Annotated in this window: 52 protein-coding genes and 4 tRNA genes (1 of these 56 cut by a window edge); 28 read left to right on the top strand and 28 right to left on the bottom strand. The window is 46.6% G+C overall.

Annotated elements, in window-relative coordinates; translation table 11 throughout:
- Positions 1–25: 25 nt before the first annotated feature.
- The 13 genes from J4N45_RS06225 to uvrY form a co-directional block, all read right to left on the bottom strand.
- Positions 26–475 (bottom strand): DUF1499 domain-containing protein, encoded by a 450-nt coding sequence (locus J4N45_RS06225; RefSeq protein ID WP_234494035.1) that lies wholly within the window; start codon positions 473–475, stop codon positions 26–28.
- Between the two features lie 134 nt (positions 476–609).
- Positions 610–1,170: a YceB family lipoprotein gene (locus tag J4N45_RS06220; protein WP_252014132.1), complete on the bottom strand. Its 561-nt coding sequence runs from the start codon at positions 1,168–1,170 to the stop codon at positions 610–612.
- 127 nt (positions 1,171–1,297) lie between these two features.
- The gene (gene nspC / locus J4N45_RS06215; RefSeq protein ID WP_252014131.1) at positions 1,298–2,431 is read right to left on the bottom strand and encodes a carboxynorspermidine decarboxylase; all 1,134 of its coding nucleotides are present in this window, start codon (positions 2,429–2,431) and stop codon (positions 1,298–1,300) included.
- Between the two features lie 207 nt (positions 2,432–2,638).
- Entirely contained in the window at positions 2,639–3,883 is a 1,245-nt protein-coding gene (locus tag J4N45_RS06210) for a carboxynorspermidine synthase (RefSeq protein ID WP_252014129.1), read from the bottom strand.
- 19 nt (positions 3,884–3,902) lie between these two features.
- Positions 3,903–6,800 carry a pyridoxal phosphate-dependent class III aminotransferase gene (locus J4N45_RS06205; protein WP_252014127.1) on the bottom strand — a complete coding sequence of 966 codons (2,898 nt, stop codon included), beginning with the start codon at positions 6,798–6,800 and terminating at the stop codon, positions 3,903–3,905.
- 504 nt (positions 6,801–7,304) lie between these two features.
- Entirely contained in the window at positions 7,305–8,024 is a 720-nt protein-coding gene (locus J4N45_RS06200; RefSeq protein WP_252014126.1) for a riboflavin synthase subunit alpha, read from the bottom strand.
- Between the two features lie 388 nt (positions 8,025–8,412).
- Positions 8,413–8,488, bottom strand: a tRNA-Gly gene (locus J4N45_RS06195).
- Positions 8,489–8,515: 27 nt separating this feature from the next.
- A tRNA-Leu gene (locus tag J4N45_RS06190) sits at positions 8,516–8,602 on the bottom strand.
- A gap of 65 nt (positions 8,603–8,667) precedes the next feature.
- A tRNA-Gly gene (locus J4N45_RS06185) sits at positions 8,668–8,743 on the bottom strand.
- 18 nt (positions 8,744–8,761) lie between these two features.
- A tRNA-Cys gene (locus J4N45_RS06180) sits at positions 8,762–8,835 on the bottom strand.
- Positions 8,836–9,191: 356 nt separating this feature from the next.
- Positions 9,192–9,746 (bottom strand): CDP-diacylglycerol--glycerol-3-phosphate 3-phosphatidyltransferase, encoded by a 555-nt coding sequence (gene pgsA, locus J4N45_RS06175; RefSeq protein ID WP_042499384.1) that lies wholly within the window; start codon positions 9,744–9,746, stop codon positions 9,192–9,194.
- A 48-nt stretch (positions 9,747–9,794) separates the two neighbouring features.
- On the bottom strand, positions 9,795–11,630 hold the full coding sequence (gene uvrC / locus J4N45_RS06170) for an excinuclease ABC subunit UvrC (RefSeq protein ID WP_252014125.1): 1,836 nt from the start codon (positions 11,628–11,630) through the stop codon (positions 9,795–9,797).
- Between the two features lie 13 nt (positions 11,631–11,643).
- On the bottom strand, positions 11,644–12,288 hold the full coding sequence (gene uvrY, locus J4N45_RS06165; RefSeq protein WP_006075673.1) for a UvrY/SirA/GacA family response regulator transcription factor: 645 nt from the start codon (positions 12,286–12,288) through the stop codon (positions 11,644–11,646).
- A 485-nt stretch (positions 12,289–12,773) separates the two neighbouring features.
- Here uvrY and J4N45_RS06160 point away from each other — a divergent pair, with 485 nt between their 5' ends.
- A complete protein-coding gene (locus tag J4N45_RS06160) occupies positions 12,774–15,152 on the top strand; it encodes a DNA polymerase II (protein ID WP_252014123.1) in 2,379 nt (792 codons plus the stop codon).
- Between the two features lie 61 nt (positions 15,153–15,213).
- Here the strand turns inward: J4N45_RS06160 and J4N45_RS06155 are convergent, their stop codons facing one another.
- Complete coding sequence (locus J4N45_RS06155; protein WP_252014122.1) at positions 15,214–15,999, bottom strand: nucleotidyltransferase domain-containing protein; 786 nt, start codon at positions 15,997–15,999, stop codon at positions 15,214–15,216.
- Between the two features lie 141 nt (positions 16,000–16,140).
- On the opposite strand from J4N45_RS06155, the gene efpL reads away from it, so the two are divergent.
- Positions 16,141–16,707 carry an elongation factor P-like protein EfpL gene (gene efpL, locus J4N45_RS06150; RefSeq protein WP_128648540.1) on the top strand — a complete coding sequence of 189 codons (567 nt, stop codon included), beginning with the start codon at positions 16,141–16,143 and terminating at the stop codon, positions 16,705–16,707.
- A 3-nt stretch (positions 16,708–16,710) separates the two neighbouring features.
- Positions 16,711–17,028 carry an HI1450 family dsDNA-mimic protein gene (locus J4N45_RS06145; RefSeq protein ID WP_042477477.1) on the top strand — a complete coding sequence of 106 codons (318 nt, stop codon included), beginning with the start codon at positions 16,711–16,713 and terminating at the stop codon, positions 17,026–17,028.
- 50 nt (positions 17,029–17,078) lie between these two features.
- Here J4N45_RS06145 and J4N45_RS06140 read toward each other — a convergent pair whose 3' ends face one another.
- The 3 genes from J4N45_RS06140 to J4N45_RS06130 all read right to left on the bottom strand — a co-directional run bounded on the left by J4N45_RS06140 (position 17,079) and on the right by J4N45_RS06130 (position 19,137).
- Positions 17,079–17,612 carry a phosphatase PAP2 family protein gene (locus J4N45_RS06140; RefSeq protein WP_252014658.1) on the bottom strand — a complete coding sequence of 178 codons (534 nt, stop codon included), beginning with the start codon at positions 17,610–17,612 and terminating at the stop codon, positions 17,079–17,081.
- 101 nt (positions 17,613–17,713) lie between these two features.
- A complete protein-coding gene (locus tag J4N45_RS06135; protein WP_042477479.1) occupies positions 17,714–18,100 on the bottom strand; it encodes a DUF2750 domain-containing protein in 387 nt (128 codons plus the stop codon).
- Positions 18,101–18,231: 131 nt separating this feature from the next.
- The gene (locus J4N45_RS06130) at positions 18,232–19,137 is read right to left on the bottom strand and encodes a manganese-dependent inorganic pyrophosphatase (protein WP_042477482.1); all 906 of its coding nucleotides are present in this window, start codon (positions 19,135–19,137) and stop codon (positions 18,232–18,234) included.
- A gap of 207 nt (positions 19,138–19,344) precedes the next feature.
- Here J4N45_RS06130 and J4N45_RS06125 point away from each other — a divergent pair, with 207 nt between their 5' ends.
- Complete coding sequence (locus J4N45_RS06125) at positions 19,345–20,583, top strand: putative manganese transporter (protein WP_252014120.1); 1,239 nt, start codon at positions 19,345–19,347, stop codon at positions 20,581–20,583.
- A gap of 8 nt (positions 20,584–20,591) precedes the next feature.
- Here J4N45_RS06125 and J4N45_RS06120 read toward each other — a convergent pair whose 3' ends face one another.
- From J4N45_RS06120 to torE, 4 genes are all read right to left on the bottom strand, one after another.
- Entirely contained in the window at positions 20,592–22,346 is a 1,755-nt protein-coding gene (locus J4N45_RS06120) for a glycoside hydrolase family 36 protein (protein WP_252014119.1), read from the bottom strand.
- A gap of 103 nt (positions 22,347–22,449) precedes the next feature.
- Positions 22,450–24,912 carry a trimethylamine-N-oxide reductase TorA gene (gene torA / locus J4N45_RS06115; RefSeq protein WP_234494047.1) on the bottom strand — a complete coding sequence of 821 codons (2,463 nt, stop codon included), beginning with the start codon at positions 24,910–24,912 and terminating at the stop codon, positions 22,450–22,452.
- Positions 24,913–24,936: 24 nt separating this feature from the next.
- Positions 24,937–26,118, bottom strand: a complete 1,182-nt coding sequence (gene torC, locus J4N45_RS06110; protein WP_252014118.1) for a pentaheme c-type cytochrome TorC — start codon at positions 26,116–26,118, stop codon at positions 24,937–24,939.
- 44 nt (positions 26,119–26,162) lie between these two features.
- Positions 26,163–26,339 (bottom strand): trimethylamine N-oxide reductase system protein TorE, encoded by a 177-nt coding sequence (torE, locus tag J4N45_RS06105; protein WP_042499363.1) that lies wholly within the window; start codon positions 26,337–26,339, stop codon positions 26,163–26,165.
- Positions 26,340–26,767: 428 nt separating this feature from the next.
- Here torE and J4N45_RS06100 point away from each other — a divergent pair, with 428 nt between their 5' ends.
- Positions 26,768–27,562 carry an ABC transporter permease gene (locus J4N45_RS06100; protein WP_252014117.1) on the top strand — a complete coding sequence of 265 codons (795 nt, stop codon included), beginning with the start codon at positions 26,768–26,770 and terminating at the stop codon, positions 27,560–27,562.
- Positions 27,563–27,747: 185 nt separating this feature from the next.
- The gene (locus J4N45_RS06095; protein WP_042474481.1) at positions 27,748–27,969 is read left to right on the top strand and encodes a hypothetical protein; all 222 of its coding nucleotides are present in this window, start codon (positions 27,748–27,750) and stop codon (positions 27,967–27,969) included.
- A 44-nt stretch (positions 27,970–28,013) separates the two neighbouring features.
- Here the strand turns inward: J4N45_RS06095 and focA are convergent, their stop codons facing one another.
- Together focA and J4N45_RS06085 are read right to left on the bottom strand one after the other, a co-directional pair.
- Positions 28,014–28,856 (bottom strand): formate transporter FocA, encoded by an 843-nt coding sequence (focA, locus tag J4N45_RS06090; RefSeq protein ID WP_042474480.1) that lies wholly within the window; start codon positions 28,854–28,856, stop codon positions 28,014–28,016.
- A 232-nt stretch (positions 28,857–29,088) separates the two neighbouring features.
- Positions 29,089–30,273: a hypothetical protein gene (locus tag J4N45_RS06085; protein WP_252014115.1), complete on the bottom strand. Its 1,185-nt coding sequence runs from the start codon at positions 30,271–30,273 to the stop codon at positions 29,089–29,091.
- Between the two features lie 259 nt (positions 30,274–30,532).
- Between J4N45_RS06085 and J4N45_RS06080 the strand changes: the two genes are divergently transcribed.
- Both J4N45_RS06080 and J4N45_RS06075 read left to right on the top strand, forming a co-directional pair.
- Positions 30,533–30,766: a TIGR02647 family protein gene (locus tag J4N45_RS06080; RefSeq protein ID WP_042474566.1), complete on the top strand. Its 234-nt coding sequence runs from the start codon at positions 30,533–30,535 to the stop codon at positions 30,764–30,766.
- Between the two features lie 319 nt (positions 30,767–31,085).
- Positions 31,086–31,511 carry a hypothetical protein gene (locus tag J4N45_RS06075; RefSeq protein ID WP_252014114.1) on the top strand — a complete coding sequence of 142 codons (426 nt, stop codon included), beginning with the start codon at positions 31,086–31,088 and terminating at the stop codon, positions 31,509–31,511.
- A 19-nt stretch (positions 31,512–31,530) separates the two neighbouring features.
- Here the strand turns inward: J4N45_RS06075 and J4N45_RS06070 are convergent, their stop codons facing one another.
- Positions 31,531–31,977, bottom strand: coding sequence for a PACE efflux transporter (locus tag J4N45_RS06070; protein ID WP_252014113.1), 447 nt, complete (start codon positions 31,975–31,977; stop codon positions 31,531–31,533).
- Positions 31,978–32,074: 97 nt separating this feature from the next.
- On the opposite strand from J4N45_RS06070, the gene J4N45_RS06065 reads away from it, so the two are divergent.
- Both J4N45_RS06065 and J4N45_RS06060 read left to right on the top strand, forming a co-directional pair.
- A complete protein-coding gene (locus J4N45_RS06065; RefSeq protein WP_252014112.1) occupies positions 32,075–32,959 on the top strand; it encodes a LysR family transcriptional regulator in 885 nt (294 codons plus the stop codon).
- A 1-nt stretch (position 32,960) separates the two neighbouring features.
- Positions 32,961–33,803, top strand: a complete 843-nt coding sequence (locus J4N45_RS06060) for an NAD-dependent epimerase/dehydratase family protein (RefSeq protein ID WP_252014111.1) — start codon at positions 32,961–32,963, stop codon at positions 33,801–33,803.
- Between the two features lie 77 nt (positions 33,804–33,880).
- Here J4N45_RS06060 and J4N45_RS06055 read toward each other — a convergent pair whose 3' ends face one another.
- A complete protein-coding gene (locus tag J4N45_RS06055; RefSeq protein ID WP_042474462.1) occupies positions 33,881–34,459 on the bottom strand; it encodes a thymidine kinase in 579 nt (192 codons plus the stop codon).
- 59 nt (positions 34,460–34,518) lie between these two features.
- Positions 34,519–35,901, bottom strand: a complete 1,383-nt coding sequence (gene cysS, locus J4N45_RS06050) for a cysteine--tRNA ligase (RefSeq protein WP_234494056.1) — start codon at positions 35,899–35,901, stop codon at positions 34,519–34,521.
- Positions 35,902–36,140: 239 nt separating this feature from the next.
- On the opposite strand from cysS, the gene J4N45_RS06045 reads away from it, so the two are divergent.
- The 4 genes from J4N45_RS06045 to J4N45_RS06030 all read left to right on the top strand — a co-directional run bounded on the left by J4N45_RS06045 (position 36,141) and on the right by J4N45_RS06030 (position 39,241).
- On the top strand, positions 36,141–36,635 hold the full coding sequence (locus tag J4N45_RS06045; protein WP_042474457.1) for a peptidylprolyl isomerase: 495 nt from the start codon (positions 36,141–36,143) through the stop codon (positions 36,633–36,635).
- 39 nt (positions 36,636–36,674) lie between these two features.
- Positions 36,675–37,406 carry a UDP-2,3-diacylglucosamine diphosphatase gene (gene lpxH, locus J4N45_RS06040; RefSeq protein WP_252014110.1) on the top strand — a complete coding sequence of 244 codons (732 nt, stop codon included), beginning with the start codon at positions 36,675–36,677 and terminating at the stop codon, positions 37,404–37,406.
- 90 nt (positions 37,407–37,496) lie between these two features.
- Entirely contained in the window at positions 37,497–38,729 is a 1,233-nt protein-coding gene (locus tag J4N45_RS06035; RefSeq protein WP_252014657.1) for an EAL and HDOD domain-containing protein, read from the top strand.
- 23 nt (positions 38,730–38,752) lie between these two features.
- Positions 38,753–39,241: a YchJ family metal-binding protein gene (locus tag J4N45_RS06030; protein WP_252014108.1), complete on the top strand. Its 489-nt coding sequence runs from the start codon at positions 38,753–38,755 to the stop codon at positions 39,239–39,241.
- Positions 39,242–39,299: 58 nt separating this feature from the next.
- Here J4N45_RS06030 and J4N45_RS06025 read toward each other — a convergent pair whose 3' ends face one another.
- Entirely contained in the window at positions 39,300–39,500 is a 201-nt protein-coding gene (locus tag J4N45_RS06025; RefSeq protein WP_042474451.1) for a DUF4250 domain-containing protein, read from the bottom strand.
- A 77-nt stretch (positions 39,501–39,577) separates the two neighbouring features.
- On the bottom strand, positions 39,578–40,261 hold the full coding sequence (locus tag J4N45_RS06020; RefSeq protein WP_252014106.1) for an HI_1241 family integral membrane domain: 684 nt from the start codon (positions 40,259–40,261) through the stop codon (positions 39,578–39,580).
- 152 nt (positions 40,262–40,413) lie between these two features.
- Between J4N45_RS06020 and J4N45_RS06015 the strand changes: the two genes are divergently transcribed.
- The 14 genes from J4N45_RS06015 to J4N45_RS05950 form a co-directional block, all read left to right on the top strand.
- Positions 40,414–42,762 (top strand): YgiQ family radical SAM protein, encoded by a 2,349-nt coding sequence (locus tag J4N45_RS06015; protein ID WP_252014105.1) that lies wholly within the window; start codon positions 40,414–40,416, stop codon positions 42,760–42,762.
- A 224-nt stretch (positions 42,763–42,986) separates the two neighbouring features.
- The gene (locus tag J4N45_RS06010) at positions 42,987–44,156 is read left to right on the top strand and encodes a glycosyltransferase (protein ID WP_252014104.1); all 1,170 of its coding nucleotides are present in this window, start codon (positions 42,987–42,989) and stop codon (positions 44,154–44,156) included.
- A complete protein-coding gene (locus J4N45_RS06005) occupies positions 44,153–45,556 on the top strand; it encodes a lipopolysaccharide biosynthesis protein (RefSeq protein WP_252014102.1) in 1,404 nt (467 codons plus the stop codon). Before J4N45_RS06010 ends, J4N45_RS06005 begins: the two co-directional genes overlap by 4 nt.
- Positions 45,553–46,488 carry a glycosyltransferase family 2 protein gene (locus J4N45_RS06000; protein WP_252014101.1) on the top strand — a complete coding sequence of 312 codons (936 nt, stop codon included), beginning with the start codon at positions 45,553–45,555 and terminating at the stop codon, positions 46,486–46,488. Before J4N45_RS06005 ends, J4N45_RS06000 begins: the two co-directional genes overlap by 4 nt.
- Positions 46,489–46,738: 250 nt before the next feature.
- Positions 46,739–47,071, top strand: coding sequence for an STAS domain-containing protein (locus J4N45_RS05995; protein WP_128648531.1), 333 nt, complete (start codon positions 46,739–46,741; stop codon positions 47,069–47,071).
- A gap of 58 nt (positions 47,072–47,129) precedes the next feature.
- Positions 47,130–47,960: an OmpA family protein gene (locus J4N45_RS05990; RefSeq protein ID WP_252014099.1), complete on the top strand. Its 831-nt coding sequence runs from the start codon at positions 47,130–47,132 to the stop codon at positions 47,958–47,960.
- Complete coding sequence (locus J4N45_RS05985) at positions 47,957–50,059, top strand: SLBB domain-containing protein (protein ID WP_252014097.1); 2,103 nt, start codon at positions 47,957–47,959, stop codon at positions 50,057–50,059. The genes J4N45_RS05990 and J4N45_RS05985 overlap by 4 nt, the downstream gene beginning before the upstream one ends.
- Positions 50,056–50,775: a P-loop NTPase family protein gene (locus J4N45_RS05980; RefSeq protein WP_252014095.1), complete on the top strand. Its 720-nt coding sequence runs from the start codon at positions 50,056–50,058 to the stop codon at positions 50,773–50,775. The genes J4N45_RS05985 and J4N45_RS05980 overlap by 4 nt, the downstream gene beginning before the upstream one ends.
- A gap of 115 nt (positions 50,776–50,890) precedes the next feature.
- A complete protein-coding gene (locus tag J4N45_RS05975) occupies positions 50,891–52,399 on the top strand; it encodes a sigma-54-dependent transcriptional regulator (protein WP_252014093.1) in 1,509 nt (502 codons plus the stop codon).
- A complete protein-coding gene (locus tag J4N45_RS05970; protein ID WP_252014091.1) occupies positions 52,389–53,438 on the top strand; it encodes a glycosyltransferase family 4 protein in 1,050 nt (349 codons plus the stop codon). The genes J4N45_RS05975 and J4N45_RS05970 overlap by 11 nt, the downstream gene beginning before the upstream one ends.
- Before the next feature lie 159 nt (positions 53,439–53,597).
- The gene (locus tag J4N45_RS05965) at positions 53,598–54,986 is read left to right on the top strand and encodes an O-antigen ligase family protein (RefSeq protein ID WP_252014090.1); all 1,389 of its coding nucleotides are present in this window, start codon (positions 53,598–53,600) and stop codon (positions 54,984–54,986) included.
- 143 nt (positions 54,987–55,129) lie between these two features.
- Entirely contained in the window at positions 55,130–55,858 is a 729-nt protein-coding gene (locus J4N45_RS05960) for an acyltransferase (protein ID WP_252014087.1), read from the top strand.
- A gap of 10 nt (positions 55,859–55,868) precedes the next feature.
- Positions 55,869–56,990 (top strand): glycosyltransferase family protein, encoded by a 1,122-nt coding sequence (locus tag J4N45_RS05955; RefSeq protein WP_252014086.1) that lies wholly within the window; start codon positions 55,869–55,871, stop codon positions 56,988–56,990.
- Positions 56,987–57,671 carry the 5' portion of a GumC family protein gene (locus tag J4N45_RS05950; RefSeq protein WP_252014084.1) on the top strand. Its footprint extends 749 nt past the window's final position, so only the first 685 of its 1,434 coding nucleotides appear in the window; it begins with the start codon at positions 56,987–56,989; its stop codon lies off the right edge, out of view. The genes J4N45_RS05955 and J4N45_RS05950 overlap by 4 nt, the downstream gene beginning before the upstream one ends.

Below are 57,671 nucleotides of genomic sequence, written 5' to 3'. Positions count from 1 at the left end.
TAATGAGGAGAATCGCTTTCAGAGATTAGCCATTTGTTTGTTGAAACGCTTGAACAAACTCGTCATAGCGTGCGCGGTTAACGCCTGCATCACTGTATCCGGTACGAGATTGAGAACGATAATGCATCACACCATTGTCCGCATCGAAATAGAGCTCTACGTCGTCATGAAAACGCATCAGAGGTGTTGTAAAAACCGCATGAACGTAATCGCCGCTATCCGTTACCACCTCGTTGCGTCCCAACGTTTCTAGCGCTGCCAATGCGCGCGCTTTTGCCGTCGCGAGATCATCAAAGGCAATCGGTTGAACCTGTTTTTCTGGGATTTTAGTCTGCGATGAGACGGCATTAGGTGTGGAAGGCATGCGCGCCAACTGTCCACCATCCACGCCCAAATACGACGGCATACTATTGTTTTTGTAAAACATGTAACCGATGAGAACCAGGGCTAATGTAGTGATAATTTTGCTAATCATGAACCGTCCTTTTACTGTTGGCTGCGAGAGTTGTCTCTCTATTTTTCCAATTGAATGAATAGATTACACACTATAGTCGATTCTGGTCAAACCAGATCACTTCGTCCTACAAAATCGCTGCCTGAGTCAAAATCCTAGTCAAAGAAATCAATAACCAGCTTGTTGTTCTCAACCGTCACTTTAGGATTCGACGATTTAAGCAGCGACTGCTTCACCGTGGTTTCATCAAGCTGGTACACCGGATAACTCGATACTGCATTACCAATCAAAGATACTGCAGGCTTAATAAGCTGCCTTATTTCTGGCGTCAGTATTGAACCATCCTCATCGAGCCGCTCTAGACGGAGTGACTTTAGAAACACTTCACCCGTCTCTTTTTTATACTCTGGGATGGCGCTAAACTCGATGTCTAAATCCAAATTCATATCTGGTTGTCTCATCATTTGGAGCTCCGCAGTGGTGTTGGCGTACACCGCAACTCTGTCTTTGTCAGCACGGCCAATATTCACTTTTAAGTCGTCGACAGAAATTTTGGCGTAAAGGACATCTTCAATACCGACTGCCTGATCAAGCTTTAGGTTTTGATTAAGATAATCCGTCATCTCTTGCTCAGTAACGCTGTAACTCACACACCCAGATAGACTAAGCAAGAGAACAAACAGCCCGAAAAACTTGGCAGAGAACAATGTATTCATCAGAAAAGGCTCCTAGAAAAGAGTGAAGCGCATACCGCATATCTTGTTAAAAGATAGGGGCTTATAAAAAAACAGGCAAGCACTAAGTGCCTGCCTGTTATTTTCAATATTCATGTTCTGCGACGAGCTAACTAACTGACCACTGAGACAGTGAGCGCTTAAAGTCCTCATAGCCAAACTCGTTGAGTTTCTCGATGTTGCCCGATGAACGTTCGCAATAAATTGATGGCATTTTCAATCCGTTGAACCAGTTCAACTTCACCATGGTATAGCCTGCGCTATCCATAATATGTAGCTGCTGACCTACTTTTAGCGGCTCGTCGAAGTTAGCCACACAGAACTGGTCGCCAGCGAGGCAAGAGCAAGATCCAATCACGTATTCATACTCACCTTCTGAGTTAGCTTCCAGAATGGATGCTGGCTCATCGTAGATCAGCGTATCCAAGCGGTGGGCTTCAGTCGCTGAGTTAACAATCGCCGTCTTCTTCTCATTCTCGACAATATCCACCACGGTCACCACAAGATCTGTGGTTTTCGTGATGATGGCTTCACCCGGCTCCAGATACATCTGGACACCGTGTTTTTCAGAGAAGGCTTTTAGAGCAGCACCAAGCTTATCAATATCGTAGCCAGGCCAAGTGAAGAATACACCGCCACCCATGCTCACCCAATCAAGCTTGTCGAGGTGCTCGCCAAACTGCTCAGAAATCGCATCCAGTAAACCAATAAATGCATCCACATCCTTGTTTTCACAGTTCATGTGGAACATAACGCCATCGATACTATCAAACACCGCTGGTTCGATATGGTCAGCTTGCACACCAAGACGAGAGTACTTACGCGCTGGGTTTGCTAGATCTTGCCCTGCGTAGCTCACGCCTGGGTTAAGTCTAAGACCCAAAGATGCCTTACCCTCAACAATATGGCGGTAAGCCGCTAACTGAGACTGAGAGTTAAAAATCATCTTGTCACAGATATCCGCCACTTCGCGCACATCGTCTTCGGTGTAACCCACACTGTAAGCGTGCGTCTCTCCACCAAAGGTTTCATGACCAAGCTTTACCTCGAATGGACCACTACTGGTTGAGCCATCGAGATACGGTTTTATGATGTCGAAAACACCCCAAGTTGAGAAACACTTCAATGCGAGAACCAGCTTAACACCTGAGATCTCTTTGAGGTGTTTGGCCTTCTCTAGGTTTTCGATCAGCTTAGATTCGTTGATCATGAAGTATGGGGTTTTGAGTTGAGATTTGTTCATGGTTTGCGTTCCGGGTGATGATTGGGGATTTTAGCAGGTTTTGGGGATTGGTGGATTTACCCCTCCTAGCCTCCCCTTATAAAGGGGAGGAACAGACGGCTCGCTATCGTATTGCCTGCTCTAAAGCTATGCGATGCGACGATAGGAGCTAGCCTGTTGTTCTCCCCCTTAATAAGGGGGAGCTAGAGGGGGTAAGCTCTTAAGCCCCTACTTCAAAACCTGAATATCCGGCCCACCGACTTCCAGCTCTTGAACATGCCAATCCAAACCAATCTCTGGCATTGTCTCCAAGAACGGATCTGGGTCTAGCTGTTCCATGTTGAACACGCCAGCCTCTGCCCATTTACCGCGGAAGTACTGAAGTGCCGCAGTAATAGCCGGTACACCTGTAGTGTAAGAGATCGCTTGGTGCTCAACATCTTCGTAAGCGACTTCGTGGTCAGCGTTGTTGTAGATGAAGACTGAACGCTCTTTACCGTCTTTCTTACCTTGAACCCAAGTACCGATACACGTTTTACCTGTATAGCCCGGAGCTAGAGAGGTTGGATCTGGTAGCAGTGCTTTAAGCACGTGTAGTGGTTGTACAACCGTTCCGTCGTGCAGAGTTAGCGGGTCTGGGCTCAGTAGACCAATATCGCGCATGCAGTTGAAGTAGTTCAGGTAAGTGTCACCGAAGCCCATCCAGAATTCGATACGTTTTGCAGGAATGAATTCTTGCATTGAACGAACTTCATCGTGCGCCATAGAGTAAACCTTGTGCTTACCTACTAGCGGGAAGTCGAACTCAAGCATACGTGAATGACATTCCACTTGCTTCCACTCGCCATTTTCCCAGTAGAAAGAATCGCCTTGGATTTCAAGCATGTTGGTTTCTGGGTCGAAGTTCGTCGCGAACTTCTTACCGTGGTCACCTGCATTTACGTCCATAACATCGATGGTATCTATCTCATCGAACAAATGCTTCACTGCGTAAGCAGCAAACACACTTACTACGCCTGGATCAAAGCCAGCACCTAGGATGCCGGTGATACCCGCTTCTTTAAACTTGTCGCGGAAACCCCATTGCCAGTCGTATGCTTGCGGTACTTGCTGACCTTCAGAGCATAGGTCAACAGCGACCGATGTATCTAGGTAAGACACCTTCGCTTGTAGGCACGCTTCCATGATAGTGATGTTCACCCACGGAGGACCCGCGTTGATCACAAGATCAGGTTTTACTTCGTTGATCAAAGCTACTAGCGCTTCAACATCGTCCGCATTAACGGCACGAGCTTCTAGTTTTTTACTTGGATCTTTAAGGTTGTTTTTGCCCTTGATTGACTCAATGATTTTTTCGCATTTTGCTACTGTGCGTGAAGCGATTGTGATATCACCAAGTACATCGTTGTTTTGAGCCGCTTTGTGTGCGACTACCCAACCAACACCACCAGCACCAATCTGTAGAATTGCCATTTTTTTGTTCCTTTTTCTCTTAGTGAGAGTTAGTTAGCTCAAGGGCTAATTGATGAATATTGTCTAGAAGCGTTTCGAAATCTGATAGCTTCAAGCAAGGGTTCAAGATAGTAAATTTCAGTGCCGAGTGGCCGTTTACTACCGTCTCCCCAAGTACCGCAACGCCGCGAGTCAGCGCTTCGATACGAATTGTTTTGTTAAGCTGCTCTAGGTCATCAGCATCACTGTTTACCGCTCTGAATAGAACCGTTGATAGCGACGGCTCTGCCAATAGCTCAAACTGCGGATGTGCTTTAACAAGCTTAGCCACTTGCTGAGTTTGATCCATCAGATGATCGTACATGTCACCTAGTGCGTCTGGACCAACGTTTTGCATGGTCATGAAGACCTTCAACGCATCAAAACGCTTAGTCGTCGCGATGGATTTATCGACCAAGTTCGGCAGTTCGTCATGTTCACGATTTAAGTAATCAGCGTGGTGAAGCAGATACTTGAAGTTAGCTCGATCTTTAAGAAGCAGTGAGCCGCAGCTGATTGTTTGGTAGAACAGCTTGTGGAAATCGACACTCACAGAATCGGCTTTTTCGATCCCTTGGAGCTTGTCTTTATGACTACTTAGAATCAGCGCGCCACCATAAGCACTATCAACGTGGAACCAAAGACCGAACTGGGAAGAGATATCCGCAAGTGTTGCTAAGTCATCGATCGCACCATGATCAGTGGTACCCGCAGTGCCAACTAGTGCGAACGGAATTAACCCTTGTTCTTTGAGTGCTGTGATGTCAGCAAGCAAAGCATCCGTTTTTATCGTGCCATTCTCATGAGTCGCCACACAGTGCACGGTTTTTTCACCAAGACCAAGAAGTGACGCTGACTTCTGAACGGTAAAGTGAGACTTGTCTGAGCAAACGATACGCAGTTTATCGGCGTAGCTTGGCAACCCTAGTTTTTGGATTGAATGACCGTCTGTGACATCAGCAATGCGGTCGCGAGCCAGTAGCAAACCCATTAAGTTACTTTGTGTACCGCCACTGGTGAAAATGCCGTCCGCATCTTCGCCAAGCTCGTAGCGCTCACATAGCCAATCTAGAACCTTTTGCTCTACATAGGTCGCTGCTGATGCTTGATCCCAAGAGTCCATCGACTGGTTTAGCGCTGCAATCATCGCCTCTGCTGCCACTGCTGGCATCAAAGGAGGTGTATGCAGGTGCGCAATACAATCAGGGTGCTGAGTGAAGATAGAATGCTCAGCAACCAGCCCAGCCGTTTCATCAACGACGCTTTTCAGGTTGCTGTTTTGACTATCAAGATTCACGTTATTGATAAGTGTTTCGAGCGTTTTCGGATCCAAACCAGAATAGGGTTTGCTCACTTTTTCAAACACTTCTTTCATAGCTTGAGTCGTGTGATTCATCACCTGAGCAAACTCAGTTGCCCCTTGTTCACCGGTGTGAATGAAGTGCTTGCGCCAGCTAGATTCCTTCGCTTGCTGCTCAGTTTTCTCGCCGCCGCCTGCAACAATGATCGCCTCTTCGATAGTGCGTAGGGCAAAGTCAATCTGCTCAAAGCTGATGATAAGAGGTGGCAAGAAGCGAATAACAGAGCCGTCACGCCCCCCCTTTTCAACCATCAAACCGCGCTCCAGCGCTGCACGTTGAATCGCGAGCGTTAGTTCACCATCAGCGACAGGCTCACCAAACTTATTGTGCTCACCGGTTGGTTTAATGATCTCAACGCCAAGCATCAGACCTTTACCACGAACTTCGGCAATGCAATTCACGCGATCTTTAATTTTGTTTAGACCCAATCGCAGATATTCGCCGGCAATGCTAGCGTGCTCAACGAGGTTATCTCGCTCGATGATCTCAAGTGCTTTTGCACCCGATACCATGGCTAATTGGTTACCGCGGAATGTGCCCGTATGTTCGCCAGCATTCCATGTATCGACCTTTTTGTTGAATACAAGGATCGACATTGGCAAACCACCGCCAATCGCTTTAGAAAGACAAAGAATATCTGGGCTGATACCGGCTTCTTCGAAGGCAAATCGGTAACCCGTTTTACCCACACCGCACTGAATCTCATCAAGAATCAGTAGAATCTCATGCTCATCACAAATCCTACGCAACTCTTTGAGCCAAAACGCTGGAGCCGGAATCACACCGCCCTCACCTTGCACTGGCTCAACGATGATCGCTGCTGGTTTCATGATGCCTGCTTCATCGTCATTAAGAAGTCGCTCAATGTAACGAATACTCTGCTTGGCACCCGCATCGCCACCCAGTCCAAATGGACAGCGTAAGCTATACGGGAACGGCATAAAGTGCACATCTGACATGAGACCGGTACGACGCGCTTTGGTGCCAAGGTTACCCATCATGCCCATGGTGCCATTCGTCATGCCGTGATACGCACCGCGGAATGCAAACATGGTGTTGCGGCCCGTGGTTTGCTTCGCCAGTTTAATGGCAGCTTCTACTGCATCGGCACCTGAAGGACCACAGAACTGAATCACAGATTCAGTCGCGAACTGTTCAGGCAAAAAGGCTTTAACGCGTTTGATAAAGCGATCTTTCGCTTCTGTCGTGATATCTAGCGTTTGATACGGTAGACCGGAATCTAGCTGCTCTTTGATTGCTTGGTTAATCTCTGGATGGTTGTAACCCATCGCCAAGGTACCTGCACCAGCAAGGCAGTCTAAGAAAATTTGACCGCGAGTATCTTCCACTAACGCTCCATAGGCTCGTTTAATGGCAATCGGAAGACGACGCGGGTACGAACGTACTTCTGACTCATGCTCGGCTTGGTCTAGTAATACTTGATCTGGGGTCAGATCGTAGGTGCCTCCGACGTGTGGAACTTGGACCGAAATCGAAGACGCGAATTCTTTTGAATCAAATTCGAATGCTGTACTCATTTATTTGTAACCTGATTTTACGCGCACAGTATTGACTGTTACGCGAACAACAAAACGAGCCCCATCTGAACAACAGATGTGACGAAGCCCAACGCACTTGCGCTAGAAGAAGAGATCGATTCTGTAAATCAAGGCTCTGTGATACTACGGTTTACGCGCAATACACAGTTTGGAAGTACAAAGCTGATTTTTGAGTGAGAGTTAATGTGTTTCAATGTTGGGTTTCCCATTAATATGCCCTTCTAGGCATCAGTATCCCGTCTACTGATTATTGGCATAATCAGTACCTACCCTACGTCGTATCACAATCAGCTTGAATGGTTACGACGCGTATCCCCCAGATTCATTCCGAGATTGCGCGGGAAAGTAACATAGAACTCATTATCATCGCAACCGTTTTTATCACGTAAAACACGGGTCACTCGTTACGTATTATTGCGCAATATTAAACTGCTGACATAAAAAAACCGCCTCTGCAGAGGCGGTCCATTCTAAAACTAACAATTAGCCTTTTTTGTCGCTCAAACTTTTGGTTGTTGCATGACCAATTGTGTCTGCGTCTACACCATTTTGCTCAAGGAATTTTTCGAACATCGGCAGCAGTGGGCCAAGGGTTTCGGCGATGGTATCCCTCACTGTGTCGACGACGACCTGAGTGCCTCGCTCGATCTCAATATTGACGTCGTCACCGACGCCTTTGCCTTCAAACGTCGTCATACGACGTGTTTCTGGAATAAGCCAGACATCAAACCAGCCTTCTTGCTTATCCACCTCAGAAACCGTCAGACTGGCACCATTAATCGCGATATAGCCTTTAGGGAACACATAAGGCTTCCACTCTTTTGGCAACTGAAACTTGATTCGGTAGTTATCTTCTTGCTGCTCTACCGATACCAACGGTGTTTTGAAATCAACATGACCAGATAAAGGGTGTCCGCCAATCTCAGCACCATCTTTAGCTGCACGTTCTACATTGATCATCTGGCCTTGCTCAAAAGAGCTTAGCGTTGTGATATTGAGACTCTGCAACATAACATCAAACGACAAACGCGTGTCCGTTTGTATCTCAGTTACCGTCAAACAGACGCCATCTACAGCGATACTCGCGCCGATTTCAACATCGGTACAAAACCCTTGTTCGAAGTCGATTTCAAAGGTGCGAATGCCGTTTAGGTCTGTAATTTTATCAATAGTGGCGACAGATTGAATAATACCGGTAAACATAGATGCCTCGATTTATCATTAGAGTGCTTATAGTACGGACATCATTGCAAAAAGAATCAGCAAGATAAAGGCTAAAGATGGAAAAGTATTAGAACGAAAAAACCCCAGCATTTCTGCTGGGGTTTTTATGTTTGGAGCGACTCGACCGGATACGGGCACGAGGTTCACCTCACTCCCAGTACAGCAGCTTGAGTCAATAAGGAACAGTGCTAGAGATATAAACGAGAAAACCCCAGCATTTCTGTTGGGGTTTTAATGTTTGGAGCGACTCGACCGGATGCGGGCACGAGGTTCACCTCACTCCCAGTACAGCAGCTTGAGTCAATAAGGAACTGTGCTAGAGATATAAACAAGAAAACCCCAGCATTTCTGCTGAGGTTTTAATGTTTGGAGCGACACACGAGGTTCGAACTCGTGACCTCAACCTTGGCAAGGTTGCGCTCTACCAACTGAGCTAGTGTCGCATTTGTCTTTACAAACTAAATTTGAGATGGTGCCCCGGGCCGGACTTGAACCGGCACAACGCGAACGTCGAGGGATTTTAAATCCCTTGTGTCTACCAATTCCACCACCAGGGCACGCAAAATCCTTTGCGATGGAGACACCATCTTGATACCGCCTTCAAGGCCATATCACTATAATTTGGAGCGACACACGAGGTTCGAACTCGTGACCTCAACCTTGGCAAGGTTGCGCTCTACCAACTGAGCTAGTGTCGCATATTCTCTAAGAGAGAATGGAGGCGCCTCCCGGAGTCGAACCGAGGTCCACGGATTTGCAATCCGCTGCATAGCCACTCTGCCAAGGCGCCTTCTTGTTACTCCTGAGGCTTTGCTTTTCACTTTCGTTTTGAGCAGTTCCTCTTGAGTACGGGAGGCATTTTACGCAATCAGGAAAATGAGTCAACACGTTTTTTGATATTTTGAATCGTTTGACCAAGAAATACCCAAAAAGCGCCAATTTGCTCAATTTTCTAGCAAAAACATGCACATTTAAGACTAGAAAACTTGTCAACTTACCAAAATATGCCTAACCGACAAGCCTAATAGAGCTTACCTATCATCGCATTCGCAAGAGCCATATCCAAGACTACGCCGTGCTAAAATGCAAAAAGGCGAGCTTACTGCTCGCCTTAGTATTCAATACTATTATTCGTTGCCGCGCTAACTACTTATCAGCGTTAAGCAAATCGTCTTTTGCCGCTGCGAGATATTGCATCATTGACCAATACGTCAAAACCGTCGCGACATACAGTGCCACATAGCCAACCCAAATCATCCAATCGTCATAACGCCAAATCAGCACCCAGAGCGCAAACATTTGAGAAACGGTTTTGACTTTACCAACCCAAGATACGGCCACGCTCGCGCGTTTGCCAATCTCAGCCATCCACTCACGCAATGCAGAAATAATAATTTCTCGAGCAATCATGGTTACTGCAGGGATGGTGACCCAAATAGAGTGATAATGTTCGGTGATAAGAATAAGTGCAGTTGCCACGAGGACCTTATCGGCAACAGGATCGATGAAAGCGCCAAAACGGGACGTTTGACCAAGCTTTCTCGCTAACATCCCATCGAGCCAGTCAGTGAAGCCTGCCACCCAGAATATCATAGCGGCGGCAAACGGCGCCCAGCTATACGGAAGATAGAAAGCAACGACGAACACGGGGATGAGAAATAATCTCAACAAAGACAGAATGTTAGGGATGTTTAAACGCATATTATTATCGGCTCTATTTTACTGCCTGTTTATGTTGCGGGATTTTCTTTACTGTTTCAATGCTTGATAGATGTTTTCTGCCAAAGAAATGCTAATTCCTGGGACTTTGGCGATTTCTTCTACACTTGCACGTTTGAGTTCTTGCAAACCACCCATGTATTTTAACAAGGCTTGTCTGCGTTTCGGACCGATGCCCTCAATACCTTCTAAAGGACTGGTTCGACGCGCTTTGGCGCGTTTCGCTCTATGTCCAGCAATCGCATGATTATGACTTTCATCACGAATGTGTTGAATTAAGTGCAATGCCGGCGCATCGCTTGGTAAGTTAAACTCTCTACCTTCTGGAGTGATAAGGGTTTCGAGACCGGGTTTACGGGTTACACCCTTGGCGATACCAATCATTAGTGGGCGTTTTGGCCAATCGTCCCAATACTCAGAAACTATGTCCACCGCACGGTTTAGCTGACCTTTACCACCATCAATAAAGATAATATCCGGAATTTTATCTACATCGATCTGTTTGGAGTAACGGCGTTCAAGCACTTGTCCCATGGCTGCATAATCATCGCCACCGGTAATACCGGTAATGTTGTATCGACGATACTCCTGCTTCACAGGCCCTTCTTGGTTAAACACGACACATGACGCAATGGTGTTCTCACCCATAGTGTGACTGATATCGAAACATTCCATACGGGCGATGTTTTCGATGTTCAACGCATCTTGAAGCGCTTTGAAGCGTTGGTTGATGGTCATCTTGTGGTTGATCTTTGTCGTGATCGCGGTAAGCGCGTTAGTGTTCGACAGTTTCAGGTAGCGTCCCCTCGCCCCAGTCGGATTGATGTGGAACACGACTTTACGACCCGCAATTTCCGTTAAAGCCTTGGACATGTCATTGACGTCTTCCACCAAGCCATCATTAAGAATGATGCGAGTCGGAATTGTGCGAGACTCAGAATGGTTGAGGTAGTACTGACTCAAGAAGCTGTAAAACACCTCTGACTGCTCAGTATTATTCGGAATCTTAGGAAAATGACTGCGACTGCCTAAAATCTTGCCTTGTCGAATCATCAAGATATGAACACATGCCACACCGTTTTCCTGAGCAAAACCCAATACGTCCATATCGTCATCACTGTCTTCAGAAACAAACTGCTGTTCTTGAACACGCCTTATCGCCTGGATCTGATCGCGATACTTAGCCGCTTGCTCAAAGGCAAGGTTACGGCTAGCGTCATCCATTTTCTCCACCAGCATTTGCACCACATTCTTGTCTTTACCTTGTAAGAACAAACGCAGTAAGCCAACCAGTTCCGTATACTCGTCGTCGGAAATAATAGAACTCACACAAGGACCGGCGCAGCGACCAATCTGATACATCAGACATGGGCGACTTCGATTAGCGTAGACAGAGTCTTCGCACTGTCTAACGGGGAAGATGCGCTGTAACAGGTGAAGTGTTTGTCTTACCGCACCAGAATCTGGATAGGGTCCAAAATACTCCCCTTTTTTGCGCCTTGCTCCGCGATGCATGGATAACCGTGGATGCTTATGACCAGACAAAAAGATGTACGGATAGGATTTATCGTCTCTCAACAGTACGTTGTATTTAGGCAGGTACTGCTTGATATAGTTGTGCTCAAGAATCAACGCTTCCGTTTCGGTATGCGTTACTGTCACGTCTATTTTATTGATGTTACTGACTAACGCGCGCGTTTTTTCACTATCGACACGTTTTCGAAAGTAACTAGAGAGGCGTTTTTTAAGGTCTTTGGCTTTGCCGACGTAGATAACGACCGACTCGGCGTCGTACATACGGTAGACGCCGGGTTGGTTTGTTACGGTTTTGAGGAAGGATGTTGAGTCAAAAATGGGTTCCGACACGCGATGTTCTCAACTACAACGTCTCAGTATCTAGCATTCCATGTCGAATCGCTAAGTGAGTCAGTTCAACATCACCGTTGATATCCAGCTTGCTAAACAAGCGGTATCGATAGCTGTTCACGGTTTTCGGGCTCAGGCTCAACTGCTCTGAGATATCCGTTACCTTTTGCCCTTTAGTAATCATCATCATGATTTGAAGTTCACGTTCAGAAAGATCTTTGAACGGGTTCTCTGATGCTGATGAAAACTGGCTTAGCGCCATCTGCTGAGCGATCTCAGGAGAGATGTAACGCTGACCGCTGTTGACTAGACGAATGGCATTCACCATTTCATCAGGCGCAGCGCCCTTGGTCAGGTAGCCCGCGGCACCTGCCTGCATAACTTTTGTCGGAAATGGATTTTCCGTATGCACAGTTAACACGATGATCTTAATGTCTGGATTATGGCGAAGGATTTTTTTCGTCGCTTCTAGTCCACCAATGCCAGGCATATTCATGTCCATTAAAATGACGTCAACATGGTTGCTACGACACCATTTTACGGCTTCTTCACCACTGTCAGCTTCCCCTGCTACATTCATTCCACGGACGTCTTCGATAATACGTCGTATCCCTGTGCGAACCAGTTCGTGATCATCTACAAGGAAAACATTAATCAAACTTGTATCTCCACACTTATCTATTGGCTCTGCGACCACTTGAGGTTAGTGGATAGCAGCATGGCTGACTATCATACCTCATGTTACGTTTAAATGCTCCCATACAAATCGTGCACGGGCGCAAAGTTTGCGAAACACATTACGACGAAGATTCGACGTCGTCAATCAGAAAAACTTTAAAATCATTAGGTTACAAATCATACAACCATTAGCTATCTCTAACCTAACCCCCCGATTTATGGGCATAAATCCCCTTTACACCTCTATGAAACATCTAGCACACTATACTCTAGATATTTGCAAAATCTCGATATAAATCACTATTCTAGAAACATAGTGTTACCACTAAAGTTTAGCTCATATTGAGGTACTTTGGCTCTGGATAGACCTTTGTTACACTTGCTCATCACTCAGAGCTATTATTGAGTAAATATTTTGCACAAATTTTACTCAGCCACAGCAAACCATGTAGGAATTCGCGTCATTTGGACATTCATCAAGGCTTCTTGTTAACCCGCCAAGCGAGAGACTCTCGTTCAGGTCCACAGATAGAGCTGTGGCTCTCTACCCCACAAGGTCCCGCACAAGTCCTCATAGAAGGGCAAAAACCCGTATTTTTCGTACCTACCGCGACTAAAGAATTGGTGCACAGCGCGGCTAAAGAAGCAGGTCTCGCGATCACGGTTAATGACGTTGAAATGACAAGCTTCGATGGTCAAACCCTTGCTGCGGTATATAGCAACTCGATAGCGGCCGCACGTCAGCTCAACGACAAGCTTATTTCACTTGATGTCTTAGTATTAGAGGCAGACATAAAACTCGCTGATCGCTTTCTTATGGAGCGTTTTATTCAGGGCAGCTTAGCCGTTGCTGGGAAGAGCGAAGTGGTCAACTCGGGGCTCCCTAATCAGTTTTTGAGGATCACCGATGCCAAGTGTAAGGCCCATGATTATCAACCTGATCTCAATGTAGTTTCTCTCGATATCGAGTGCTCAGAAAAAGGTGTACTTTATTCAATCGGTCTCGACAGTCCAAAAGACAGCAGAGTGATCATGATTGGCGAGCCGCAAGCTTGCGAGACACCGACACAATGGGTCAGTGATGAAAAATCCTTACTGCTGGCCCTCAATGACTGGTTTCAAGCTTTCGACCCGGATGTTGTCGTTGGTTGGAGTGTAATCGACTTCGATTTTAAGCTGCTAAACAAACGTGCCGAGTTCAACAACGTGGTACTGTCACTAGGTAGGAATAGCCAGAAAATCTATTTTCGCACCTTACCGTCGAGTCAACAGAGTTTTATCACCATGCCCGGTAGAGTGGTGTTGGATGGGATTGATACGCTAAAAACAGCGACCTATAACTTTCGTTCTTGGTCACTCGAATCTGTATCACGTGAGTTATTAGGCGAAGGCAAAGCAATACATAACGTGCACGACCGTATGGATGAAATCAATTCGATGTTCCGTCGTGATAAACCGTCTCTTGCTAAGTACAACTTGCAAGACTGTGTACTCGTAAACCGAATCTTTGACCATACTCATTTACTTCAGTTTGCTATCGAGCGCACCAAGCTGACTGGTGTGGAGCTGGACCGGGTCGGAGGCTCAGTCGCGGCGTTCACCAATCTTTATTTGCCAAGGTTACACCGTGCTCACTATGCCGCCCCCAACCTTCACCCAGAAAACTGGGTAGCTAGCCCTGGTGGTTATGTCATGGATTCCATTCCCGGCTTGTATGATTCTGTGCTGGTTTTAGATTTCAAAAGCCTCTATCCATCGATTATTCGCTCTTTTCTCATTGACCCTATGGGACTGATTGAGGGGCTAAAGCAGGAAATAGGCAAAAATAGAGACCAAGCCGTCGCAGGATTTCGAGGTGGTCAATTCCACCGTACACAGCATTTTCTTCCGAATTTGATCCAAGATTTATGGAAAGCGCGCGACGTTGCAAAAATCAACAATGAAAAGGCATTCTCGCAAGCCATTAAGATCATAATGAACTCGTTTTACGGCGTTCTGGGTTCCTCAGGCTGCCGCTTTTTTGATACTCGACTCGCCTCCTCTATCACCATGCGTGGTCACGAGATCATGAAAACCACTAAGAAGCTGATTGAAGCCCAAGGCTACCAGGTGATTTATGGCGATACCGATTCGACGTTTGTCTCTCTAAATGGAGCGTTCACACCTGAAGAAGCCGATAAGGTAGGTAACGACTTGGTCACGTCTATCAATCAATGGTGGACCGAGCACCTAGAGCAGGAATACCAGCTAACCTCAATTCTTGAGTTAGAGTACGAAACCCATTATCAGCGCTTTTTAATGCCAACAATACGTGGCTCAGAGACTGGCTCGAAGAAGCGATATGCCGGCCTTATTGGACAAGGTAGCAACGAAAGGCTTATTTTCAAAGGGCTTGAAAGTGCCAGAACCGACTGGACAGCCTTATCGCAAGAGTTCCAGCAGACTCTCTACATGATGGTGTTTAAACATCAAGATCCGACGGATTACGTTCGTGAGTTTGTCGAATCAACACTAAGAGGCGAGCACGATGAGCAGTTGATTTATCAAAAACGGCTTCGTAGAAAGTTGCATGAATATCAAAAGAACATTCCGCCTCAGGTTCGAGCAGCAAGGATGGCGGATGAGATTAATCAGCAGTTAGGGCGTCCTTTACAGTATCAGAACCGAGGTCGTATTGAATATGTGATTACGGTTAATGGACCTGAACCAAAAGAGTATCAGCGCTCCCCTATCGACTATCAACACTATATTGATAAGCAGCTGAGACCTGTGGCAGAAGCCATCCTGCCATTTATCGGAATGAACTTCGATGATTTAAGTGCGCCTCAAATGGGGTTGTTCTAGCGAAATACCGTGGAGCCGAAGAATAACGAAAGCGACTAATAGCTGGAAGCTTAGGCCTTACTTAACCTATCTTAAACTCCGTTTTTTGATATTCCTTCACTAGCCATGGTGCAAAGTCATCAAGCAGACCAACAACAGAGCGTTTCGGGATCACTCGCTGCCCTAACAATATTCCAAGACGCTCTATCGTCTGTTGTCGCTCAGGATAATAATCGAGAAACGCTCGGCCACTTTCTAGAGGATCGTCCAGCCAACGTTTGGTTTTATGCAATACCAGACCATATGCAGCGCGAAGTAATTTTTTTGCTAACTGTCGCTGCGCGCTCAATTGTGATTGGGCGTCTTCCGCTAGAGCAACTTCTCTTCTCAGAATGGCAGCGCTCTGTTCAATATCCATATTCCACTGTTTGGCAATTTCCCAACTAGGTACATAGTGACCAAAGCACTCGGCCAAGTCCTCACCATAAACGTTGGTGCAACATTGCTTGAGCAAAAAGCCCCAGGTGAACAACGCCGACAATGACGCCACCTCGCTGACCAGCGCAGTGCGTACAGCTAGCCCTTTCACAAACGGAAAATCTTTCTGAAATCGCCAATTGATGGAGTTAAATAATGACTTTTGACCCGCTGCTAACGGTCTTTGCGTGACCAGCACCACATCAAGGTTCGAGACATTGGGGATGGCATTACCATTTGCCACCGACCCGTAGATATAGACACTGTGCAGATTGTCCTTCAAGCCTGATTTTAGGCAAGCGATAAGATCTTCAACAACAGGAACATAAGTGGGCTGAGGGATAAGCTGATTGATTGGCGACTGGATTGGCACGTGGTTACTTTGCAGCATTGAACATGTCCCTATTCTACGATTGGCTAATTTGGGATTCAACGTTGATTTGTGGCAGGTGAGACACAATTCCCTTCTTGAGCAAACCTAGATTTCGAACGTATAATTGACTGTCTATACAAAAAACGAAGGAAATATTCCATGCCTAAGGCAAGTGAGCTTAAAAAAGGTTTTGCGATTGAGTCAAATGGCAAAACGTTGCTAATCAAAGATATCGAAGTCACCACTCCAGGTGGCCGTGGCGGCGCTAAGATCTACAAGCTACGTTGTACTGATTTGGCAACAGGCTCTAGAGTTGATGAGCGTTTCAAATCAGATGACACTCTTGAAACGGTAGAAATGAACAAGCGCAACGTAACTTTCTCTTACGTTGACGGCGATGAGTACATCTTCATGGATAACGAAGACTACAGCCAGTTCACATTCAAGCACGATGAAATCGAAGATGACCTACTGTTCATCAACGAAGACACGCAAGGTGTTCAAGTTATCCTTGTGAACGGCAGCGCGGTTGGCCTTGAGCTACCATCGTCTGTAGAGCTAGTGATCGAAGAGACAGACCCTTCAATCAAAGGGGCTTCTGCTTCTGCTCGTACTAAGCCAGCTCGTCTATCAACAGGCCTGACTGTGCAAGTACCTGAGTACATTGCACAGGGTGACCGCGTAGTGATCAACACTGCAGAACGCAAATACATGAACCGAGCGTAAGTTATGTCAGAACTCATTTCATACGATGACGTGATCGAAGCGGCGTACGATATCTTCCTAGAAATGGCGCCTGATAACCTTGAGGCTGCTGACGTAATCTTATTCACCGCACAGTTCGATGATCGCGGCGCTGCTGAGATTGTCGAGACGGGCGCTGATTGGGTGGAACATGTTGGCTTTGAGGTTGATGAAAGCTATGCGGAAGTTCGCATTGGCCTAGTAAACGAAGAAGACGATGTGTTGGATGATGTGTTCGCGCGCTTACTTGTGAGCCGTGATCCTGACAATAAGTTCTGCCACATTCTTTGGAAGCGCGATTAGCGTCAAACCAAATCGAACAAAGCCCAGCATCGCTGGGCTTTTTGTTGTCATCACCAAACGTACGTTACAGACATGCCTGCTCCGCGTGAACCCGCATACGGAGTTAAATGAACGTTTTCATCAAGCTTATCGGTAAACAGCCAACCGGTGAACACACCAATTGCGGCGCCTGCTGCTACATCACGCCAATAGTGCTTATCCGCTTGAACGCGCCCGACACCGACAAGTGCCGCTACCCCGTATGCGGGAAGGCCTACTTGCCAACCTTGACGAATATGAAGCGTCGTCGCTGCAGCAAAAGCATTGGCGGTATGATTGGAGGGAAAGCTATTGTTGTCGCTACCATCTGGTCGCGGCGCGTCAATCGTGTATTTGCCAACAAGTCCAACGGCAGAAGCTGAGCCAATACTCAAGCCCGCTTGCCAAACCCCGTCCCAATCGTCTTGATAAGCGGGCAATCCAGCAGCGAGACCCACCAAGCCGTATGCACCTATGTCGCTGAAGGTATTCCAAGCATCTTTATTGGTTGCGTGGCTGACCGGAATATAGGTGATAAGAGTGAGAAGCAGAAAAAGACGTGACATAACAAACGGTAAGCAGGGAATTATGAGCAGAGAGTCTACATCATCTTTGTTTTTCTGCATACCGTATGAAATGTCTTATTACGGTTTGAAGCGCGTTTTTGTTAGCGAGCTTTCGCAGACTGTTTCTTTAGTTCAAAATCGAACTCTTCTGGAAACAGCACCACACCTTCTTCATTTTGGTTAGGGAATACCACGACAGCAAGCTCGTCGTCTTCTAGACCGTAAGTCCAACGGCTGTGCCATTTATTGAGTGAAATCGCTTCAGCTTTACAATTATCCCACTCGCCCGTCGCCCACTGCTCAGCCAGCTCTTGATGCGGCCATACAGGAACGCAATCTTCATCTTCCGTATTGAGCATGACACAACCGTGCTCGTCCGTCAGAATCCAGATTTGACGTTCTTGTACCATGGTTTTCACACTGTACTTCAGTCTTTTCTCTTCATCGTAGCGAGAGATCTCATCAATTTGATGTTGTTCTAATGCCATTGCAGCGCGCCTTTTAGTTTATTTGTCACTCTAGAAACTAGCGTTAAGTCTAGAATATCGGAATTAAAAAAACCCCAGCACCAATGACCTTTTGTCATGGTAACCAGGGCTTTGTAAGACTTAGTGAAAAGTTACACTAGCTCGTTTTGTAGCCAAGGCCAGCCTTGCTTCTTACGGCTCAGTGTATTTTCCATCATTAGCATGCCGTCTTTTTCATGCTTAACAAGCTTCTCAGCCCACTCACCTTTGTAGATTAGACGAGTTTGAGCGGTTGTGATGTCTGTTAGCATCACAGCTGCGAAAGCAAGACCTTCTTCTTCGCAGCGGCGAGTTAGGTCAGCTTCAAGTGCTTCGATCATACCGTCGACCTGCTCAAGTGTTGCCAGTTCAACCTGACCAACAACCACATCACGGCCGTTGAATGGGTATGCTTTCAGATCTTTCTCTACAAGCTCAGCTGCAGACAGACCTTCGATGTTTGTTTTAGCGATCAATAGATCTTTAATGAACGCGTCTAGGTCTTCAACACCCGCAATTTGTGCAAGTTCAAGAACAGCATCTTTATCTTTTTGAGTACATGTTGGAGATGCGAAACCTACTGTGTCAGACAGGATTGCAGACATCATTAGCACTGCTAGTGGGCGAGTGATTTCTGCTTGCTCCATCTTGAACAGGTTAAATAGGATTGTACAAGTACAACCTACAGGCCAAATCCAAGCTTCAAGAGGGTTAACTGTCATCACGTCGCCAAGACGGTGATGGTCAACAATACCTAGGATTTCTGCTTCGTTGATATCGTCCGGCGCTTGCGCTAGATCGGTGTAGTCTACTAGCCACACTTTTTCACCAGCAACGCTTGTGCGTAGTTCTGGTTGGTCAACGCCTGCTGTTGCAAGAATGTGTTGCGTCTCACGGTTAATCTCGCCTTGACGAACTGGCTTCGCTTCAAGACCACGAGCCTTTAGAAGTTCTGCAGCAACAAGTGCACCACAAATGCTATCACTATCTGGGTTTTTATGACCGACAACTAAAATCATTTTGCTTCCTAACTAATTCTGATCATTCAGGCGAGATCGCCTGTATTACTCTCACAGGGGCGATACTTTACCTGATTTTCGCGATTTGTCATCGGTTGATGTGAGATTGAGCCGATTCTTTCATCACCCAGACTCGTAAATGTTATTGAGAATTATTTTCATAAGGATATAATTGATAACTGCTCTCATTTACACCTGGTGTCACTTATGTATCTGGCAAAAACACTTGGCTTTAAAGATGGTTTGTCCATCGACCAATTTGCACCTAAGTACAAACGGCTATTGTTGCCGATAGCACTCACAGTGCTGTTGCTCAATAGTACGACTCGTGACGTCACTATGAATGCCTTAGCGGATGCATTCTGGGCCGTATCCTGTTACGTTGCCTTCACCCTTGTTGTCTACCATCAAGTCGCACGGATGATCTCGAGCAAAAATCGAGTTGTCGAGTTGTATCATCAGTCTCCCACCTACCAGGTTTTGTTTTCATCAGCATTAGGGGCTTTGCCTGGTTGTGGTGGTGCCATCATTGTCACTACCCAGTTTGTAGCAGGACGTGTTGGCTTTGGCTCCGTCGTTGCCGTGTTAACGGCAACTATGGGTGACGCAGCGTTCTTATTACTCGCCAGTCAACCTAGTATTGGGTTTGGAATGATGGCATTAGGTGTTGTTGTCGGTTCTATCACTGGGCTGATAATCAATCGCCTTCATTCTGAAGACTTCTTGCGTCCGAGCCCTGAAGGTAAAATCAGTTCAATGTTAAGCTCGGTCACCCCCTCGGCAAACTGCAGATGTGACACTTCTCGTAGTGGTAGTACTCCTTTACAGAGGAAGGTCATTAACCTCCAAGGGCTATTCTGGTCATGGTTAATCGTGCCAGCCATGTTCATCGCCTTTGCCATATCTTTTCAAATCGATATCAATACGGTAATTGGAGTTCCAGAAGGCACCATTGAGTGGACAGGCGCGATACTAGCGGTAGTGATGATGTTTCTTTGGGCGTTTACAAAAGAGATTAAGGATTACCAAAGTACGGTCGCAGAGGATAATAAAGCCTCAACATCGCACCCAATGCAAAAAGCTGCACAAGACACCCACTTTGTGAGTGCATGGGTTATTGTCGCTTTTCTAACGTTTGAGTTGTCGGTTCATTTTGCCCACTTAGATTTGGGCAATGCTTTATCTGGATATGGCGTTTATATGCCATTTGTTGGGATGCTAGTTGGTCTGCTACCAGGTTGTGGACCTCAGATTTTGGTAACCAGTCTTTACCTGACCGGTGCAATGCCCTTGTCTGCGCAAATCTCCAATGCCCTCTCTAACGATGGCGATGCCTTATTCCCGGCGATTGCTCTGGCGCCTAAGGCAGCGCTGGTCGCGACGTTCTATTCTGCTTTACCAGCGCTGATTGCAGGCTACGGATACTATTGGCTGTTCGAAATCTAACTCAGTTTCTAGTCGTCAGACAGATGAACGATCGACACAATAGCTCGGCTGCTTAATCCTCGATTTACGGGGACTATTTGAATCTGCATCGGATCATCATTGAGCTTTTCTCCTGTCCAGAAATCGTACCAATCACTTGGACTTTCTGTCGTTAGCGTGTACTCATTGACATCATCATCGTAGTGGAACAAGCAATGCAGTCTTCTCTCTTCTGACAACTTAAGTGTTGAATGATTAAGTGATAATGACGTAAACACAGAGGCGTTATTGGTCTGCTTTTGTCTCGCGACTAAGCGCATTAATGTCTCTTGTGCAAAAGGTGTCAGCTCCGGTAGTGGATCTCCCGATAGCAACAGTCCACCTGAGGCCAGCAGCACATCACGGTGGAACTCATACGCTTGGCGGTCGGTACCTTGGTTCGGTAAAGAGGTAAAGGTGGCACAGTCAGGGTCAATCAACCAAAGACGCTGATGCTGCCAGCTGCGATAAAACGTTTCTTTTGCTATCTGCTCGAAACGATGAATATTACGCTCTACATCATCAGAGACACGCATGGCATCGACAAGCCCCAAGGATGGCCACATAGGCGCGTTACAGCCAAGCACTAAGGCATCGCCTGCACCTTCGTTGATCGCTGCCATACCCAAGCGATACGCTTCGACTCCTGTCGCACCGCGCTGATATCGAGACCCCTTTAGCGTCCCCCAATAGTTGGCATCGAGTTTAAATAACTCTACCCCCCACTCTTCGCGCATTATTTTTACTACCTTGGTGAGATGCGCCTGAACCTCTGGATGTGTCGCATCCAAAATATACCAAGGGGTACAGCGCCAGCCTCCATAGGTAACATCCTCAGCTTTAAGTAACTCACCAGATGGATGTCTTAAAAACCAATCGGGATGATCTCTAAAGATGTCCGACTCCGCCTGAGCAATAAAGGGAGCCATCCAAATCGCAGGTTTTTTGCCCTGCTCTCTAATGCTGGTTATCACTGATTGAACACCACCTTCAAATTTGTCTGAAGGCGATAGCCAATCACCCATAAAGGCTTGGTATCCGTCATCAAGCAGCACCCACTCAAGGTCAGTCATCTGTTCACTCATAACAAGGGTGTTGTCGATGACGTTCAGCTTGGTTACTTCGGCATAATAGGCATACCAAGAGCACCAGCCAATTGGACTGTTTTGACTCGCCCCTTGCTTGGCCGGGTGGTGATTCGCTATACAATCTGCATATTGCGCATAGATAGTCTCTAAGCTGTTACCATGAATCACAACTAGAGACTCTAGCGCATTACTCTCCCAGTGTTGTGGATCACTGTCCTCACCATCGAGGCAGGCAACCACATCTAGGCTGTGACCATTTTGCTCAACCTCAAAAAAACCTGCAAAGCGATGACAAGAGGTAAAGCCATAGAGCTGAAAGCCAGTCGACTGCTCAATCACTAGGTAGTTGTAAAATCGCTGCGGTGCATCCGCCGGGTAGATTCGATAGCTTTCATTGTTATCTGGGCAGCGTCCAACATCGACCAGTGCGCCGACTTTACCCGTGGTTTGACACAGCATTTGAAAACCATCCCCCAACAGCTGTGCACTGGCCTCAATCTGATTTTCAAATCGCACGAGAGGCGTTCGAGTAGGTAAAGATTGGATAAGAACGCTTTGATAATGGAACGTCAGTTCCTTGCCATCAAGGCGCACCTCTATGTGTGGATTTATTGCTAGAGCATCAAGCTCTGGAGAGACAGGAATATACTCGGTCATTATTACTCAATCTTTTTGTCCTATACATATTGAGTATATTGTTAGGTAAAAAAAAACCCATCGTTACCGATGGGTTTTGTGTTCTAGTTGGCACTTCGAGACGTTATACAACCTCGATTGGGCCACCAAACGCGGTAACTGGCGGCACCTTACCAGTGAACTTCTCGAAGTCCACCAAACAAGTGTTCGCAGATGTTGCCTGTGCTAGCTCAGAAGATGGGATATCTTGCGTAAGCGTGTTTGGATCGCCGTAAGTATCTAGTGCGCCAATCTTCTCGTTTAGCGGGCCATACCAAGCACCTTCCTCGATACGAACCACACCCGCAGCATAGCTATCGGTCACAACCGCACCAGCCAGTAGCTGACCACGATCGTTGAACACGCGAACTAGATCACCATCTTTAATGCCCTTAGATTTCGCATCTTCAGGGTTAATGTAGATAGGCTCACGACCCTGAACCGCGTATGTTGCACGGAATTCTTCCGACTCACACATTTGTGAGTGTAGGCGCTTGTCCGGGTGGCAAGATTGTAGCCAGTATGGATGTTTGTCAGAACCTGGACCACCGTGTGAACGCTCAGACTTTTCAAACCACATTGGGTGTTCTTGGCAATGCTCGTAGTTCATGTTACCGATAGTACGGCTAGTGATCTCAATAAAACCAGAAGGTGTACCTAGTGCGTTGATCTCTGGATCTTCACGGAAGTCAGCATGACGTACCCAAGGTTTACCTGTACCGAAGTCTAGGAAGCCTTTTTCCCAGAACTCTTCAAATTCCGGAAGATCGAACTTACCTTTGTTCGCTTCTTTACAGTTGTTGTAAAGCGTTTTAACCCACTCCATCTCGTTCATGCCACGAGTGTAGTCGTCAGAACGGCCCCAGCGAGCGGTTAGCTCTGTCATGATGTCGAAGTCTGTCTTCGACTGGAACAATGGGTCAACTAGCTTGTGCATCGCAATCAGACCGCGGCCTGAGTATGCGCCATAGCCATCAATATCGTTGCGCTCAAACTGAGTACATGCTGGCAGCACGATATCCGCAAAGCGACAGGTTGCCGTCCAAGCGAAGTCGATAGACACAACCGTGTGAAGGTTACGGAACGCTTTCTTCATACGGTTACGGTCTTGGTGGTGATGCCAAGGGTTGTTACCACTGAACACCATCATCTTCACGTCAGGAAGCGTTACCACAGAACCGTTTGAGTTGATCTTCTTACCCGGCTCAAGCAGCGCATCCACCCAACGAGCTACTGGGATTACACGGCTGTAACCGTTGAAATCTTGGTTCGTGTGCTTAGGCGTCTGTCCTTGATCGATGTTCAACGGGAATGAGCCAGGAGCTGCGAATCCAGTTGACGGTACACCGATACCTGAGTAGTGATGACCATATGACACGCCGCCACCAGGTAGACCAATTTGACCGATCATTGCAGCAAGTACCGCACCCATCCAATATGGCTGTTCGCCATGCTCTTGGCGTTGGATACACCAGCCAAACAAGATCTGTGTACGACCTTTAACCAGCATGCGAGCGAATTCGCGGATCTTGTCAGCAGACACACCACAAATTTCAGCCGCCCATTCTGGCGTTTTCTCAACTTTGTCTTTAGTTTCACCTTGAACGTACTTGATGAAATCATCGAAACCTAGGCAATAAGTATCGATAAATTCCTTGTCGTGAAGATCTTCGTTATACAGTACGTGTGCCATACCTAGCATGAATGCTACGTCTGACTGTGGGTTCACATAAAGATGTTCGTTGCCTAGGTAGCGCTGTGTTTTGTTCTTCACAGGGTCTACAGAGATAACGTTGATTTCTTTTTTAGCGACCTTCTCTTTTAGCTGCTCTAGATACGCGAATGACTCGTGCGTTTCACATGTCCAGCCTACCTGAAGGTTCTTCACTGGGTCGTTTGCCCAAAGAATGATGTTGTCACTGTTCTCTAGGATCAGTTCCCAAGACGTACCTTGTGCATATACTTCGGTTGAACCCAAAACATACGGAAGGATTGTTTGACCAGCACCTGTTGAGTAGTCACCCACTTTCTTCACAGAGTAGCCGTGTAAGCCCATAGCGCGTTGCATATGGTTGTTACAGCTATGCATCTGACCGGTTTGACGCCAACCTGTTTGACCTGTGTGAAGTGCCCATGGACCGTAGTCTTTCTGAACACGCTCTAGCTCACGGTAGAACAAATCTAATGCTTCGTCCCAAGTGACACGCACGAAACGGTTGTTACCACGAGTCTCAGCCGCGTACTTGTGCTTTTTCAGCCAGTCTAGGCGAACCATTGGATAACGAACGCGTGAAGGGCTGTAGATAATACCTTTAATACCATCCAGCATATCTGTTGGGTATTTATCGACTTCTAGCGGCTTAATCTCTTGAACCTTACCACCCCAAACTCGGGCGCGGAACGCGCCCCAGTGTGAGCCAGATACTTTCCACGTGCCGTCTGTCTCAGCGGCGCTTGCAGATGCTGACGCCAACAGGCTAGGACCGATTAGTGTAGCTGCACTCGACCCTGCAACGCCTTTAAGGAAGCTTCTTCTTGTAATTGCCATTTTATAACTCCAATTGACGTCTTATTAGTGGTGACCTTCAGCGTAATCTGAAGAGTGCTTCTGTAGATACTTAAGAACTAGGGCTTCTGTATCTGTATCGAAGTTAACGAATGCGATCATACCGTCTAGCATGCCTACCCAGCCGTTTGCACTAAAGTGCGCCACATCAGGCTGTGTGTGACAAGTAGAACAGTTCGTTACATACGCTTCACCAGCTGCGCTCCAAATTGGAGTGAAGTCAGTAACCATAGATTCTTGTTTCATCCATAGGTCAACCGCCACTTCTTCCCAAGGCAAACCTGTTAGCTCGTCTTCTTTCTTCTCACCAACGGTTACGTCAGCGCTTTGAGAAACTTCACGAGTAAGGATTGCAGTCGAAATGTTTTGACCAAACTCTTCTTGGATAACGCGACCAAAGCCTTTCGCTTTGCGCCAACCGTCAATCTCAATTTTGATCATGTCGCCTTTCACATCCAAGATTTCTACTTTACTCGCAGGGCTCAATAGACCCGCTTCCGTAGTGCCTGTTTCATCTGTGTATAGAGGCAAGTGACGGATAGAAACAACCGAGTTACCTTTTGAGTAAGACGTGCTGTTTGCTACTTGCTCTAGATCGCCAACGATACCACTCGCTGCAGCCATGTCTTTTGGCAGGTTGTGTGCGATACCTTTATGGCAGTCAACACAGCTTTGGTCACGCTCAGCCGCTGATTTCATTTGAATACGTGCGGTTGGTGACATTAACTCGAAGTCCATCGAGTCATAGTTATGACAGTTTTTACACTCTAGAGATTGGTTCGCAGAGAAACGATCCCATTCGTGACGCGCTAGCTCTAGGCGACGCGCTTCAAATTTCTCAGGTGTATCTAGATCGCCGAAAACTTGCGCGAACACTTCTTTCGAAGCTTGCATTTTACGGGCAATTTTATCGGTCCAGTTGTGGGGTACGTGACAGTCTGGGCACGTTGCACGCACGCCAGAGTGGTTTTTCCAGTGAACCGTCTCTTGCAGTTCTACGTACACGTTGTCACGCATCGTGTGACAGCTAATACAAAACTCTTCGGTGTTGGTTGCTTCTAGCGCAGTGTTAAAACCACCCCAGAACACGATACCCGCAATGAAGCCACCAGCGGTCAACACACCTAGGCTGATATGAACAGCCGGGCGAGTGATAGTGCGCCAAAGTTTAATAAAAAAGGATTTCATGACTAACTCTCTTGAAACTTGCTGATTGAATGTCGATTACGGGATTAGCCGTGTACACCAGGAGGACCAAACACGAACATTTGGAGCATCCAAACAATAAATCCGTAGCCACCCACGATAGCCACACTCAACAGAGGGAAGAATACGGCACAGATGAAGAAAAACGATTTCCACTCCATCCCGTGCTTTTCCGCACTTTCTACTTTGTTAACATCACTCATACATTTGCCTATTTTGTATGTTGTCCAGTACGCGAACATTCCGCTAGGAACGCTCAATTATTTAAAACATCTATGGGAAAATGCTAAACCATACCAATAGTAAGGTTCAATCAATTCCGCCCTCCCACCCCTTGTTATTCAACAGTTTTTTGAGTTCATCCAGACTTGTATTCAATTAAAAATCGATGTGTAAAGTTATGAACAGATATGAAAAATTAATACTGTTGCCAATGTGTAACTATAGTCACTTTATCGCAACATTACTTGCTTGTGGCACATGAAATTCACATGCAATTGCAAACCATAGACTTAAGGTTGAAACCAGAAATGTTATATATTTGTTGCATTTAGCACGTATGAACTGCGTGATTGAAAAGGAAAATTTAAGTACACTTTCTCTACCCATTTAGTAGAGGTCAGGGCTTTTCATGCAAGACGTCGTCGACATCACTTGGTGGCAAATATTGCTGTTTGCCACAACGTTAGTTATCCCATTTTCCATTAATCACTACTACAAACTGGGGATTGGCAAAGACGCGAGTGTGGGCTTGATTAGAATGACCGTTCAACTGGCTTTAGTCGGGCTCTATCTAGAATATCTTTTCTATTTGAATAGCTTAGTCGTAAACCTGCTCTGGCTCGCAGTCATGATATTAGTCGGGGCCAATGCTATCGCCACGAAGTCGAAGCTACCGAGAAAGCCCATTGTTGGCTTTGTTGTCGTCGGATTAGTAATCGGGTTGCTCCCTGTTCTAGCACTACTTTGTTTGGTTACAGTGCAACCAGACCCATTTTACAGTGCACAGTATGCGATTCCGCTTTCTGGGATGTTATTGGGAAATAGCTTGGGCGGTAATATCGTCGCCTTGCAAAACTTCTACAGCACGCTTGAGAGTCGCTGGAGTGAGTATCAGGCCGCCATTTCGCTAGGTGCTCCCATACCTATGGCAACCTTACCTTTCATTCGTTTGTCGCTTCAAAAATCTCTAGCACCAATCCTCGCCACCATGGCAACAACCGGGTTAGTTTCACTGCCAGGAATGATGACTGGTCAAATATTAGGCGGAGCAAGTCCCGTTGTTGCGATCAAATATCAGCTCGTGATCATGATGGCTATCTGGGTAATGATGAGCATCTCAATTACAGTGTGCCTAAACCTCGTCGTACACCGTGGCTTTGAACCGAGCGGAAAGCCCAAAATTCGCCCGCTTGATCAGTCATAACAGGGGCTTGATCATGGTTACACACTAACTTTAAACCAGGTTATCCACAGGATATGTGGATAACCAAGTAGTTGAGTTTAGTATTATTTGTCTGTATTTCGGGAATGTGATCCTCAAGATCAAGGTTATCTGAGTGCATCGTCATAAGATTGTCACGCTAAGCGGTTAAATTACCAGCAACTGAGATGCGCAGTAACGGTATGTTCACCGATACTCGCAAACGACTATCACGTCACATCAAGGAAGCAGGTATGTTAGAAATGACGCAAGAGCAGGAAGATGTTGGTCGTAATTGGCTAATCAGTACCCCCGACGCACTGACAGAATCTGGTGAGCGAGTTGGCGATATTATCCCGACCGAGATTTGGTGCGAAGGGTCAACACCACTGACAACGGATTGGCGATAGTAAAAAAAGGGCGACAACGCCCTTTTTTGCATGGTTTCCAAAGGTTAATCGCGCAAGTAGATAAGCCAGTAAAGCATTCCGACAAATATACCGCCACCAATGATGTTTCCTAGTGTCACAGGGATCAGGTTATTCACCACGAATCCTATCAAGTTGAGGTCGGCAAACTCTGCTGGCGTCGAGCCAATAGACTGCCAAAACTCTGGCGAAGCAAGATTCTTAATGCCAATTGCCATTGGTACTTGGAACATGTTCGCAATACAGTGCTCAAAGCCAGCAGAAACGAACATGGCAACGGGCAAAACCATAACAATAATTTTATCCGTCAGCGTGCGACCACTGAACGTCATCCACACCGCCACACAAACCAATACGTTACACATGATGCCTAACGCAACTGCCTGCCAGAAATCATGGTGCAGTTTATGTTGTGCGATATGCATGGTATTTAGACCCACTTGCCCACCATCAAACATATACTGCTTTGCAGTAAGCATGATACCTACCAAGAACAGCGCACCAAGCATATTGCCCAGATAAACCACCAGCCAGTTTTTAAACAGCGAACCCCAGGTAATTTTGCCGCTAGCTCGCGCAACTAGAGTAAGGACCGAACTGGTGAAAAGCTCGCCACCTGTAATTATAACGAGTACCAGACCTAAGCTAAAAGCAAGTCCACCCAGGAACCGAGTAATGCCCCAAGGTAAATCGCCTGCGCCTGTGGTAATTGTGGTATAGAAAATAAACGCGATACCAATGTGCAAACCGGCGGTGATAGCCAGTAAAAAAGACTTCATTGGATCTTTTGTCGCTTTGCCTACGCCCGCTTCTGCCGCGCGCTCCGCCATTTGAGGTGGCAACAACGCGTCAAATTGATTGATTTCCATCTTGCTCTTACATATCTGGTTACAATTAGAATTGGGCGCGGATAATCACTCCGATCAATCAATAAATCAAGCGTTATTTTCAGGCTAAATGTTATTTCCCATAATTGAGCTGTTTCACTCACCGAGGAGTGAGTGAAATGCGCTTCACGCCCTCGTTCTTCACTTGCGTAAAGCAAAAAAAAGCGCCGCTATCGCGACGCTTTCTAGGAGGCTATTTATACGGGGTGGCCGCCTATTCAGCTTTTTCTTGCAAAGCTGAAACGAGCTTTTTCAGCGCTTCAATTTCTGCTCGGTTCTCAGCCGCCGTATTTTGAGCAGCTTTAGCTTTCTCAGAAGGCACTGAGCCATCTGATTGCTGTTGCTGCAACAAGGCAATTTGCTGCTTCAACAAGGCATTTTCTTTTTTTAGTGCCTCGGTGTTATCGGCTGCCCTCAATCGCTCAACATCGTGCGCGATTCGATTTGATTGCGCAGAGAGAGACTGATCGCGATAGTCATTGCCTTTTGCAGCAGATGATATCCGATACATTCGAGATTCGGCTTCCAGTACAAATGGCTCGTATTGAGACTTCTCAACATTAATCAACTTGGTCACCTCTTGCACCACAGACTCTAGACGACGGAACTGAAACTGGATACGGTCCACTTGTTCATCGATTTCAGTAAATGCGCGGGGAGACTGAGTAACAAACTCGGCGAGCTCATTAATACCCTGCTCAACGTACCCATAACTGACAGGAGCAAGAATGTTATACCTAGCACTCGCTAACGTTGCGAGTTGTTCTTGCAACGGTTTCACGTATTTCGCATCAATAACTCGAATCTCGAGCGCTTTTGCGTTCACTAAGAATCGGTCTTGAGCGCTCGAGGCATGTTCGACCTCTGATACGACCAAATGCTCAAACAGGCGCTGATAATCACGATTCATGGTATTCATTGCATGTTTGAAATAGCGGCTTGCCTCAATACTGTTCAAGTAAGCCATTTCTGTCATCGCAGGCGCCAACAACTCGTCCGCTTGCTTCTTCAAGCCTTGGATCGCTTTGTAGTTGTATTCGACTGAATTGATACGATCGCGGAATCCTACCGCATAGGTCTCGCTCGAAAATACTGAATGCTTTGCATCGATCTGATTGGGATCTTTTCTTATTTCAACGAAAAGGGCATGTGCACTTTTCCACGACGACATCATCTCGCGATAGTTTTCCGGTGCGTACACTCTTAGCGACTCGGCACCCTCAAGTGCTTTCGCCCAATAATCAAACGTCGCAGATAATTGTTCATATTCCTTACCACGAGTCTGTTGTAATTCCTCTGGGCTCAGATTTGCCCTAGCGTCGTTTACACTAGGAGTACTTGCACACGAGGCAACACCTAGTGCACACAGCAATACAACCATTGATTTGCGTGTAGACATCTACTCTCCTAAACAGGGACGACTATCCCTTACACTTGCTCGTCAACCAACGACCAGCAAAACATATCACTATATTCAAATTGCGTCGTAAAGAACATGTCAACAAGGTCTAACTGGTTATAATTCATTCACTTAGTAGTAAAATATTACGATTCATTACCAGAAGGCGGCGCAAGCTAACACTTTATTCAATCTGCGATTGTCATTAGTGCAAAACAGCACTATGTTGATTGAAGAATCTCAACTAAGAGGCAAATCTATGAAATTCACGCCAGACCATCTCGCCGAGATGAACCTATTACTGCAATTCGATATCAGCAGTGCGGCAACGGGAATTAAAGTTCACCATGACGCGAGTGAAGACATGCAAAAAGCAGTCCAAAGACTCTATGACAAAGGACTATGCACATTGCCTGATGGTGGATACTTGACGGATGAAGGGATTGAAGTAGCAGAGTGCGCGGACAAAATTTTACGAGTGCTAAGCTCATAGATAGTTAACCATAAACATAGAAGAGTGGTAGCGGCGACCCGTTGCCACTTTTCATCGGATTCAAGGTACCTTGCCTCCTTCCCGACTCGTTGCGCCAACCGCTGACATACCCCCTCTTAGACACTGCCAATTACTAATTACAGAATTACAGAATTACAGAATTACAGAATTACAGAATTACAGAATTACAGAATTACAGAATTACGCAGTAAATAACCTGTAACATCCTGTTTTCAAATAGTATCTTCTAGTTTGTTACTTATGTATCTACTTTAGAAAAAGTAACATAGGTGTCAGTAAATCGTTCGAGGAAGATAAGATGGACAACAATCAATATAATCGTGAAACACTGACTGCTGGTTACTGGGTCTTACATAACTTTCACTACGGACATGTCGCAGAGGCGCGATGTAACCTTGACCTTGTCAAGAGTATTTCAATCCACAAAGCACCGAGTGCCGATCTTATTAACGTTTCAATCGACTTTGTCGCTGAACTTGTCAAAGAAGCGAACTGCATCGAGATGACCTTTGCCGATGGCAAGCAAATCAATCTATCTGATTATATCGATTATCAATGTAATCGCGGGCTGACCCAACTGGTGCGCTGTCTAATCCCAGTGGAGTATGCATCATCTTTGTTGAATGAAACTGGATTTACCATTCGCGTTGAAGGCAATGAAAGCCACATCGATACCAACAATGCGACGAACATTATCGACAACGCCATTCGTTACGCACATTAATGATCACATTGCCTGACAACTAGTTTGTCGGGCATTTCTTATCTCTTTGCCACCATGATACGCAGCGTCTGTAAGGGGTCCATTTGTCGTATGCCCAGTTGAAGGCAGCCGTAAAAAAGAAGAAAAACACCAAAAAGCCCGCTTCGATAATCAGTGCAGTCAACAAAGAAACCTGTAACAACCAAGCTATTGCTGGGATTGTAAAAATGATCAATCCCCCCTCAAAACCGAGTGCATGACCGACTCTTGTCATCATGCTGCGTTCACTGCGCTCTCCGGGTACCAACCGATCAAACAGTACGTTATACACGTAGTTCCAGATAACGGTAAAAACACTCATCCCAACACCAATGATCATCATTTGTAGGGATTTTGTCCCTGTCGCAATGGAGGCAACAGGAATAATGATAGAAAGTGCAGTTAATTCAAACAGTACTGCATGGAAAAGCCTTTCTTTTACACTCATATACTTAACACCTAATTCAGTATTTAGGACTAGCAATTAGTGCATTATCAATTAAGCTTAAGTTCATAGAAAGTTAGGTCACATCAGGATAACTGATATGTTAAGTGTTGAACAAATCGAAGCCTTTATCACCACAGTTGAGGCCGGCTCATTTTCTGGTGCAGCTCGTAAACTTGGCAAAGTACAATCCGCCGTTAGCCAAAATATTATGAACCTTGAGATCGATTGTGGAGTGGAGTTATTCGATCGTCGAGGTCGATATCCTGTGTTAACGGAAGAAGGAGAAAAGCTGTTACCTTATGCCAAGGCTGCCATGGTACAACATAATCGGCTAACCGAGCGCGTCGACAGTCTCACTCTAAAAGACATCCAACCTATAGTACTCACTATTGATGAAGGTATTCCTTTTGACCGCATCACACCCATCATCCGTACTTTATCTGAGGAGTTCACCAGGCTTGAGCTAGAGGTTCTCTTTGCCTCAAGTAACGACGCGATAGAGATGGTACAAACTGGGAGGGCGACATCGGCACTGGTCCACGAAGACTTATCTATACCCTTCTCGCTCGACTTTGAGAGCATCGGCTCTATGCAATTTGATATCTATGTTGCGACCGACCACCCTCTCGCTAAGACGGTAGCTCCTCACTTGGAGATACTCAGCCTCCACCGACAGCTTTGTATTAGCTCAAGGAACTCAAAATCAAGTAATGTACAACAAGCACTGAGCCCAGATATTTGGTATTCAGACAGCTATCAAATGCTCCTAGAGTGGTGCATTGCTGGGTTTGGTTGGACTTATATTCCGAGTTACCTGGCAAAAAGTGCCATTGAGCAAGGAAAAATTATCCCAGTCCCTGTAGAGTTTGAGAAGGTATCAGCAATCATTAACGTCAGCATTATTCAACACTCAAGTAAGAGTAAGGATCTTGGTCATCGCAGATTAAGAGAACTACTCAAGCAAAATTTCCAGGAGGGCTAGCATGAATCAGAATAAAGTACTAATTGTTGGCGCAGGCTGGTTAGGACTTCCACTCGCCAAGGCGCTCATCAACAAAGGCTATGACGTTACCGCTACACGCACGACAGCTGAAGGCGTCAATGAACTGGAACAAGCTGACTTAAACGCAATTGCGCTAAACCTTTCAGAGCTCAGCAGCGAAGACAAACAGCTTGCGGTCACCAATCAACTTATCAATCTTGATGTCGAAACCATCATCGGTTGTTTCCCGCCCGGATTTCGCACAGGTGGCGGAGCCTTGTACGCTTCTCAATGGGAGACACTCTGCAACATGGCCAAGAGTGCAGGCGTCAAAAAGCTAGTCATGGTCAGCTCGACCTCTGTGTACCCAGATCGCGCTGAGATAATGACCGAGGATATGGCTCGTCTTCCGACTGCGAAAGGCAGAGATGACTTTAGCGCTAAGGCTATTATCATGCTGACCGCAGAAGAATACGTCCGCAACTCGACACTCGATTATGCGATTGTTCGTTGCAGTGGCTTGTTTGGTCCTAACAGACACCCTTCAAGATTTGCATCCAAACTCAAGAGCGTGAGCGACCAAGCAACAGCAAACATGCTGCATCTAGACGATGCCATTGGATCAGTGGTGTTTGCGCTAGAACATATCGACGCAAGCGTCGTCAATGCCACAACTCCACGCTCATGTGACAAAGTCACTTTCTATCGAGCGGCGTTGAGAGCGGCAGGACTCGACACGTCTCTCAACTTGGTCAACTCGGTACCTGATAAAACGATTTCCAGCGACAAACTACAAAGTCTTGGCTACCACTTTAAGTACCAAAGTACCTTAGACGCCCTTTGATTGCAGTGTCCTGATACGTTTTTTCAGATAAGAAAAGGGAGCCTATCAACGGCTCCCTTTTCAATTACTGTAGACAGTTACTTACCAAGCGCTTCTTTATAGTGCTGACGGCAAACAGAGACATATTTATCGTTGCCACCAATCGCAACCTGATCACCTTCGGCAATGGCTTTACCGTGCTCGTCAGTTCGAATCACCATGTTGGCCTTACGACCGCAGTGACAAATGGTTTTAAGCTCAATTAATTTATCCGCCCAAGCAAGAAGGTGTTTGCTACCTTCAAATAACTCGCCCAAAAAGTCAGTTCTCAAGCCGTAGCAAAGCACTGGGATGTTGAGTTTGTCGACCACTTCGGTAAGCTGATACACCTGTTCTTTACTTAGGAACTGGCATTCGTCAACCAAGATACAATGTCGTGGGGTCTCTGCATTAATAGCGGCGATTTCATCAAACAGGTTTGAATCCGATTTAAACAGTTGCGCTTCGGATTGCAAACCAATACGAGAGCTCACTTTACCGACGCCGTAGCGATCATCTAGTGCTGCTGTATAAATAAGTGGCGTCATGCCGCGCTCTTGATAGTTAAACGAAGATTGAAGAAGTGTTGTCGATTTACCCGCATTCATCGCCGAGTAATAGAAGTACATCTGAGCCAAAGTGTTACACCAAATCTGAAACTAAAAAGAAGCCCTTGCAAGCAAGGGCTAGATAACAATTATTTACGACGCCAAGTCGTGCCTTCTGGGCCATCTTCAAGGATGATACCCAACTCGTTCAGTTTGTCGCGAGCCAGATCGGCATTCGCCCAATCTTTAGAAGCACGAGAGTCATTACGTAGTTTGATCAACGCTTCGATCTCAGCCACTTCATCGTCATTACCCGCATCGCCTTTCAGGAAAGACTCAGGGTCTTGGTGGAGGATACCGATCACATCAGCCAGCTCACGCATTAGCGCACCAAGTTGACTTGCTTCTGCCAGATCAACCGTCTTCAGGCGGTTAATTTCACGAGCCATGTCGAACAGCACTGAGTACGCTTCTGGGGTATTGAAGTCATCGTTCATCGCGGTCGTAAAGCGAGTCACATATTCTTCACCGCCTGTAGGCTCAGCCTTTGTATCAAGGCCGCGTAGCGACGTGTACAGACGCTCTAGTGCTGAGCGCGCTTGGTTTAGGTTGTCTTCACTGTAGTTAAGCTGGCTGCGGTAATGGCCAGACATTAGGAAGTAACGAACCGTCTCTGCATCGTAGTGACCTAGCACGTCGCGAATTGTGAAGAAGTTGCCTAGCGACTTAGACATTTTTTCTTTGTCGACCATCACCATGCCACTGTGCATCCAAGTGTTCACGTACTGAGTATCGTGTGCACAGCATGACTGAGCAATTTCGTTTTCGTGGTGCGGGAACTGAAGATCCGAACCGCCGCCATGAATATCGAAGTGGTCACCAAGAATAGAAGAGTTCATCGCTGAACACTCGATATGCCAACCTGGACGACCAGCGCCCCATGGTGATTCCCAAGTAGGCTCACCTGGCTTAGACATTTTCCAAAGCACGAAGTCAAGCGGGCTGCGTTTCGCGCTTTCAACGTCTACGCGAGCACCAGCTTGCAGTTGGTCAAGATCCTGCTTAGATAGCTTGCCATACTCGTCAAACTTACCCACTTCAAACATGACATCGCCATTGCTCGCCACGTAAGCAAAACCACGCTCGATCAACTTTTCAACCAATGCGATGATCTCTGCGATAAATTCTGTTGCGCGAGGTTCAACGTCTGGGCGCTTCATGTTCAGTGCATCGAAATCAGCGTGCATTTCACCGATAAGGCGCTCTGTCAGTGAATCACATGACTCACCGTTTTCGTTTGCACGTTTGATAATTTTGTCATCGATATCGGTAATGTTGCGCACGAACGTGAGATCATAACCTACGTAACGAAGGTAACGAGATACCACGTCGAAAGAAACAAATGTACGACCATGACCGATGTGACAGAGATCGTAAATAGTGACCCCACAGACATACATGCCGACTTTACCAGCATGAATAGGTTTGAATTCCTCTTTTTGTCGCGTCAGTGTGTTGTATATTTTTAACATGATCTCTATCTGAACTATTACGTTTAAAATGTATCGGCGATTATAACCATAAAGCTTCACAGAATGGAGCGATTAAGCGAAGAAATCTTAGGTTTTCGAGGGAGTTTTTTGCCAACTTAGACCAGACTGAACAAAAAGCATTCCTTTTATTCGCGATATACGTGTTTCAACTATTGCTTGTACAGTGAGTTAGGCTAGAATCATGGCTTCAAACATAAAAACACGAATAGGTATTCATCATGATCACCCTTCACACTAATTTCGGCGACATCAAGATTCAATTGAACGAAGAGAAAGCACCTGAAACAAGTGCAAACTTCCTACAATACTGCCGCGATGGTTTCTACGACAACACGCTATTCCACCGTGTTATCGACGGTTTCATGATCCAAGGTGGTGGCATGACGTCTGGTCTTAAAGAAAAGGCAACTCGTGCTCCAATCAAAAACGAAGCGAACAACGGTCTTAGCAACAAAGTGGGTACTTTGGCTATGGCGCGTACTATGGAACCGCACTCAGCGAGCTCTCAGTTCTTCATAAACGTAAACGACAACACTTTCCTAGACTTCCGCTCAGAGAGCCTGGACGGTTGGGGTTACTGTGTATTTGCTGAAGTTGTTGAAGGTATGGACATCGTTAACAAGATTAAAGGTGTGAGCACTGGCTCAATGGGCATGCACCAAGATGTTCCTCTTGAAGAAGTGATCATCACTGGCTCTACGATTCACGAGTAATCGTTATAAGGGAGGGCTCGCCCTCCCTTTTAGTAAATTATGACAACACTATTCATTTCTGACTTACACCTCTCGCCTCAGTTACCTCAAACAACGGAATGCTTTGTCAACTTCATGCGCAATGAAGCGGTACATGCTGACGCCTTGTATGTGCTTGGCGATTTATTTGAATTCTGGATTGGCGATGATGACCCCTCTGATTTCGCAGCGACAATCAAACAAGAATTTCGCCGACTAACCGACCAAGGTGTTCCCACCTACTTCACTCAAGGTAATCGAGACTTTCTCCTGAGCCATCGTTTCTGCAAAGAGACAGGAATGACGCTGCTCGATGAGCATACGGTGATTGACTTGTACGGTAGAAAAGCCGTGATCTTGCATGGTGATACCCTGTGCACTGACGATATCAAGTACCAGAAATTTAGAGCTAAGGTTCATATGCCTTGGTTGCAATGGATATTTAATCGCCTTCCATTCTTTACAAGACGACGTATTGTTAATAAGATCCAGGGCGATATCCGTGAGGTCAAGACCACTAAGTCACTTGATATTATGGATGTAAACCAAGATGAAGTGGTTGCGTTGATGAATACCACAGAGACAGACTTGATGATTCATGGGCACACCCATAGACCAGGCACACACCGTTTCGAATCCAATAGCCAAGCAATGACACGAATAGTTCTTGGGGATTGGTATGAACAAGGCTCTGTTTTAGTCTGCGAGCCCCAATCACAACGCTTAGAGACACGTTTTTTCAACAAACCATGAACTAACGCTCGAAAATTCGATAGTTTCATAGTCAAACAAAGCAATTAAACGTTACTATGTGTGAACGTTTTTGAGATACCGATGCAGAATTTGAAATACTCATACATCGCTAGACAGCCTATTCTGGATAGCGACCAAAAAACTGTTGGCTATGAGCTGCTATTTAGGGATGGGCCCAATAACACCTTCCCAGATATCGACCCAGAACTCGCGACAAATCGACTCCTGTCTGAACACTTCCTTGCTACACATTACAGTACGATAGGCGATAAATTAGGCTTTGTTAACTTCCCTTATCAAAGCTTGGTTAACATGGTCCCGACGCTGTTTCCCAAGGATAATCTTGTCATCGAAATTCTCGAAAGCTGTGAGCCTACCGCTGAGTTACTTTCTGCTATCAAAAAAATGTCTCAAGCAGGGTATACCATCGCACTCGACGATTTTGTGCCAAAGAAAGAGTGGCTGCCATTCTTGCCGTACACATCGATCATAAAGATCGACATCCAACAGTATTCGCTGAAGAAGGCACAAACGCTGATTGAAAGGCTCAAGCCACACGACATCATTTTCTTAGCAGAAAAAGTAGAGACGTACGAAGAGTTCGAGCTTGCAAAAGAAGTCGGATTTAATCAGTTCCAGGGCTACTTTTTCAGTCGACCGCAATTAATCCGCCGCAAACAGATCAAACCTTCTTTCTTGACTGTGGTTCAACTGTGTAAAGAAATTGCTAACTCAGATATCAATTATGATGAGCTTGAGCGTTTGATTTCATTAGACGTAACCTTGTCATATAAACTGCTGACGTTTGTGAATGCATCGTACCTCATCCGCTCTGAGATCAAATCTTTCAAGCAAGCACTCGTCTACTTAGGTGAAGAGCGTTTACGAAAGTTTATTTCACTGGTTGCGATTACTTCTACGCAAGATGATAAGCCTGACAGCTTATATAGTTTGTCGATTCAACGTGCGCGTTTCTGCGAACTACTGCTAAAAGACATCAATAGCAATATTGATGAGGGGTTGGGCTTTCTAACCGGAATGTTCTCGCTGCTCGATTCGTTATTTGATCAGCCGCTAGCAGAGTTAGTTGAAAAGATGCCTATCGACAACCTGGTGAAAGCAGCGCTCGTTACTAAGCAAGGCACTCTAGGTAATATCCTATCGCTAGTAAAAGCGTATGAGAGCGCTGACTGGACGACGGTTATCGCACTGAGAGATAAGCTCGAGATCAGTGACGATAAGCTTGCTCGATACTACGATGACGCCATTAAGTGGACTGAAGACTTACTCGCTATCGAGTCAGAATACAATACGCACCTATAAACTCATTTGATTCTAGACCTACCATGAAGCCATGTTACTGTGGCAGCAACTTGAATTATCAAGAATGCTGCCAACCTATACACAACGATGTCACTCTTGCCAAAAAGCCAGAGCAACTCATGCGCGCTCGCTATAGCGCTCACCTTACCAAGAATGTTGATTTTGTCGTCGCTACCTACCACCCTAACTGTCACGCCGAACAAGACCGACAAGCCATCGCGGATTCGGTCAACAGTGACTGGGCAAGACTCGAAGTCATTAACAGCGAAGATGGACTTCACGAGAACGAAGGCTATGTGAGCTTCCGCGCCTTCCTGCGTGAAAACGGCATGGAGTACTGTCTTGCAGAGCGTTCTCGTTTCCTGTTTGAAAACGGACAGTGGTTTTATGTCGATGGGGAGATCGACGACTCCATACCCCCGAAGCAGCTGACCGCTGAATCCAGCAAGGTGGGTAGAAATGACCCTTGCCCCTGCGGAAGCGGCAAGAAGCACAAAAAGTGCTGCGGTTGAGTACAGTCGTTAATTGAAAAAGGTCGCTCATTGCGACCTTTTTTAGTGGTATCTGGTTTTAGCGCTCGTAAGCTTTAAATTGATTGGTGAGAGGATCATATTGGTAGCCCAACATATCGAGTTTACCGACCACGCCTTCTACATCCATTTCATACATGCTCACCAACTCTTCAAACGAGTCACATTCTAAACGCAACTTTTCGTTGACGATACCAAGCAAAATAATACTGTCAAAACGGCTCGCATTACTTAGATCCATAATCGTACTCCATAAAAAAAGCTAGCCTTTAAAGACTAGCTGTTAATTACGGAATAGAAAGTGATTTGGTTTGCAAATTAGGCAAGCCAATAAAGCTGTAGCAAACCTACATTGGTCACCATTAAGCTCAAGAAGGCCACCACTAGCTGACCTTTCGCTGGTGCACTGTGTTTAATGATATGCCAACTCCAAATCACCACACCTAGCATTAACATCACTAATGAACTGATCACGGCAGGCGTGTACTCAGCGACAATGTTCGGCTCCCATTGATAGGCATTAAATACAAAGCTCAGGGCGAGCAGCATAGCAAAAACCACGCCCGCAACTGGCAGAATTCGGTGAAACGCCTGAAGACGGGTTTTGGCGATGGTCAACAATAGGTGTGAAAATGCCGTGCCTAATAGTAACCCCGCACAAGCTAGCGATAATGACTGCGCTAAATTAGGCTGCTGGACCACGATAATGGCGGCAAACGAGCCCGCCAAACCATTGGCTAAATGTAAAACCCAAAACGGCCCCTGCTGACGCGTCTTGCCAGTCTGAACCTTGGAGTAAAAATAAAAAATAGCAAACACCACCAAAAACGCTTCGACTTTAAGTGACGCAATCGCCAGCCAAAGTATGCCAATGGCAGGAAGAAGCTTGTGGATACGTCCTCTTTGGCCCGGACAAATATCGCCCTTTGCTAAAATAAGGGTAAGGACAAGCATCGCAACCGCTAAGGCAGGAGCGAGAAGAGTCAAAACTGCTGTAATCATGGATGTGGTGTCATTGCAAAAAACATTGGCGCTGATGATATATCAGCTCAAGAAGGAATGCTATCCAGTCGTAATACCCACAATTAGTTTGGGCTTTGAAGTCACTGGAATTGAAGTATATAATGCCCGCCTCCAAAACCAGAGGTCAAAATATGCACAACGACGTTAACCCAATCCATGAGCACAAAAAATACTGGGCTGAATGCTTCGGTACCGCTCCTTTTTTGCCAACTAGCAGAAAAGAGATGGACGCCCTTGGATGGGATAGCTGTGACATCATCATCGTTACAGGTGATGCTTATGTTGACCACCCGAGTTTTGGTATGGCCATCATTGGTCGACTGCTTGAAGCGCAAGGCTTTCGTGTTGGTATTATTGCCCAGCCAGATTGGAGTAATAAAAACGACTTCATGACGCTAGGGAAACCAAATTTGTTCTTCGGGATCACCGCGGGCAATATGGACTCAATGATCAACCGTTACACCGCTGATCGCAAATTGCGTCACGACGATGCTTACACCCCTAACAATGAAGGTGGTAAACGTCCCGACCGCGCGACTCTCGTCTATTCACAGCGTTGCCGCGAAGCCTACAAAGGTACACCTATTGTTCTGGGTGGTATTGAGGCGAGCCTTCGCCGCATCGCCCACTATGACTACTGGTCAGATAAAGTTCGTCGTTCTGTACTCTTTGATGCCAAAGCAGACATTCTGCTATTCGGTAATGCAGAGCGAGCACTGGTCGAAGTCGCACACCGCCTCGCAGACGGTGAAGATATCAGCACTATGACTGATATTCGTGGTACTGCCGTCAATCTGCCAGCGGCACCTGAACACTACCGCGTCATCGACTCATCTCGCATCGAGAAGCCGGGTAAAGCGTTTGTTCCGCAAAACCCTTATGAGGTCGAGTCGAACTGCGACACCAACAAAACCGAGTCTGCACCAGAAGCGAAGCCAATCACCATTCGTCCTTCACGACACGATGCTGCGACTACCGCTGTGCGCTTACCGCCGTTCGAGAAGCTGAACAACGACAGAATTCTTTATGCTCACGCAAGCCGTGTAATGCACCTTGAGACTAACCCTTATTCTGGGCGAGCGCTGATCCAGCGTCATGGTGACCGTGAGCTTTGGGTAAACCAAGCGCCGATTCCTCTTAGTACTGAGGAGATGGACTATGTATTTGGTCTGCCATATGCGCGTGTGCCGCACCCTATGTACGGTAAAGCAAAAATTCCAGCTTACGACATGATCAAGACCTCGGTGAACATTATGCGAGGTTGTTTTGGTGGCTGCTCGTTCTGTTCTATTACTGAGCACGAAGGTCGTATTATTCAAAACCGTTCGCAAGAGTCGATCATTGGCGAGCTAGAAGAGATCCGTGACAAGGTACCTGGTTTTACAGGTACAATTTCCGACTTGGGCGGACCAACGGCAAACATGTATCGTCTCGGTTGTTCAGATCCAAAAGCAGAAGCCAATTGCCGCCGACCTTCTTGTGTGTTCCCAGGTATCTGTAACAAGCTCAATACCGACCACAAACATACCATCGACCTTTACCGCGCTGCGCGTAAAGTAAAAGGCGTGAAGAAGGTCATGATCGCCTCTGGCGTTCGCTACGATCTTGCGATCGAGTCACCAGAGTATGTTCGCGAGTTGGTCACTCACCATGTCGGTGGCTATTTGAAGATTGCTCCTGAGCACACAGAGAAAGGTCCACTCGATTTGATGATGAAGCCAGGTATGGGTACCTACGATCGCTTCAAAGAGATGTTCGAGAAATACAGTGCTGAAGCTGGCAAGAAACAGTACTTGATCCCTTACTTCATTTCCGCTCACCCGGGTACAGAAGATGAGGACATGCTCAATCTTGCGTTGTGGTTAAAGAAGAATAACTTTGAGTGCGACCAGGTTCAGAATTTCTATCCATCACCAATGTGTAATGCGACCTCGATGTATTACTCTGAGACCAACCCGCTCAAGCGCGTAAAATATAAAAAACGCGAAAACTTACCGGTTGCTAAAGGTGATCGTCAACGTAGGCTACACAAAGCGCTACTGCGCTATCATGATCCCGACAACTGGCCACTTATCCGAGAAGCGCTCGTTAACATGGGCAAGCAATACCTTATCGGTGACAAGCCGGGCTGCCTCGTCCCTGCAGAAGATCTTGATGCACGCACGCCTGCGCAAAGACGCAAATCCGGTCGTCATGGCGCAAATCGTTTTGCGACTAAGCACACTAAAGGGCAACCAGACATTCGTACCGATGGTCAGCGTCGTGGTAAACAAGGTCAGCGCTCAGGTAAACCTGGACATAACAGTGGAAAACCTGGGGCAGGAAAGTCATCTCCGGGTCAACAAGGCGCTGGACAGCAAGGAAACAATTCGGGCAAGCCATCTAACCATCGCCCTAGTAATGGCAAGCCTGCTGGCCAACGTCCTGGTAATAAATCTGGCTCAAAAGGCGCTCCGAAGCGACGCTCTCGTCAATCGTAAGCTAGCTTCATAGCGTCATTTCTATAGCGCACTCGGTTAACCAACCTAGTGCGCTTTTTTTGCTTCTTAATTCTCTCCTTAATGCCCTTCCAAATTGATTGTCAAAATGAAAAAGACGCGACATCACCTACCTATGAAACGTTAAATTGTTGTATTTATTAATTTTATTTTTAGGCATGACGGTTGCAATAACTCTAGCATCTTAGTTTTACTGGAGCGCCACCATGTCTCAAATTGGCTACGTACTTAGTGACTTCCCCGTTCTATCGGAAACCTTTGTCGGAACGGAGATTCGGGCGATGAAAGCGCTTGGGCATTCGATTCAACCGATGGCGTTTAGATTAAACCCCAATGGTGGACAGCCCATTGACGATGAACTAGCGCGCAGTGCCACTGCGTTGAGCGCTGTCTCTACGAAACATGCCATGGTCGAATGGCTTAAAAACCCAGTAAGAAGCATCAAGGCGCTCTCCTTCATCATGCGCCAAAAAAACTTACCTAAAAAGTCACTTATTCGTAGCACGGGACAATTAGCCGCTTCAGCACGCACTACGAAGTGCCATCATCTACATGCTCATTTCGCTTTGCACACGGCGGCAACGGCTATCGCTGCCGCTAAACTCACAGGGTGCAACGTCTCTTTCGTTGGGCACGGCTATGATGTCTATTCGCATCCTGCCGATTTAGCACTAAAACTCTCCAATGTTTCTTTCTCGGTTGCGGTTTGCAAGGAGATGCAATCCAAGTTCCAAACACTTAATCAAAACAAAAAGGTCCATCTCGTCGAATGTGGCATCGACCTAGCGCGCTACCCTTTCAAACCCACTGCAAGTCACAACGGTAAGCTGCTATTTATTGGCCGTCTGACTGAAAAGAAAGGGCTCACTGACCTACTCTACGCTTTGAGTTTAATACCAGAAGAATCAAGGCCAAGTTTAGATCTGGTTGGCGATGGTGAGCAAAAGCATGAGTTACTCACGCTTACCAAACAACTCAACCTTAACGATCAGGTGAGTTTTCTTGGTAGCCAACCTTCTGAATGGATCATTGATCACGCTAACCAATATCTGGCGCTCTGCACGCCGTTCTGCGAAGCAAAAAATGGCGATAGAGATACTGGCCCAGTAGTGGTCAAAGAAGCGATGGCGCTGGGTCTTCCTGTTATCAGCAGCGATTTTATGGGCTGTAAAGAGATGATATCACCTGATACTGGCCTTCTTTTTTCTCCCCACGATATACAGGCGTTAAGCGACGCTATTTCCCAAATTAACCAGCAACCTTCGCCGCAAAGACTCGCTCTACTTAAGCGAGCAAGAGAACGTGTAGAAACCTATTTCAGTGCCCACTCTAGCGCCCAAAAACTCTCTTCTGCTATTCGAGGAGCTGCGCAATGAACATTGCATTCAAACAATCCGTTTATTACGCCGCTGGACTGGTTTTAATGAAAGGCGTGTCATTTGTCATGCTTCCTTTTATCACCAGCTCGCTTTCGACCGCTGAGTATGGACGCTTAGATCTATGGGTATCGCTGCTTAATATAGGTAGCATCCTATTGGGCTTCGGCTTAATAGAAGCACTTTACAAGCAAGCTGGCGAGTCGAAGGGCGATGCCTTCAATACCCTCAACTCAACAGCTACATTACAGCAACTTATCATTGCCGCCTTTGCCTTGCTCGCCTCGCTGCCGGTTGGCGTTGCGGTATACGTATTCTGGCCGGAGATAAGCATACTTGATCTCGGCTTGGTCATGAGTACTCTCATTGTCAGTGCAGCCTTCAACATTCCACTGACATGGCTTCGTCTGATTGATGACGCCCGCTCATTCTTCTTGATGACCAGCAGTAAGGCCATACTGCAAGCTGCACTCACTTATTGGTTTCTACAGCAAGGACTAGGGGTGACTGGCATATTGCTGTCGGGGTTACTCTCTGCGTTGTATTTATCGTGCAGCCTACTCTACCGCCAATGGCGCCAGCTCCCGTTTCAATGGGACGCGGCAGTTGCCAAAGATATGCGCCGTTACGGGGTACCGATAGTCGCATCGGGTATCTTACTTTTCATCGCTGCTGGCGCTGAGCGCTGGATACTGGCTGCGACTATCGGCTTGGAGTCACTGGCGATTTATGCGCTCGCAATGCAATTTGCACTCATCATTGTGTTTGTGTGTGAGCCTCTCGCGCTCTGGTGGTATCCAAAGCGATTTCAGATACTCAACCAACCGAACGGAAAACAAACGACTGCACGTATTGCAGAGACTTTAAGCCATGCGACCCTTTTTTGTGCCGTTGGCCTTTCGGTCGTCGCTCCGTTGATCATCGAGTGGTGGTTTCCAACTCGCTATTCCGAGGCTGCTACCTGGATACCTTGGCTTGCATTAGGCATCGCGTTCAAGCAACTTTCTCACATCTTAACTACGGGCTGCTATGTCGAGAAACAGCCTAGAGTCGTGTTGAACATTAACATCATCATCGCCAGCACTGCGCTTGCTCTCTTTTTAGTGGCCAGCTTGACCTATGGGTTAGCAGGTGTTGTTGGCGCATTTATCACTGTCTACGCATTACGCGCCGTGCTTTTTGACCGTGCAAGCCAAAAACGCATTGCACTACCACATCATTACTTGCCCTTAATCGCTCACATCTGTTGGGCGGTTGGGTGCATCGTCGCAAGTACCTTCACATACACTGCCCTGCTGATCGGCTGGGCAACTCAATCCCTCTTCATCGCAGGCTGGATGGGCCACTACTGGTTACACAACAGCAAAGCTAATGAATCGATTCTAGGAGCGAAACAATGAACAGCCAACATCTACCGTTAGTCAGTATTGTGATTCCAAACTTCAACTGCTTGGATTATTTGCCCCAATGCTTGCAAAGCATCGAACAACAAACCTTTGTCGACTACGAGATAATCTTTGTCGACGATGGTTCAACCGATGGCTCTCGGGAATATCTGGCTGAACTTGCAGCATTAAGACCTTACGTCTCTGTTTGGCATAGCGACCGAATTGGTCCTGGTGCCGCAAGAAATCTAGCCGTACGTCAGGCAAAAGGAGATTACATCGCCTTTCTCGATGCTGACGATACCTGGACTCATAGTAAACTTGCTGAGCAAGTAGCATTTATGCGCGCCAACAAAAACTGCGTGATGAGCTTTACCAACTACCAACACATCGATGAGCAAGATAGAGAAATCATTCCATGTTTCGATTACTGGCCCGATTTTAAACGTTATCTCGATAACCAAGCGCCGACTAAAGGCTACCAAGTCGTTAGCCATGCAAGCGCTGCACTGTTCAAAGAAAACATTGTCGGAACGTCATCCGTTATGTGCCGCCGCGATGTCTATCTTGACGTTGAAGGATTCGATACCCAGCTACCTAGCGCTAGTGACTGGGACTTATGGCTAAAGTTGAGTACAGCAGGTGACGTCGCCTTTACTACTGAAATTAGAATGTACTATTTAATGCGAGCAGGAAGCGTTTCTTCAAATGTCGAAAAACGCATCGCGGCCATGAAGACTATTGCGGCTCGATACGAACATCACGCGCAGCAGCAGTGCGCGAACTCTAAGCGTTTTGTTGATGCAAGGCTGATGGACGCATTGTGCGAACACGCCAGCGCAAATCTCGGCTACCTAAAAAGAAACATCATCCATGTCCAGACCTTTGCTGCGTTTCCAAATACCCGACGCTTTAAGGCGATGATGAAGACTGCCCTATGTGTCTAGCTATCCTCAGCATTGCGGCACCACGATCATTTTGAATTCACTTTCATTTTGAGAATGGTGCCGTGCTTTCGAGTATTAGTCTCGTTGATTCTCAATATGAGAAACCCCTCTTCATTTTGAAAAAACCTCCTCAGTCCAAATATAAACTATTGTTATTAAAAGAAATTATTTTTGGCACGCTATCTGCAATCTATTCTGTGACACCTAAATTGAGGCATTAATTGTCTTGAAACACAAAGAGGACACGGTCATGGAACTACTAAGAGCAGAAATGAGCAACCACACCCTTCAAGTAAAAGTTTATGGTGATTTCGACGCGCGAGGCAGTCGCAATGCTCAACCAGAAATTGATGACATCATTCACAATGATCAGCATTCAGAGATCGAAATCGACCTAGAGCAAGTGCGCTTTATGGATTCTTCAGGCATCGGTGCTATTGTTTATTTGTATAAGCGACTGGTTGAACGCGAGCGCAAGATGCGTCTAGAGAATGTCACTGGACAGCCCCTACAAATCATAAAGTTACTACGAATTGGACAGGCTATCCCAGTGAACACACATGCCAGTAACGAGTATTTATAATCGCAACAAAAGAACGCTTACAAACACAAAATGATGTTGGCAAATAGGTGGTAACTGCATGGATGTAAACTTGGGTGTAAAAAGCATTATAACTTGTCTTTCAGCGAGCCTTCTTTTGGCTTGTACCAGCTACCCTGAAAACGGGTCAGGAGGCATCGCTGAGCAGTATACTGGTTCTGATTTTTCCCCTGTCATGCCAGACGAACCACTTGGACCTGAACACGGTTTACGATTCGATTGGAAGCTGACTAAGCTTCATTTGGATGCGCTTATCCAAGAGGGCGCACCATGGTGTTTCCCTGCTGCGGTACTACAAGCCCAGCAACGTCAAGATCGAATCGCACGAGAACTTGAAGGCGGACTCTGGATTGACGCAGCGAACGACATCGTCATTCAGAGAAAAAAACTTAACGATCTCGAACTCAGATTAGACTACGTGTTAACTCAGGCAACCTGTGCTCCACCAACAAATCGAACTGAGTTTGAAAACCAAATGTCGATCGTAGAGAAAGTCTACAACCTACTTAATGTCGATAATCAGTTCGCGTTCGATTCTATTGAAGTAAACCCTAAATACATGGGACATCTCGCTGAAGCGGCTAACCTGTTGAAACCTTACCCGGAGATTCGTCTCTCGGTCACAGGACATGCGGATGCAAGTGGGGGCAAAGAATACAATGAGCGAATCGCGAAAGGACGAGCTCAACAAGTCAAACGCTATCTGACTATATTTGGCCTAGCGCCAAGTCGAATTGATACCCACTCGCTTGGCGAAGAGCTGCCTCTTTACGAGGGTAATACGCCAGGCGTAATGCTCACTAACCGTCGAGTCAGCATTGATGTTATCGCGGATGGACACAGCACAGCAAACCAAGGAGTGGAGCAATGAAATGGATATCTCTTATCTTCACCCTAACAGTGACACTTCTTTCATTGTCACTGTCGCCTCATGGCATTGCTCAGGACAAGAGCGTACAAGTCGGTGACCTTATCCAGGTCGATTTGCCGGGAGAATCGAGCCTTAACCGTGGCTTTCAAGTCGACAAAAGAGGACGAATCAATTTGCCTGAGGTGGGGCAGGTATTCGTTGCTGGCTATGATGAAGAACAATTGAAGACAACAGTTACTCAAGCGCTTAGCCAAGTGTTCCGAGACACCAGTAACATAAAAGTGTTCATCGCTGAGAGGCAGATCCTCATCTCAGTTCAAGGTTACGTAAAAGCGCCAGGCGAGTATACGATTCCTTACAATGCGAATGTCCAAATGGCACTTCAAGCGGCCGGAGGATTGCGCGCGGGTGCTCAGCTCAACAAGATGCTCCACCGTCGCGGCGCTGACCGTACAGAATTTGATTACAAGCGCTTCCTTGATTCAGGGGATGACGACGGGCTGCCTACCCTACAATCTCTAGACATTCTGTTTGTTCCTGCCTCTCCCCTAGTCGGGAACATAGAACAGGAGTTTGACGCAGCGAAGCTTGCCGACTCTGGTGATAGCGCTGATGCAAGACAAGCGATCAAGGTATTTGGTGAGGTTAATGCACCCGGTTCGTTCTCATACAAAGAAAACACTGATCTCGTTGATGTGGTCATGCGAGCGGGAGGTGTGACTCGCTATGCAGCCGTGGAGCAGATCCGCGTTATCAGCAACAACACACCAATCTTGTTCAACCTCAAACGTTATTTAGACAGCGGGGATGCATCACTGCTACCTCCTCTTCAGCCTGGTGCGACTATCTTTGTCCCAAAACAAGAAGAAGAGATCAAATCTGGATCAAACACCGTTTATGTCATGGGTGAAGTAGCAGCGCCGGGCGCTTTTGAAGGAAAACCGGGTGCGACTTTTATGGATATTCTCGCCAATGCAGGCGGTCCTACTCGCTTTGCCGAATCGAGACAAATAAGAGTGATCAAATCAGATGGCACTGTTATTCCTTTCGATATGACAGCGTATACAGAGGGACTTAGTCGCTCTTCTGCACCTGCTATTGAAGCTGGAGACGCCATTTTTGTTCCTGAAAAGACGGACATTAATGAAAAATCGTGGCTGAAGATCTCCCCTGACAGAGCCGTTAATGTGATCGGCGAAGTTGAACGTCCAGGCCGTATAGAATGGTCAGACGAAATGGACTTTATGGATCTGCTAGCGCACGTTGGCGGGCCAAAAGGTCGAGCAGACACCTCTAAGATTGAGGTAGCGAACGGCCAAAATACCGTCGTGTTCAACCTTGATGAGTTTATCAAAAACGGGGCGCCCCAATCAGAACTGCCACTCGTGCAAGCCGGCACCGTTATTCGAGTACATGATCTACCTCAAGACCCGAGTGATAACAAATCGCAGTGGGTGAGACAGAGTTCGGATGCATCAATTTATGTTTTTGGACAAGTCAAAGCGCCAGGTCGCTATCGATTTACCGACGAAATGCACTTCCTTGATATTCTGTCTGCCGCGGATGGTCCAACTAAGGATGCAGACATCCACAACATCCGAGTTACGCATCGTGACAAGCCTTATGCCAAAGTGAGTAAACTCAACCTATCGATGTATTTCGAAACCGGTGATGAGAGTATCCTTCCCTTGGTCAAGCCTGGTGACACCATCTACATTCCTGAAAAAAATAAAAACTGGTTAGACAGCCCTAAAGAGAAAACAGTTCGTGTTCTTGGCGCCGTTAAAAATCCGGGTCGCTACGTCTTTAATGACACCATGACCATTTTGGATATCTTAGCGGTAGCGGGTGGTCCTGATGACCGCGCGTACGTCAAGAAGATAAGCGTCGTTAATATGTCTTGCTGCCAAGGGCAGGCACGTACCTTCGACTTGGTTGAATTTAGTAAAACCGCGGATATAAGAATGCTGCCTGTGCTTCGAGCGGGCGATACGATTTATGTACCAGATCGTCGTAATAGTTTTGCTGAGCAAGCACGACTGGGACTCACGGATGTGTTCCGCATTGTCTCGACGATTGCCATTATAGGAGCCTTATGATGACGATTCCTGCAACCCATGCTGAAATTGAAGAGCTCTACCTAAAGGCAGAATTACAGCAGTGTCGTACGGTCTGCATGACGGCCTGTAATAGCGGTGAAGGCACCACAGCCCTTGCTAAAGCCTTGACTGAGCGTTATTTACTCGCTGGCTATAAGACCTTATTAGTCGACCTTAATTTATACCGACCGGGTTTAGCGCCTCTTAGCTTCTCTGACACTGAGGAAGGAAATGGTTTAGAAACACAATTGTTGTGTGAGCAAAATAGCGCAGACATCTCGCCAAAGGTATTTTTGGGTATTAGTGTTCCCAACGACCCCAAGACTCGCCTTCAGTTCAAAGACCCGCGTCAACTCAGTGAGATTATCAATCACTGGTTAGAGGACTATGATCGTATCGTATTCGATACCTCGCCTCTTTTGAACGTAAACCATAACAACATCCCAGCTCCTGTCGTAGCAAACGCCTGTGATGGCACATTTCTGGTGGTGTTAAGTGGTATCACAATGACTAATCAGGTAGAAGAAGCAACCCAACAGCTCAATGAGGGAACATCCACTAACCTTCTTGGCTCAGTCTTAAACTGTCGAGACCAACCGTCGCTGGCAAACGAAATTTGTCGCGAAATAGACAGACTGTCATGGATGCCTGATCGCATCACTGGTTGGATGAAGACCAAAATACGCAACAACTCGTTCTTATCGCAATCGATCTAAGAACCGTGAGCCAAGTTGTTATTATTCAGTGTGTTATCGCGATTGTTTTTAACTCGTAGCCCATTCTGTACTATCCTTTAGTTTATAGTGAGAAAACTAACAAAGGATTGTAAGTATGACACCCAAAGTACTCTTGGTGGAGGACTCCTCTTCACTCGCCGTCCTCTACAAGCAATACTTAAAGAACGAGCCTTTTGACTTGCTTCATGCCGCCACTGGTGCAGAGGCGAAGCGCATACTTGAACGTACCATCCCATCGTTGATTATTCTTGATCTCCAACTGCCAGACATGCAGGGAGACGAGATCTTAGAATGGCTAGAACTCAAAAATATTAGTATTCCTGTCGTCGTGGTTACCGCCCATGGTAGCGTAGATATTGCCGTCACCCTAATTCAAAAAGGGGCGAAAGACTTCCTAGAGAAACCAATCCGCGCGGATAGACTCAAAACCTCAATTCGGATTCATCTGAAGCAAGCTGAGCTAGAAACCATGCTCGATGATATTCAGCAAAAGATGGATCGCGAGCGCTTTCACGACTTTATTGGTGCTAGCATTCCTATGCAGGGGGTCTACAAGATCATCGATGCCGTTTCCAATACCAATGCCAGTGTATTCATTATTGGTGAAAGCGGCACGGGTAAAGAAGTTTGTGCCAATGCGATTCACAACGAGAGTAATCGCAAGGACAAGGCGTTTGTTGCCATTAACTGTGGTGCCATTCCAAAAGACCTCATGGAAAGTGAAGTTTTCGGACATGTTAAAGGCGCCTTCACCGGCGCTGCGACCGACCGAAAAGGCGCCGCATCTCTAGCTGATGGGGGAACCTTATTTCTCGATGAGCTTTGCGAAATGGACCTAGAAATGCAGAAGAAGCTACTGCGCTTCTTACAGACAGGTACTTTCACCCCGTTAGGCGCAACCAAAGAGCAGAAGGTTGATGTCCGCATCATTTGCGCGACCAACCGAGATCCGTTACTAGAAGTACAAGAAGGACGATTTAGAGAAGATCTCTATTATCGCGTGCATGTGGTCCCAATTCATATGCCACCTCTTAGAGATCGTGATAGTGACATCGTGACATTGGCAGAGCACTTTCTGCGAATCTATTCAAAGCAAGATGGTCGTAAGTTTGAGTCGATATCGAAAGATGCACAGCGCCTTCTTAAGCGATATGCATGGCCAGGAAACGTACGTCAGTTGCAAAACATTATTCGCAATATTGTCGTGCTTAACGATGAGAAATCATTGGGTTCGCAACACCTTCCACCAGAAGTAATGACTTCGACTCAAAAAAGTACTCCACCAGCGAGTTCGGTAAATACTCGCGTACTTTCGGTGGTTCAAGAGCCTAATGCTGCGCAACAGACAATCGCGGAACCGTCTCAGCCAATGGCAACTGCCAGCAGCGATTCATCTTTATTAGAACCTAGCATATCCATAAATCCAGACAGCGAAAGGCCAACCTCTATTCGTCCAATGTGGCAAATTGAGCGCGAAGCTATCCAGCAAGCTATTGATTACTGTGACGGCAATGTTCTCAATGCGGCGGTATTATTAGAGCTCAGCCCTTCTACCGTCTATCGCAAAAAACAAGCTTGGGAGGCAGAAGACAGTGCCTCTTAGCCCTGTGATATGGCTACTTTTGGACAGTCGTTCATTTGGCGGTATAGAAACGCACGTGTTGGAACTGGCCAAAGGCTTGGTAGCACACAACTACCAAGTCACCGTGGTATTTTCGACCGAATACACCCCGGCAGCCCCTCTTGTAGCAGCGTTGCAGGGAGAGAAAATTCAAACCATGACACTTAGCCGTGAATATGGCAACGTCTCCGCAATGCTTCGACTGCGAGAGGCCATTGCCGCTTCAAAGCAGCAAGACCGTGTCCCAAGCGTTATCCATGCGCATGGTTACAAAGCCAATTTAATGCTGAGATTCACTCGTCTTATTGGAGGTACTGACTCGATACGTCTTGTCTCCAGTTTCCATGCAGGTGAAACACCAACAGGTCGCGTCAGAATTTATGATGCAATCGACCGTTTTAGTGCCTTTCTTAGTGAGCAACGAGTATGTGTCAGTCGCGCCATTCAATCTAAGGTTCCCTACTCAAGTGTTTTGGTTAAGAACTTCGTCCCCAGAGCCGAATTAGTCAGCGTCAGCGAGCGAAACGTTGCCTTCGTTGGTCGACTCAGTGAGGAGAAGGGACCGGACACCTTTGCTAAGATCGCCCAACATTTTCCAGAACATCAGTTTCATATCTATGGTTCGGGGCCTTTAGAGTCATCACTTCAACAACAAGCCGGTGACAATATCCAATTTCATGGTCATCAAAGTAATATGAACAATGTTTGGTCGAACGTCGATTTATTGTTAATTACTTCCCGCTATGAGGGATTACCGATGGCAGCCCTTGAAGCTATGTCGCGAGGCATACCCGTGATCAGCTTTGAACTCGGCGAGTTACCCAACGTCATTGATAGCGGCAGCAATGGATGGATAGCCTCTGATCAACAAGAGATGGTTTCTATTTTAAATGAGTGGTTTACGCTTTCTGATTCAAAAAGAGCACAGATAAAGTACCAAGCTCAACAAACCATCGAACTCAATTACTCAACAGAGGTGGTTATTCCGACCATGCTAGATATTTATGGTATTACCGGCTAACTACAGCCTCTCTAGACCATTCCACAATTTGATTCTCATATTGAGAAGCCAGATATTACTGAATAAAAAATCATTAAATAACAATAATTTAGAATTTAGTTAAGTTTGGCACTCTAATTGCTCCTTCTTTACCTACTGAAACAGAGATTGGTAAAGTCGATGCACTACTCTCCCGCACAACAACATCAAACCAAGCACAGCAAACACATCTTGCTGAGCCTCAGCTTGTGCGTTTTAGTGGGAGCGATTTGGCTATTTGTACCTCACCCAGTCGTCGGCATCGTCATTGCGCTACTGCCAATAGGAATACTCGTAGTACTGAGTCAAACCTTTTGGCTGGTCACTCTCTTCATTGTGTTTTCTTTCTTTCGAATTCACGAGGTCTTCCCGGTACTCTATCCGTTGAAGATCCCTCTCATGCTTTCGGCAGGCGCACTGTCCGCTTTGCTGTGGCACACGCTCGTTAGTCAAAAGATTAAGCTCTACTGGCACCCAACTTACACCTGGCTTCTGATTTTCTGGGGTATTGTCATCATTGGTGTTCCCTTTGCTTCAAACAAAGGGGTTGCTGTCGCCATGTTTACTGGTAGCTACATAAAGATCATCATCATGACGCTCGCCGTATCATGGCTGATAACCTCGTCGAAAGAGCTCTCTCGTTTCGCTTTTCTCGTTATAGTGGCTGGTCTCACTGTAGGCTGCATGGCCATCTACAACTCAGTCAATGGAATTGGCCTTGTCGAGGGGTCTAGGGTAACGATAGGCAGGAGCTTTGGATCCATGCTCGGCGACCCAAATGACCTCGCGCTAGTCCTGATGTTTCCTATGGCGTTTACCGTCGCAATGACCACAACACGTGGTATCGGCTGGTTTATGCGCTTGCTCGCTATCGTAACTTCACTCGTCCTATTTATGGCTCTGCTGGCGACGCAAAGCCGAGGTGGCCTGTTGGGCGCATTAGCCGTTTTTGGCTTCTTCGCTTGGCGACTAATACCGAGCAAGACCCTGTTCTTTGTCGTCGGGTCAATTGCCGCCATTGCCTTGTACGCAATGGCCGGGATTTCCGGTCGCTCCTCTGGGGGGGCAGCAGAAGCTGGCATAGATGCATCAGCGATGGGACGCATCTATGCGTGGGAAGCCGCGGTTAAAATGGCTCTGGATAACCCGCTCCTGGGTGTTGGATTAGATAACTTCTACTACAACTACTTCTTCTACAGCCCCCATTGGGATGGACTAAATCATGCCGTTCACAGTACTTGGTTTGGCGTGCTGGCTGAGTCAGGCTTTGTCGGGCTGATCATTTTTGTCATTTTCATATGCAGTCTGCTTAAGTGCGCACGAAAAACCTTACTCGTCGTGGACAAGCACACTCATGCTCCCCCTTATCTCAAAGCAATGGCGCTCGCTGTCTACAGCGGCCTCATCGGCACCTTTGTCTCAGGCACCTTTCTTACTCAAGGCTTTATCTGGCCAATTTACATCCTTGCGGCTTTGACCATCGCCGTTTCACAAATCGCTTCTCATTTTGAGAAATCAACGTCAACGTAAAAGAAACAAACATAACTTATTGTTTTCATTAAACTTAAAATATGGCTCAGTTCTTGTAAGTACTAGGTGTATATCTTAAACATGCTTTGATTGTCACGCCAGTTAACCCAATACGTTGTGACACAGCGATAAGGAATAGCGCTATGAGTACTGCCACATCATTTGATTTTAAATCATGGCTACGCAGCCACCCTAATCCTAAAATGAGAAACCTTTTTGTCTTTTTGAAAAAGGTGAGAGCGGCGGGAGTGCCAACACCTCGTTTCTACAACAAGCTGGCCTATCGTCTTGTCACGCTGTTACGAATGGGCGTGGAGACTACCTCAAGGCTGCTAATCTACACACCCGCATTCAAAGGAAGAGTAGAAGCCTGCGGCCACTCTCTATACTTGTATAGCGGTTTACCGCTTGTTACCGGTCCACTGGCCATCACTCTGGGTAATGAATGTCGGATTTCAGGCCATACGACCTTCAGTGCTCGCACCGCCCCTCACCCTGACCCAAGTATTCAACCTACACTAAAAGTCGGCAGCAACGTCGATATTGGCTGGCAAGTCTCAATCGCCGTTGCTGGACTCGTAGACATTCAAGATAACGTTCGCATCGCCGGTCGCTGTCAGCTTTTTGGCTACTCTGGTCATCCTCTAAATGCCATCGAGCGAGCGCTCGGTGCACCGGATGAAGATCATCGAATCGGTAACATTGTACTGGAGAAAGACGTGTGGCTCGCGACAGGTGTCACCGTTCAACCTGGCGTCACTATTGGCCAGGGAACCATTGTCGCCGCTGGCAGTGTGGTCACCCACGACCTTCCTGCAAACGTCATCGCCGCGGGCTCTCCGGCAAAAGTTGTAAAGCAGATTCAGCAGTGAGGCGTTAATGATGAGAGATCTAATTGTGTTCGGTGAGGATTTTGGTGCGCTGCCTTCTAGTACCCAGCACCTAGTAAAGCGTCTGGCTGAGAAAAGACAGGTGTTGTGGATTAACTCCATCGGTCTTCGCAAACCAAACTTCAACCTTAAAGATGCAAAGCGCGCGCTTGATAAGCTGCTTGGGAAAGGAAAGAGCCAAACTTTTGCACGAGGCGAGGTAATCAAACCCGTGTCAATGACAGTGGCTACCATTAAAACGTTTCCAGCGCCCAAGTCTCATTGGGCTCGAACACTCACAGCCAAAGCCATGCTGCGTCAGTTAAAGCCAATGATTGAAAAGCTCAACTTACACGATCCAATCATTTGGACATCATTACCAACCGCAGCAGATGTTTGCAGATTGCTCGACAAGCGTTCAACTGTCTATTATTGCGGCGATGATTTTGGGTCTTTAGCTGGGGTTGATCACGAGACGGTCTTAGAGCATGAAAAATCCTTAGTGGAGCACGCCAGCCTAGTAATCACGGCAAGCGACAAGCTATACGGTAAGTTTCCATTAGAGAAAACCTGCTTACTCACCCACGGTGTCGACAGTGCTCAGTTCTCAAATCCCACTCAGCCCGCTCCAGATCTCCCTAATCGAGGCAAGCCAACCGCTGGGTTTTATGGCAGCCTCTCTGACTGGCTAGACTACGATCTACTCAATCAAACCATCGCTACAATGCCAGATTGGGACTTTGTGTTCATTGGTCAATGTGAGTTAGCAAAACGTCCGATCATCGAGGCAGATAACGTTTTTTACCTTGGACCAAAACCACATCACGAGCTACCTCGTTATAGTCAGCATTGGACAGTGAGTTTACTACCCTTTGTGTTGAACCAACAAATAAAGGCTTGCAACCCACTAAAACTTAAAGAGTATCTCGCGGCGCGTCGTCCTATTGTCACCACAGACTTCCCTGCTCTTGATGGCTACCGACAACACGTGAACGTCATTTCAGATGTCTCTTCGATGGTTACGACCTTAGAGGCGCTCGCTGCAACAGACTCAAAGCTACCAAAAGGCTTGGTGGATAACGAGAGTTGGGACTATCGCGCCAATACTCTAGAAACGTATTTGGAGGCTCTATGAGCGACCTAAAACTGCGTCTACTCATCATAATGACCGCGGCATGGCGACGTCGCTACGCCATTGTCATTCCTATGTTGATAATGCCTATTATCGCCTACGCAATAGGTGCAATGACGCCGCCAAAGTACAAATCCCATACCAGCATGCTGATTCAAGAGACGGCAAAAATGAACCCGTTCCTAGAAGATTTAGCCGTTTCAACCATGCTCAAGGAGCGTTTATCAGCACTCAAAACTCTGCTCAACAGCCGCCATGTATTGATGTCAGTTGCGGAAGACTTAGCGCTAATTGATGACACTATGAGTCCCTATGAGCAAGACAAAGTTATCGCCGATATATCCTCTAACCTTACTGTTAGCCAGCTTGGCAAAGACTTCATCAAGATTGAGCACACGGCCTCATCGCCAGAAGGAATGAAACCTCTGCTAGAGTCGGTAAGCGTGCACTTCATCGAAGAGCTGCTCGCACCAGAGCGTTCATCTATTCGCGACTCCAGTGAGTTTTTAACTATCCATATTAATAAGCGCCGTGAGGCGTTAGAACAAGCAGAGCAGGCCTTAGCGGACTACTATAATGCGCATTCGGCTGCTACACCGGAAATGCAAAGTGAAAACTTAAGCCGCCTTGCCAAACTAAAACAAAAACTGGCAGAGAAAAAAGCGGAGTTAGCCGGGGTTGAGA

The organism is Vibrio sp. SCSIO 43140 (assembly GCF_023716585.1).
Lineage (GTDB): Bacteria > Pseudomonadota > Gammaproteobacteria > Enterobacterales > Vibrionaceae > Vibrio > Vibrio maritimus_B.
Note: the sequence above shows the minus strand (reverse complement) of the source record. Positions and strands in the feature narration are given on the sequence as shown.

Excerpts from the sequence above, each read along its gene's own strand:
- J4N45_RS06225 (WP_234494035.1), bottom strand. The coding sequence starts at position 475 with ATGATTAGCAAAATTATCACTACATTAGCCCTGGTTCTCATCGGTTAC.
- J4N45_RS06220 (WP_252014132.1), bottom strand. The coding sequence starts at position 1,170 with ATGAATACATTGTTCTCTGCCAAGTTTTTCGGGCTGTTTGTTCTCTTG.
- nspC (WP_252014131.1), bottom strand. The coding sequence starts at position 2,431 with ATGAACAAATCTCAACTCAAAACCCCATACTTCATGATCAACGAATCT.
- J4N45_RS06210 (WP_252014129.1), bottom strand. The coding sequence starts at position 3,883 with ATGGCAATTCTACAGATTGGTGCTGGTGGTGTTGGTTGGGTAGTCGCA.
- J4N45_RS06205 (WP_252014127.1), bottom strand. The coding sequence starts at position 6,800 with ATGAGTACAGCATTCGAATTTGATTCAAAAGAATTCGCGTCTTCGATT.
- J4N45_RS06200 (WP_252014126.1), bottom strand. The coding sequence starts at position 8,024 with ATGTTTACCGGTATTATTCAATCTGTCGCCACTATTGATAAAATTACA.
- pgsA (WP_042499384.1), bottom strand. The coding sequence starts at position 9,746 with ATGCGTTTAAACATCCCTAACATTCTGTCTTTGTTGAGATTATTTCTC.
- J4N45_RS06155 (WP_252014122.1), bottom strand. The coding sequence starts at position 15,999 with ATGCTGCAAAGTAACCACGTGCCAATCCAGTCGCCAATCAATCAGCTT.
- efpL (WP_128648540.1), top strand. The coding sequence starts at position 16,141 with ATGCCTAAGGCAAGTGAGCTTAAAAAAGGTTTTGCGATTGAGTCAAAT.
- J4N45_RS06145 (WP_042477477.1), top strand. The coding sequence starts at position 16,711 with ATGTCAGAACTCATTTCATACGATGACGTGATCGAAGCGGCGTACGAT.
- J4N45_RS06140 (WP_252014658.1), bottom strand. The coding sequence starts at position 17,612 with ATGTCACGTCTTTTTCTGCTTCTCACTCTTATCACCTATATTCCGGTC.
- J4N45_RS06135 (WP_042477479.1), bottom strand. The coding sequence starts at position 18,100 with ATGGCATTAGAACAACATCAAATTGATGAGATCTCTCGCTACGATGAA.
- J4N45_RS06130 (WP_042477482.1), bottom strand. The coding sequence starts at position 19,137 with ATGATTTTAGTTGTCGGTCATAAAAACCCAGATAGTGATAGCATTTGT.
- J4N45_RS06125 (WP_252014120.1), top strand. The coding sequence starts at position 19,345 with ATGTATCTGGCAAAAACACTTGGCTTTAAAGATGGTTTGTCCATCGAC.
- J4N45_RS06120 (WP_252014119.1), bottom strand. The coding sequence starts at position 22,346 with ATGACCGAGTATATTCCTGTCTCTCCAGAGCTTGATGCTCTAGCAATA.
- torA (WP_234494047.1), bottom strand. The coding sequence starts at position 24,912 with ATGGCAATTACAAGAAGAAGCTTCCTTAAAGGCGTTGCAGGGTCGAGT.
- torC (WP_252014118.1), bottom strand. The coding sequence starts at position 26,118 with ATGAAATCCTTTTTTATTAAACTTTGGCGCACTATCACTCGCCCGGCT.
- torE (WP_042499363.1), bottom strand. The coding sequence starts at position 26,339 with ATGAGTGATGTTAACAAAGTAGAAAGTGCGGAAAAGCACGGGATGGAG.
- J4N45_RS06100 (WP_252014117.1), top strand. The coding sequence starts at position 26,768 with ATGCAAGACGTCGTCGACATCACTTGGTGGCAAATATTGCTGTTTGCC.
- J4N45_RS06095 (WP_042474481.1), top strand. The coding sequence starts at position 27,748 with ATGCGCAGTAACGGTATGTTCACCGATACTCGCAAACGACTATCACGT.
- focA (WP_042474480.1), bottom strand. The coding sequence starts at position 28,856 with ATGGAAATCAATCAATTTGACGCGTTGTTGCCACCTCAAATGGCGGAG.
- J4N45_RS06085 (WP_252014115.1), bottom strand. The coding sequence starts at position 30,273 with ATGTCTACACGCAAATCAATGGTTGTATTGCTGTGTGCACTAGGTGTT.
- J4N45_RS06080 (WP_042474566.1), top strand. The coding sequence starts at position 30,533 with ATGAAATTCACGCCAGACCATCTCGCCGAGATGAACCTATTACTGCAA.
- J4N45_RS06075 (WP_252014114.1), top strand. The coding sequence starts at position 31,086 with ATGGACAACAATCAATATAATCGTGAAACACTGACTGCTGGTTACTGG.
- J4N45_RS06070 (WP_252014113.1), bottom strand. The coding sequence starts at position 31,977 with ATGAGTGTAAAAGAAAGGCTTTTCCATGCAGTACTGTTTGAATTAACT.
- J4N45_RS06065 (WP_252014112.1), top strand. The coding sequence starts at position 32,075 with ATGTTAAGTGTTGAACAAATCGAAGCCTTTATCACCACAGTTGAGGCC.
- J4N45_RS06060 (WP_252014111.1), top strand. The coding sequence starts at position 32,961 with ATGAATCAGAATAAAGTACTAATTGTTGGCGCAGGCTGGTTAGGACTT.
- cysS (WP_234494056.1), bottom strand. The coding sequence starts at position 35,901 with ATGTTAAAAATATACAACACACTGACGCGACAAAAAGAGGAATTCAAA.
- J4N45_RS06045 (WP_042474457.1), top strand. The coding sequence starts at position 36,141 with ATGATCACCCTTCACACTAATTTCGGCGACATCAAGATTCAATTGAAC.
- lpxH (WP_252014110.1), top strand. The coding sequence starts at position 36,675 with ATGACAACACTATTCATTTCTGACTTACACCTCTCGCCTCAGTTACCT.
- J4N45_RS06030 (WP_252014108.1), top strand. The coding sequence starts at position 38,753 with ATGAAGCCATGTTACTGTGGCAGCAACTTGAATTATCAAGAATGCTGC.
- J4N45_RS06025 (WP_042474451.1), bottom strand. The coding sequence starts at position 39,500 with ATGGATCTAAGTAATGCGAGCCGTTTTGACAGTATTATTTTGCTTGGT.
- J4N45_RS06020 (WP_252014106.1), bottom strand. The coding sequence starts at position 40,261 with ATGATTACAGCAGTTTTGACTCTTCTCGCTCCTGCCTTAGCGGTTGCG.
- J4N45_RS06015 (WP_252014105.1), top strand. The coding sequence starts at position 40,414 with ATGCACAACGACGTTAACCCAATCCATGAGCACAAAAAATACTGGGCT.
- J4N45_RS06010 (WP_252014104.1), top strand. The coding sequence starts at position 42,987 with ATGTCTCAAATTGGCTACGTACTTAGTGACTTCCCCGTTCTATCGGAA.
- J4N45_RS06005 (WP_252014102.1), top strand. The coding sequence starts at position 44,153 with ATGAACATTGCATTCAAACAATCCGTTTATTACGCCGCTGGACTGGTT.
- J4N45_RS06000 (WP_252014101.1), top strand. The coding sequence starts at position 45,553 with ATGAACAGCCAACATCTACCGTTAGTCAGTATTGTGATTCCAAACTTC.
- J4N45_RS05995 (WP_128648531.1), top strand. The coding sequence starts at position 46,739 with ATGGAACTACTAAGAGCAGAAATGAGCAACCACACCCTTCAAGTAAAA.
- J4N45_RS05990 (WP_252014099.1), top strand. The coding sequence starts at position 47,130 with ATGGATGTAAACTTGGGTGTAAAAAGCATTATAACTTGTCTTTCAGCG.
- J4N45_RS05985 (WP_252014097.1), top strand. The coding sequence starts at position 47,957 with ATGAAATGGATATCTCTTATCTTCACCCTAACAGTGACACTTCTTTCA.
- J4N45_RS05980 (WP_252014095.1), top strand. The coding sequence starts at position 50,056 with ATGATGACGATTCCTGCAACCCATGCTGAAATTGAAGAGCTCTACCTA.
- J4N45_RS05975 (WP_252014093.1), top strand. The coding sequence starts at position 50,891 with ATGACACCCAAAGTACTCTTGGTGGAGGACTCCTCTTCACTCGCCGTC.
- J4N45_RS05965 (WP_252014090.1), top strand. The coding sequence starts at position 53,598 with ATGCACTACTCTCCCGCACAACAACATCAAACCAAGCACAGCAAACAC.
- J4N45_RS05960 (WP_252014087.1), top strand. The coding sequence starts at position 55,130 with ATGAGTACTGCCACATCATTTGATTTTAAATCATGGCTACGCAGCCAC.
- J4N45_RS05955 (WP_252014086.1), top strand. The coding sequence starts at position 55,869 with ATGAGAGATCTAATTGTGTTCGGTGAGGATTTTGGTGCGCTGCCTTCT.